Origin of the sequence: Pseudomonas fluorescens group sp. (assembly GCF_020093335.1) — a bacterium.
Taxonomy (GTDB): Bacteria; Pseudomonadota; Gammaproteobacteria; order Pseudomonadales; family Pseudomonadaceae; genus Aquipseudomonas; species Aquipseudomonas petroselini.
In genome coordinates this window covers 1-47,630 of sequence record NZ_JAIOKW010000044.1, presented here as the reverse complement: position 1 = coordinate 47,630, position 47,630 = coordinate 1, and the positions used below count along the sequence as shown (strand labels likewise).

The 47,630-nt window shown below is 59.6% G+C and carries 45 protein-coding genes and 4 pseudogenes; 24 read left to right on the top strand and 25 right to left on the bottom strand.

What is annotated here, in order from left to right; all coding sequences use genetic code 11:
• Positions 1 to 141: 141 nt before the first annotated feature.
• The 3 genes and pseudogenes from K7431_RS27355 to K7431_RS27345 form a co-directional block, all read left to right on the top strand.
• Positions 142 to 1,131 (top strand): zinc-dependent alcohol dehydrogenase family protein, encoded by a 990-nt coding sequence (locus tag K7431_RS27355; protein ID WP_015885009.1) that lies wholly within the window; start codon positions 142 to 144, stop codon positions 1,129 to 1,131.
• A 335-nt stretch (positions 1,132 to 1,466) separates the two neighbouring features.
• Positions 1,467 to 1,706: a DUF6124 family protein gene (locus K7431_RS27350; protein ID WP_043205675.1), complete on the top strand. Its 240-nt coding sequence runs from the start codon at positions 1,467 to 1,469 to the stop codon at positions 1,704 to 1,706.
• 867 nt (positions 1,707 to 2,573) lie between these two features.
• A pseudogene (locus K7431_RS27345) lies at positions 2,574 to 2,666 on the top strand (SDR family NAD(P)-dependent oxidoreductase); the annotation flags it as partial.
• 59 nt (positions 2,667 to 2,725) lie between these two features.
• Here the strand turns inward: K7431_RS27345 and K7431_RS27340 are convergent.
• Entirely contained in the window at positions 2,726 to 3,649 is a 924-nt protein-coding gene (locus K7431_RS27340; protein WP_015885010.1) for a LysR family transcriptional regulator, read from the bottom strand.
• Between the two features lie 111 nt (positions 3,650 to 3,760).
• On the opposite strand from K7431_RS27340, the gene K7431_RS27335 reads away from it, so the two are divergent.
• From K7431_RS27335 to K7431_RS27325, 3 genes are read left to right on the top strand one after another with little or no spacing between them, the layout of a single operon-like run.
• Entirely contained in the window at positions 3,761 to 4,249 is a 489-nt protein-coding gene (locus K7431_RS27335) for a GlcG/HbpS family heme-binding protein (protein ID WP_043205677.1), read from the top strand.
• Between the two features lie 57 nt (positions 4,250 to 4,306).
• Entirely contained in the window at positions 4,307 to 5,821 is a 1,515-nt protein-coding gene (locus K7431_RS27330) for an MFS transporter (protein WP_015885011.1), read from the top strand.
• Positions 5,822 to 5,852: 31 nt separating this feature from the next.
• Entirely contained in the window at positions 5,853 to 6,536 is a 684-nt protein-coding gene (locus K7431_RS27325; protein WP_015885012.1) for an HAD hydrolase-like protein, read from the top strand.
• Positions 6,537 to 6,771: 235 nt separating this feature from the next.
• On the opposite strand, the gene K7431_RS27320 is transcribed toward K7431_RS27325, so the two are convergent.
• Positions 6,772 to 7,668, bottom strand: coding sequence for an AraC family transcriptional regulator (locus K7431_RS27320; protein WP_043206307.1), 897 nt, complete (start codon positions 7,666 to 7,668; stop codon positions 6,772 to 6,774).
• Between the two features lie 138 nt (positions 7,669 to 7,806).
• Between K7431_RS27320 and K7431_RS27315 the strand changes: the two genes are divergently transcribed.
• The 3 genes from K7431_RS27315 to K7431_RS27305 are packed head-to-tail and all read left to right on the top strand — an operon-like array spanning position 7,807 to position 9,943.
• The gene (locus K7431_RS27315; RefSeq protein WP_043205680.1) at positions 7,807 to 8,550 is read left to right on the top strand and encodes an SDR family NAD(P)-dependent oxidoreductase; all 744 of its coding nucleotides are present in this window, start codon (positions 7,807 to 7,809) and stop codon (positions 8,548 to 8,550) included.
• 17 nt (positions 8,551 to 8,567) lie between these two features.
• A complete protein-coding gene (locus K7431_RS27310; RefSeq protein WP_015885015.1) occupies positions 8,568 to 8,969 on the top strand; it encodes a VOC family protein in 402 nt (133 codons plus the stop codon).
• The gene (locus tag K7431_RS27305) at positions 8,966 to 9,943 is read left to right on the top strand and encodes a saccharopine dehydrogenase family protein (protein WP_015885016.1); all 978 of its coding nucleotides are present in this window, start codon (positions 8,966 to 8,968) and stop codon (positions 9,941 to 9,943) included. The genes K7431_RS27310 and K7431_RS27305 overlap by 4 nt, the downstream gene beginning before the upstream one ends.
• Positions 9,944 to 10,174: 231 nt before the next feature.
• Here K7431_RS27305 and K7431_RS27300 read toward each other — a convergent pair whose 3' ends face one another.
• The 3 genes and pseudogenes from K7431_RS27300 to K7431_RS27290 form a co-directional block, all read right to left on the bottom strand.
• On the bottom strand, positions 10,175 to 10,606 hold the full coding sequence (locus K7431_RS27300) for a bleomycin resistance protein (RefSeq protein ID WP_015885017.1): 432 nt from the start codon (positions 10,604 to 10,606) through the stop codon (positions 10,175 to 10,177).
• A gap of 190 nt (positions 10,607 to 10,796) precedes the next feature.
• Positions 10,797 to 10,889, bottom strand: a pseudogene (locus K7431_RS27295) (hypothetical protein); the annotation flags it as partial.
• Between the two features lie 122 nt (positions 10,890 to 11,011).
• On the bottom strand, positions 11,012 to 11,425 hold the full coding sequence (locus tag K7431_RS27290; protein ID WP_015885018.1) for a hypothetical protein: 414 nt from the start codon (positions 11,423 to 11,425) through the stop codon (positions 11,012 to 11,014).
• A gap of 176 nt (positions 11,426 to 11,601) precedes the next feature.
• Between K7431_RS27290 and K7431_RS31345 the strand changes: the two are divergent.
• A pseudogene (locus tag K7431_RS31345) lies at positions 11,602 to 11,766 on the top strand (site-specific integrase); the annotation flags it as partial.
• A gap of 77 nt (positions 11,767 to 11,843) precedes the next feature.
• Here K7431_RS31345 and K7431_RS27285 read toward each other — a convergent pair.
• Complete coding sequence (locus K7431_RS27285; RefSeq protein ID WP_015885019.1) at positions 11,844 to 13,427, bottom strand: GmrSD restriction endonuclease domain-containing protein; 1,584 nt, start codon at positions 13,425 to 13,427, stop codon at positions 11,844 to 11,846.
• Between the two features lie 423 nt (positions 13,428 to 13,850).
• On the bottom strand, positions 13,851 to 14,534 hold the full coding sequence (locus K7431_RS27280; RefSeq protein ID WP_043206308.1) for a hypothetical protein: 684 nt from the start codon (positions 14,532 to 14,534) through the stop codon (positions 13,851 to 13,853).
• A 148-nt stretch (positions 14,535 to 14,682) separates the two neighbouring features.
• Here K7431_RS27280 and K7431_RS27275 point away from each other — a divergent pair, with 148 nt between their 5' ends.
• Together K7431_RS27275 and K7431_RS27270 are read left to right on the top strand one after the other, a co-directional pair.
• Positions 14,683 to 14,925, top strand: coding sequence for a hypothetical protein (locus tag K7431_RS27275; RefSeq protein ID WP_015885021.1), 243 nt, complete (start codon positions 14,683 to 14,685; stop codon positions 14,923 to 14,925).
• Positions 14,926 to 14,963: 38 nt separating this feature from the next.
• The gene (locus tag K7431_RS27270) at positions 14,964 to 15,500 is read left to right on the top strand and encodes a hypothetical protein (protein WP_046036602.1); all 537 of its coding nucleotides are present in this window, start codon (positions 14,964 to 14,966) and stop codon (positions 15,498 to 15,500) included.
• A 14-nt stretch (positions 15,501 to 15,514) separates the two neighbouring features.
• Here the strand turns inward: K7431_RS27270 and K7431_RS27265 are convergent, their stop codons facing one another.
• Positions 15,515 to 16,123: a LysE family translocator gene (locus K7431_RS27265; RefSeq protein WP_015885023.1), complete on the bottom strand. Its 609-nt coding sequence runs from the start codon at positions 16,121 to 16,123 to the stop codon at positions 15,515 to 15,517.
• 112 nt (positions 16,124 to 16,235) lie between these two features.
• Between K7431_RS27265 and K7431_RS27260 the strand changes: the two genes are divergently transcribed.
• From K7431_RS27260 to K7431_RS27250, 3 genes are all read left to right on the top strand, one after another.
• Positions 16,236 to 17,099: a LysR family transcriptional regulator gene (locus K7431_RS27260; RefSeq protein ID WP_015885024.1), complete on the top strand. Its 864-nt coding sequence runs from the start codon at positions 16,236 to 16,238 to the stop codon at positions 17,097 to 17,099.
• A gap of 41 nt (positions 17,100 to 17,140) precedes the next feature.
• The gene (locus K7431_RS27255) at positions 17,141 to 17,836 is read left to right on the top strand and encodes a DUF1963 domain-containing protein (RefSeq protein WP_015885025.1); all 696 of its coding nucleotides are present in this window, start codon (positions 17,141 to 17,143) and stop codon (positions 17,834 to 17,836) included.
• Between the two features lie 94 nt (positions 17,837 to 17,930).
• Entirely contained in the window at positions 17,931 to 18,311 is a 381-nt protein-coding gene (locus K7431_RS27250; RefSeq protein WP_015885026.1) for a hypothetical protein, read from the top strand.
• Here K7431_RS27250 and K7431_RS27245 read toward each other — a convergent pair.
• Positions 18,295 to 19,014, bottom strand: a complete 720-nt coding sequence (locus K7431_RS27245; RefSeq protein ID WP_015885027.1) for a hypothetical protein — start codon at positions 19,012 to 19,014, stop codon at positions 18,295 to 18,297. The genes K7431_RS27250 and K7431_RS27245 overlap by 17 nt on opposite strands.
• A gap of 148 nt (positions 19,015 to 19,162) precedes the next feature.
• Between K7431_RS27245 and K7431_RS27240 the strand changes: the two genes are divergently transcribed.
• Complete coding sequence (locus K7431_RS27240; protein WP_015885028.1) at positions 19,163 to 20,410, top strand: hypothetical protein; 1,248 nt, start codon at positions 19,163 to 19,165, stop codon at positions 20,408 to 20,410.
• A 261-nt stretch (positions 20,411 to 20,671) separates the two neighbouring features.
• Here the strand turns inward: K7431_RS27240 and K7431_RS27235 are convergent, their stop codons facing one another.
• The 4 genes from K7431_RS27235 to K7431_RS27220 form a co-directional block, all read right to left on the bottom strand.
• Positions 20,672 to 21,397, bottom strand: a complete 726-nt coding sequence (locus K7431_RS27235; protein WP_015885029.1) for a BPL-N domain-containing protein — start codon at positions 21,395 to 21,397, stop codon at positions 20,672 to 20,674.
• A 127-nt stretch (positions 21,398 to 21,524) separates the two neighbouring features.
• Positions 21,525 to 22,151: a glutathione S-transferase family protein gene (locus K7431_RS27230; RefSeq protein ID WP_015885030.1), complete on the bottom strand. Its 627-nt coding sequence runs from the start codon at positions 22,149 to 22,151 to the stop codon at positions 21,525 to 21,527.
• 135 nt (positions 22,152 to 22,286) lie between these two features.
• Complete coding sequence (locus K7431_RS27225; protein WP_015885031.1) at positions 22,287 to 24,029, bottom strand: OPT family oligopeptide transporter; 1,743 nt, start codon at positions 24,027 to 24,029, stop codon at positions 22,287 to 22,289.
• An 863-nt stretch (positions 24,030 to 24,892) separates the two neighbouring features.
• A complete protein-coding gene (locus K7431_RS27220; RefSeq protein WP_015885032.1) occupies positions 24,893 to 25,351 on the bottom strand; it encodes an REP-associated tyrosine transposase in 459 nt (152 codons plus the stop codon).
• 462 nt (positions 25,352 to 25,813) lie between these two features.
• Here K7431_RS27220 and K7431_RS27215 point away from each other — a divergent pair, with 462 nt between their 5' ends.
• Complete coding sequence (locus K7431_RS27215; RefSeq protein WP_043205682.1) at positions 25,814 to 26,935, top strand: lactonase family protein; 1,122 nt, start codon at positions 25,814 to 25,816, stop codon at positions 26,933 to 26,935.
• Between the two features lie 3 nt (positions 26,936 to 26,938).
• Here K7431_RS27215 and K7431_RS31460 read toward each other — a convergent pair whose 3' ends face one another.
• The 3 genes from K7431_RS31460 to K7431_RS27200 form a co-directional block, all read right to left on the bottom strand.
• Complete coding sequence (locus K7431_RS31460; RefSeq protein WP_015885034.1) at positions 26,939 to 28,996, bottom strand: methyl-accepting chemotaxis protein; 2,058 nt, start codon at positions 28,994 to 28,996, stop codon at positions 26,939 to 26,941.
• Between the two features lie 402 nt (positions 28,997 to 29,398).
• Positions 29,399 to 30,094: a tRNA (adenine(22)-N(1))-methyltransferase gene (locus tag K7431_RS27205; RefSeq protein WP_015885035.1), complete on the bottom strand. Its 696-nt coding sequence runs from the start codon at positions 30,092 to 30,094 to the stop codon at positions 29,399 to 29,401.
• A complete protein-coding gene (locus K7431_RS27200) occupies positions 30,091 to 30,810 on the bottom strand; it encodes a FadR/GntR family transcriptional regulator (protein ID WP_015885036.1) in 720 nt (239 codons plus the stop codon). Before K7431_RS27200 ends, K7431_RS27205 begins: the two co-directional genes overlap by 4 nt.
• Positions 30,811 to 31,135: 325 nt before the next feature.
• Here K7431_RS27200 and K7431_RS27195 point away from each other — a divergent pair, with 325 nt between their 5' ends.
• Complete coding sequence (locus K7431_RS27195; RefSeq protein WP_015885037.1) at positions 31,136 to 32,494, top strand: MFS transporter; 1,359 nt, start codon at positions 31,136 to 31,138, stop codon at positions 32,492 to 32,494.
• A 19-nt stretch (positions 32,495 to 32,513) separates the two neighbouring features.
• Complete coding sequence (gene gudD / locus K7431_RS27190) at positions 32,514 to 33,839, top strand: glucarate dehydratase (RefSeq protein WP_015885038.1); 1,326 nt, start codon at positions 32,514 to 32,516, stop codon at positions 33,837 to 33,839.
• 110 nt (positions 33,840 to 33,949) lie between these two features.
• Here the strand turns inward: gudD and K7431_RS27185 are convergent.
• Together K7431_RS27185 and K7431_RS27180 are read right to left on the bottom strand one after the other, a co-directional pair.
• Positions 33,950 to 34,171: pseudogene (locus K7431_RS27185) on the bottom strand (helix-turn-helix domain-containing transcriptional regulator); the annotation flags it as partial.
• A gap of 209 nt (positions 34,172 to 34,380) precedes the next feature.
• Positions 34,381 to 35,307 carry an ABC transporter substrate-binding protein gene (locus K7431_RS27180; RefSeq protein WP_043205684.1) on the bottom strand — a complete coding sequence of 309 codons (927 nt, stop codon included), beginning with the start codon at positions 35,305 to 35,307 and terminating at the stop codon, positions 34,381 to 34,383.
• A gap of 241 nt (positions 35,308 to 35,548) precedes the next feature.
• On the opposite strand from K7431_RS27180, the gene K7431_RS27175 reads away from it, so the two are divergent.
• On the top strand, positions 35,549 to 36,790 hold the full coding sequence (locus K7431_RS27175) for an acyl-CoA dehydrogenase family protein (RefSeq protein ID WP_015885041.1): 1,242 nt from the start codon (positions 35,549 to 35,551) through the stop codon (positions 36,788 to 36,790).
• A 39-nt stretch (positions 36,791 to 36,829) separates the two neighbouring features.
• Here K7431_RS27175 and argE read toward each other — a convergent pair whose 3' ends face one another.
• The 7 genes from argE to K7431_RS27140 all read right to left on the bottom strand — a co-directional run bounded on the left by argE (position 36,830) and on the right by K7431_RS27140 (position 43,915).
• Entirely contained in the window at positions 36,830 to 37,981 is a 1,152-nt protein-coding gene (gene argE, locus K7431_RS27170; protein WP_015885042.1) for an acetylornithine deacetylase, read from the bottom strand.
• Complete coding sequence (locus tag K7431_RS27165; RefSeq protein WP_015885043.1) at positions 37,978 to 38,652, bottom strand: DUF1028 domain-containing protein; 675 nt, start codon at positions 38,650 to 38,652, stop codon at positions 37,978 to 37,980. The genes argE and K7431_RS27165 overlap by 4 nt, the downstream gene beginning before the upstream one ends.
• Before the next feature lie 9 nt (positions 38,653 to 38,661).
• Positions 38,662 to 39,393 carry a class II aldolase and adducin N-terminal domain-containing protein gene (locus K7431_RS27160; RefSeq protein ID WP_015885044.1) on the bottom strand — a complete coding sequence of 244 codons (732 nt, stop codon included), beginning with the start codon at positions 39,391 to 39,393 and terminating at the stop codon, positions 38,662 to 38,664.
• A 54-nt stretch (positions 39,394 to 39,447) separates the two neighbouring features.
• A complete protein-coding gene (locus K7431_RS27155) occupies positions 39,448 to 40,278 on the bottom strand; it encodes an ABC transporter substrate-binding protein (RefSeq protein ID WP_015885045.1) in 831 nt (276 codons plus the stop codon).
• Positions 40,279 to 40,318: 40 nt separating this feature from the next.
• Positions 40,319 to 41,191 (bottom strand): phytanoyl-CoA dioxygenase family protein, encoded by an 873-nt coding sequence (locus tag K7431_RS27150; RefSeq protein WP_015885046.1) that lies wholly within the window; start codon positions 41,189 to 41,191, stop codon positions 40,319 to 40,321.
• Between the two features lie 27 nt (positions 41,192 to 41,218).
• Positions 41,219 to 42,736, bottom strand: a complete 1,518-nt coding sequence (locus K7431_RS27145) for an amino acid ABC transporter permease/ATP-binding protein (RefSeq protein WP_015885047.1) — start codon at positions 42,734 to 42,736, stop codon at positions 41,219 to 41,221.
• A 189-nt stretch (positions 42,737 to 42,925) separates the two neighbouring features.
• Complete coding sequence (locus K7431_RS27140; protein ID WP_015885048.1) at positions 42,926 to 43,915, bottom strand: LysR family transcriptional regulator; 990 nt, start codon at positions 43,913 to 43,915, stop codon at positions 42,926 to 42,928.
• 182 nt (positions 43,916 to 44,097) lie between these two features.
• On the opposite strand from K7431_RS27140, the gene K7431_RS27135 reads away from it, so the two are divergent.
• The 4 genes from K7431_RS27135 to K7431_RS27120 all read left to right on the top strand — a co-directional run bounded on the left by K7431_RS27135 (position 44,098) and on the right by K7431_RS27120 (position 47,298).
• The gene (locus tag K7431_RS27135; protein ID WP_015885049.1) at positions 44,098 to 44,520 is read left to right on the top strand and encodes a RidA family protein; all 423 of its coding nucleotides are present in this window, start codon (positions 44,098 to 44,100) and stop codon (positions 44,518 to 44,520) included.
• Positions 44,517 to 45,497, top strand: coding sequence for an NAD(P)H-quinone oxidoreductase (locus K7431_RS27130; RefSeq protein WP_015885050.1), 981 nt, complete (start codon positions 44,517 to 44,519; stop codon positions 45,495 to 45,497). Before K7431_RS27135 ends, K7431_RS27130 begins: the two co-directional genes overlap by 4 nt.
• Before the next feature lie 13 nt (positions 45,498 to 45,510).
• Complete coding sequence (locus K7431_RS27125; RefSeq protein ID WP_015885051.1) at positions 45,511 to 45,951, top strand: type II 3-dehydroquinate dehydratase; 441 nt, start codon at positions 45,511 to 45,513, stop codon at positions 45,949 to 45,951.
• 93 nt (positions 45,952 to 46,044) lie between these two features.
• Complete coding sequence (locus K7431_RS27120) at positions 46,045 to 47,298, top strand: flavin-containing monooxygenase (protein ID WP_015885052.1); 1,254 nt, start codon at positions 46,045 to 46,047, stop codon at positions 47,296 to 47,298.
• The last annotated feature ends 332 nt before the right edge of the window (positions 47,299 to 47,630 follow it).

Sequence of the window (47,630 nt, the reverse complement as noted above, 5' to 3'; positions counted from 1 at the left end):
GGGTGGGAATGTGGGTATTTGAAGGAATGGAGTCGCGCAGGTCGGCCAAGGCTTGATACGCGGACAAGACGTTCTGCTTTATCTCACACCGTCCCCGGCCTACATTGAACGCCTCATGGATCAATACGGAGGTCAACATTCATGGCACGCATAGTCAGGATTCACGCCTACGGCGACGCCAGCGTCTTGAAACTGGAAGACGTGGACGTCCCCGCCCCCGCCGCCGATGAAGTGCAAATCGACGTCAAAGCCTTCGGCCTCAACCGCGCCGAAGTGATGTTCCGCAACCACGCCTACCTGCAGGAAGCCGAATTCCCCAGCCGCCTGGGCTACGAAGCCGCCGGCGTGGTGGTCGCGGTCGGCGCCGATGTCACCGAAATTCAAGTGGGCGACGCCGTCAGCGTCATCCCACCGCTGGACATCGCCCGCTGGGGCACCTACGGCGAAGTGGCCAACGTGCCCGCCCACCTCACCGTCAAACACCCGCAAACCCTCAGCTTCGTGCAAGCCGCCGCGTCCTGGATGCAATACGTCACCGCCTGGGGCGCGCTGGTGGAACAAGCCAAACTGACCCAGGGCGACGTGGTGTTGGTGACCGCCGCCTCCAGCAGCGTCGGCCTGGCCGCCTTCCAGATCGCCCGCAGCGTCGGCGCCACCGCCATCGCCGTGACCCGCACCCGTGCGAAAAAAAAGGCGCTGCTGGATGCCGGCGCGGCCCATGTCATCGTCAGCGATGAAGAGGACCTGGTCGAACGCGTGATGCAATTGACTGACGGCCAAGGCGCCCGCGTGGTGTTCGACCCCATCGGCGGGCCGGGCTTTGAAGCGCTCACCCAGAGCATGGCCAGGGGCGGGATATTGCTGGAGTACGGCGCGCTGAGCTCGGAGCCGACACCGTTTCCGTTGTTTACCGTGCTGGGGAAATGTTTGACGCTCAAGGGGTATCTCTACGCCGAGATCGTGGCTGACCCGGTGGTGTTGGCACGGGCCAAGGCGTTTATTTTGGAAGGGCTGGCGTCGGGGGCGTTGTCTCCGGTGATTGCGAAGACGTTTGGGTTGGATGACGTGCAGGAAGCGCATCGGTTTTTGGAGGCGAACCAGCAAGTGGGCAAGGTGGTGGTGACGGTGTGAGGGCGGCGTCCTAGGACAATTCCCAAAGCTGGGGAGTGGGTTGCCCGATTGCCTACGCGTGCGTCAGAATCCGCCGGCTTGTGCGCTGGGGGGGTCGAATCTAAGGTGGCGCGGTCGCTGAACTTCTCGGTGATCGGGTTTAGTAGCCCGGATCGGTTATCTAAATGTGCATGAGCTTCATCAGTCAGACATCGCGTCTGTGCTTGATGGCGGCTGTGCGCAGGGCGTCCTCGGACGCGCCGGCTTTAGATATCCACCGGTCTACTAACCTGCGTACAGCTGCCACCCACTCGTTTAGTAGCGGGGAGGTGGCGGCATAAGCCAGGATATCTTTTATGTCTAAGGTCATACCGGATTCAACCGCGCTTTTCTGCGTTGCTCCAGACGCCAGCAATGAAGCCCTCGTTACCAATAGCTACGAGACCTTCGCCTCGGTCAGCACCCTTCTGCTCGACCTCTCCGAAAGCCTGAGTGGCAAACAGCGTGACATCGCGCTGGCAATTCACCAACTGAGTGAATTGGGCGTGTTACTCACAGCTAAGCTCCTTGATCGTGAGGCCCCCTCCGCTGGCTGATCATAGCTATCCAGAAGGCGAGGCGGATCAGTCGCTGAGTCGTAGTACGAAAAAAGGAGGACGGATTGATCCATGAAGAATCGTTTCGTCCCCTTTTCAATGGTCTCAAAACGGCCTTTCATGAATGGCTACTCTCGGCCAAAAGCCGTCATTGCGTGGACGCTGAGTGGCATACGGTAGATTCTTGACTTGTTGAGGGTTCGAATTGCTTCTTCATTGCCACATTCTTAAAACGCAATCCCATGATTTTTATATAGAAGATAGATGGTTTGTGGTTTTTTTGCGTCCAAAAAATAGCCCCATGGGACCACCATGGAACTGGCGCGTATTTTGGGTGCGTTTTTTACTCGCAAGACGGGTGCACTTCGTTCCTTTATGAACTTAGTGTTAGGCCCACTACTCCCTAGAGAGGAGCGCAGATTCGTAAGCGTGTCTTCAACGTTTTGAGACCGAGGGTAAGAATTGATGTCTGTTGCCAGGGGCGATGTTCATCACGTGAATAGCGTGTCGACTCATTTACTCGCCGGGATTGCGTGCGCGCCCACCACACTTGAAGCACGGAGGCGTGAGATTCGCACGCATGACCTGATTTTTAAGCTTCAACTTGAAGAGACTATTTCCAATCTTGATGCAGACAATCTACGAATCTTGTTCAGAGGGGCGCTTGAGAAGCGCCTCCGTGAAATTTTGAGCGAGTAAAAAATTTTGGTATTGCCTAGGTCGACATAACGCCGCTTATGTTCAAAAGGCTCGTACACGTTAGCCCGGTGTGGGGGCCTTTTTAATGGCTGCGGTAACCAATGCCCCCTACACTGGCCTACCAGTGCCCCTTGTACTGGTAAGCGCATAACCCGCGCTTAAACGCTCTTGGCCGGCGCAAGCAGAGGTTTGGGCAAAGCATTGGTTGAGGGGCTGGGTGAGAATGAGGACACGCTGATTGGTATCTCCTGTACTGATCCAGTGGAGGAGCCCCTGGAGGAGTAACCATCTCGCCATATGGCCCACGGGAAGTTTAACCTTCAGAGCATTTCTTTCTGTGCCCACCGCAGAGGATCGCCGTTCCACACGCGTTCATCGGTCTCAAGGATCTGGCTAATCAGGTTGCACACAATCGGTAGCCTCTCATGGCGGCGAAACAAAGCTCCAACCTCTGAAAAAATGGGAGGCCCAGCTATCTCCCTAAAGACCACATTTGGCAGTTGAACAGTTTGAATCAGAACGCTGGGAATGACTGCTATACCAACACCCAGTGCCACCTGTGTCAGCACTGCGACCAGACTTCCGGGAGCCGAACCAATGTGTGGATCGAATCTCCCGCGCTTGGCCACTTCACGCAACCCTAACCCCTGTTCAGGTAGCACAAACAACTCGTCAGCAAGCGCACTCGGGCGAATGTCATCAACTGTCTTTGCCAGGATATGGTCCGCAGGCAAAGCAACGCAGAATCGGTCTCGGGCCAAAATACGGCTGGAGATTGCGTCGGGCAAATGCACCGGCATCCGTACAAAGGCCACGTCAATCCGACCGTCCTCGAGAAGTGCCGTGAGCTGCTCGGTAGGGAGTTCCTTGGTGTTCACCATGACGTCTGGCCACTGATTGCGAAAGCGCTTGATCTGGTCCTGGAGTACCCCGAAAAAGGCGGCTGAACCCACGTATCCGATTTCCACTCGGCCAACCTGGCCTCGGCCTGCACGTTGGCCCACGTTAACAGCTCTCTCGAATTGTTCGAGAGTAGCGCGGGCTTCTGTCAGAAACGCTTCCCCAGCTGGCGTCAAAGCGACAGATCGCTTTGTTCTATTAAAAAGCCGAGCTTCTAACAAGCTCTCCACTTCCTGAATCTGCGCAGTGAGTGTTGGGGCAGAAACGCCCAGCTGCTCGGCCGAGCGTGAAAAATGTAGATTTTCCGCCACTGTTACGAAAGAGCGGAGATGGCGAATGTCCATGGCAGCGGAACCTAGTATTCAGTTTTTCTGAATTATAAAGCCATCAAGCTTTGTTGTACTGAATTATTCCCCCTGTTCCAATCATTGGACTCACTACATTAGGAGTTCACCATGTTCCGCCTTCCTCACATCGCGACTGCCTTGGCTCTTTCTGGAACGCTTGCTCTGCTCTCTCTGCCAGCAGCAGCATCGGATTTGCCTAGCCAGCCAATTCTGACGCTTGCCGCCGCTCAACAGATCCTCACAGCAGCGCAAACACAAGCGCAAAAGGCTGGTTGGCCGTGCGTGATCGCAGTTGTCGATAGTGCTGGTTTGCCTATTCTCCTCGCTCGAATGGACAACGCCGCTGTCCCAGCGGGTGTAGAACTGGCTCCCGGAAAAGCTCGTACAGCCGCTCTGTTCCGACGTCCTAGCGGCTCGCTAGAAGATGCCGTCAACGGCACCCGACCTGCCGTCATCACGGCCCAAGGCTTTGTGCTGATGCGTGGTGGTTTTCCGATCATCATCAACGGACACACCGTTGGGGCTGTAGGGGTATCTGCGGACACACCACAGCACGATGAAGAGATCGCTCAAGCCGGGCTAGCTGCATTCAAATAAACGCCCGTTTCAAAAAGTGCAGTTACCGTTCCCGCTATCAGAAGAGACTGTCATTCCATGAGAAAAGAAGCGGCCATACTGGTTGTCGCGTCGGCGGGCTGTGCCATGACAGTTCTAGATACGAACGTTGTAGGCATTGTTTTGCCAACCATTGCCAGGGATCTTCAGGCATCGTTTGCAGAGGTCGAGTGGGTCATAAGCACCTACGTGCTCTGCTTCGCTGCCCTCCTGCTTCCGGCTGGCTCCATCGCTGACCGGTATGGCCGACGACGCGTCTTTCTGTTCGGAATAGCGCTCTTTGCAGTCTCTTCTCTGGCCTGTGGTTTGGCGCCTTCAGCGTCAGGCCTTTATCTGGCGCGAGCGGTACAGGGAGTCGGAGCCGCTTTCCTGCTTGCTCCTGCCCTAGCCATCATCGGACACACCTTTCACGATGAAAAAGCGCGTAGCCACGCATGGGCGATCTGGGGCGGCATCATGGGACTCACAATGGTTGTGTCGCCGCTCATTGGTGGAGTGATCAGTAGTTCACTTGGGTGGCGCTGGGCTTTCTATATCAACATCCCAGTCTGCTTATTGCTGGCGGCAGCGGTCGTGACGCTGGTGGATGAATCTCGTGACCCCATTCCGAGAACATTGGACATCCCGGGAATTGCGCTGTTCGCGCTAGGGATGTTCAGTGCCACATGGGCACTCATAGCCGGTCCCAGTCATGGATGGTCCAGTATCCCTGTCCTCGTGAGCATGATCGGAGGCCTGCTGTTTTTCGCAGTCTTTGTCTGGGTCGAAAAACGCCGCACCCACCCAATGCTTGATCTCGAATTGTTCACAGCCAGGCCCTTCGTTGGCGCAGTACTCGCGATGCTAGCCTACGCCTCATCTGCTCAAGTCATGGCATCGCTGTTACCGCTCTTTCTACAAAATGGCCGTGGCAACGGAGTACTCCAAGCGGGTATCGCCATGCTTCCATTTGCCATTGCGATGCTGATTTTCCCCCAAGTAGGTAGGCGACTTTCGCCTTACCTTGACAGCGCGGGCATCCTGGCACTGGGCCTCTTAATCGTTGCACTGGGTAACCTTATTCTGATGTTCTCCGCCATTCAGCAGGGAGAACTATTGCTGATTTCCGGCATGGCTATTTTGGGAACTGGTGGAGGATTGCTGAATGGCGAAACCCAGAAGGCGATCATGGGCACAGTTCCTCGGAGTCGCGCCGGAATGGCATCCGGCATCAGCACCACATCCAGATTTACCGGCATATTGCTGGGTTTCGCCGGGCTGGGAGCGGTACTCGCCAGCGGAGTGAAATTGGCGATCGAAAGCAGGCTGATAGACGCGGGAGTGTCTGCTAAACCCGGATTTTCCGAATACGTGATGGCAGGCGACTTCGCACGTGCTATCGCAATGTATCCCCACGACTTAACCAAAACGCTGAATGGGCTCGCTCAGCAGAGTTACAGCCAGGGATTCGCGGGCGCATTTGTGATTGCCGCTGTGTTCTCGCTACTCGCATCCGGTGCGGTGTATGTGCTGATGCGTAGCAAAAAAAGCCATAGCCCGAGCCCTGCCATCTAGCCACAGCCCTGCAAAACGTGAGTAAAGATATATGTCGATAAATGAACTGAAAATTGCACACCCGATTCAGGCCGACGCAATTATTTTTGACCTTGACGGTACTCTCGTTGACTCTGCGGACGACATGACAGCGCAATTGAACGCAATTCTGATCGAGCGGAATCTTGAGCCAATTTTGGTCGCAACAACTTCATTATTCCTCGGTGACGGAATGCGGTCATTTGCCAGGCGAGCGTTCTACTTGCGTGGAATAAATAACATAGAAGAAGCGATTGATACCTTCATCTCGCGTTACGAACACACTGACCATCCGATGACAAAACCTTATGACGGGGTAATTGAAACCCTTAACGCGTTGCGAGAAGCGGGGTGGCAAATATCTGTCTGTACGAATAAGGACGAATCGATTGCCATCGATATTCTCAAGCAAACCAACCTGTTGAAATTCATGGATGTGGTCTGTGGCGGGGATACCGTGTCCTTTATGAAGCCTGACCCCAGACACCTGGGGGCATTGGTAGCGCGTGCCGATTACGGAAAGCTCCCCAAGATAATGATCGGGGACAATAGGAACGATTTTGAAGCCGCACGCGGATACGGAATACCGTTTGCTTTTGCCAGTTGGGGCTATGGATCTGTGCCTGACGATTGCAAAGCCCTTAATCTCAAAGAATTCAGAGATATTCTCGACATCGTTGGCTTGCCTGGCCACTGAGCGGCAGCTAAGGATCGACTCCCGTCCTCGTCGGTCTACTAAATTCCGGATTCTTAGCAGGTAGCAAGGTCAGAGGTTTCCAATGGTGTTCATGGTGGATTCCTCCTCCTCAGGAGAGGACTAGGGTGGATCAGGTACAGTACTCCGTCATCGATATTCGTCCCAGAATTGCCGCTCACTGATTTGGCTTCAATTGACTCCGTGCGGCACTGCGCGGAAGGTTTCAGTTGAGTGCTCACGTCACCCTGACGTCTCTCGTATCCCCGAGGATCCGCCCCGCATCTTTTGCAGGGGGTAGCCCGAACACGCGAGCATAATCGCGACTGAATTGCGTGGCACTTTCGTAGCCAACCTCGAAGGCCGCAGCCATGACGCTCTTGGCATTTGCCACCATCAGTGTTCGCGCCTGGAGCAAGCGCACGCGCTTCTGATACTGCAAAGGGCTCAAATTGGTAACAGCCTTGAAATGGCGATGAAATGCCGAGACGCTCATCGATGCTCGTTCTGCCAAGCGTTCTACGCCGATGGGCTTGGCAAAGTCGCGGCGAATCCATTGAATAGCCATGTTAACGCGGGCCATTGCGGTATCAGGCGCTGCGATCTCTCTGAGCATCCACCCATGCGGTCCCTGTAGGACGCGGAAGATGATCTCCCGCTCGTAAACCGGGGCCAAAGCTGCGATGGCATCTGGATCGCCCATCAGTCGGAGCATTCGTATCCAAGCGTCCATCAGCTCGGTCGTAACTGAGGCCACCGAAAAGCCGGGATTATTTTCCATGCGGACAGCAGGTTTGGGCAAGTCGCCGAATAATGTCGACAGGACTGCCGGATCAAGCGTCAGACTGACTGCCAGATACGGCTCGCCTGATGCGGCGGGATGTACTGAACCCACGGCTGGTAGGTCGATGGACATGACAAAGTAGGTCGCAGGATCATATTTAAGCGTGCGGTTACCCACCGTCATGCTTTTGCTGCCTTGCAGAATCAGATTGATCATGGGGTCATAGACCGCCGCCAGCAGGTGCTCTGGGATCTTGCCCTGAACCATGGCTACGCGCGGGATGCCTGTCTCGGTTCGGCGGTTTTCAGCGCCGGCCGCCAGTGATCTAAGTTCTTTGAGTTGGTTGTCCATGATTAGCATGCTGAAGGTATAACGACTCCTCGTGCAAGCAAAAAGCAGAAACAGGCATGTTTAGAGTAGGAACGGATATGACCCCCTAGGCGCTGATTATTACTCTGGATGCACATTCCAACCACAGAGGAAACAGATATGGGCGTCATCGTGATCACAGGCGGCAGCCGCGGAATCGGTGCCAGTGCCGCCGAGCATATTGCCAAAAAAGGTATGGGCGTCATCCTGACCTATAACGCCAATCCCCAGGCGGCGGCTTCGGTTGTGGAGCACATCAAAGACGCAGGTGGGAAAGCCATAGCGCTCAAGCTCGATGTCTCGGATGTTGGCAGTTTCGAGGCATTTCGCGAATCAGTAGTGGTAGCTCTGCGGGAGACGTGGAATGCCACAACGCTGAGTGGCCTGGTCAACAACGCCGGCTATGGCTTGTTCAACCCGTTGGCCTCCGTCAGCGAGGCGCAGTTCGACGACTTGTTCAAAGTGCATCTTAAAGGCCCGTTTTTTCTCACTCAGGTATTGCTGCCGCTGCTGGCGGAAGGCGCCAGTATCGTCAACCTGACCAGCGCCACTACTCGCGTAGCCACCGCCGGAGTTGCACCGTACGCCGCGTTCAAGGGCGGGCTCGAAGTGCTCACCCGCTATATGGCCAAAGAGTTTGGTGAGCGGTACATACGGGCCAATGCTGTATCACCGGGTGCTATCCGTACTGAGCTGGGCGGCGGGCTGAACGACGAGTTCGAAGCGATGCTGGCGGCGCAAACAGCGCTTGGAAGGGTGGGTGAGCCCGAAGATGTTGCGCGGGTTATTGCCATGCTGCTGTCCGAAGAGGGCACTTGGATCAATGCCCAGACTATTGAAGTCGCCGGCGGCTACAACATCTGAACATACGGGGGTACACCATGCTTGATCATATTTTTTTGTCGGTAAGCGACATCGCACGCTCTGTCAGTTTCTATGAGACTGTACTGAAGCCGCTGGGCATCACCGCGCGTTTGGACTACGACGGCAAGGACGGCCCACCGGGGCATCCAGACCTGAAAGGTTTTGGCAGCAATGGCCGAATGTTTTTCTGGTTGCGTGAAGGTGTATCTGGAGGGCGGGCTGTGCACGTTGGTTTCGTCGCGAACAACAAGGTAGAAGTTGATGCTGCCTACGCCGCGGCCATAGCGCAGGGCGCCATCGATAATGGCGCGCCGGGCGCCCGCTTACACTACGACCCCGATTACTACGCAGCCAATGTCCTGGACCCGGATGGGTACAGCCTGGAATTCGTCTATAAAAAATGGCAACACGTCCAATGAGCGCACTTCTGATCTACGGAGCCACGGGCTACACCGGTCGTATGGCGGTCAAGCGGGCAAAAGCGCTTGATCTGAATTTTGAAATCGCAGGGCGCAGCAAGCAGCAGCTTGCGATCCTTGCAGCGCAGTTGGACGTGCCATATCGAGTGTTCGATGCTGGCGCAGTTCTCGAAACTGATCTGTCTGGCATCTCGGTATTACTAAACTTCGCGGGGCCATTCGCGCAAACAGCAGAGTCATTGATGAACGCGTGCATCAAGTCTGGGGTCGACTATCTGGACATCACCGCCGAGATCAACGTTTACCGGCTAGCTGAGAGACTGGGCGTTCAAGCCGCTGCCAATAAGGTCATGCTTTTGCCAGGCGTTGGTTGGGACGTCGTCCCCACTGATTCGCTGGCGGTGCAGGTTGCTAGGCGCGTTGAAAATCCGCTTGCAATGAGCATCGCACTTCAGGTCCCAGGATCAATGTCCCGTGGGTCGGCCATGAGCGTTAGTGAGATCATCGGTGCAGGCCTACTCGCAAGGGTGGACGGCGAATTGGTTATGGCGCCCGATGCGACGCCACGGGACTTTGACTTTGGTCAGGGGCCGGTCCTTTGCGTGCCGCTTTCTTTCGGTGACCTGATCACAGGCTGGCATTCGACGGGCATTCCTAATATCGCGATGTATGTGCATATCGCGGGCGATGCGTTTCCAGAAGGTGATCTGTCGCAACTGCCTGACGGACCCACGGCAGAGCAACGGGATGCGCATCGCGCCCGCGCAGTGGTTGAGGTCATAGACGCTAATGGAGTAACCGCAACGTCTGTGATCGAAACCGTGAACGGCTATTCCTATACGCCATTGGCAGCGGTGGAAGCTGCGCGCCGGGTATTGAACGGTGAACGGCGCCCGGGATTTGCGACACCGGCCACGGTCTTCGGAGATGGATTTGCCGAGAGCATTGCCGGGACGGTAATTACCGACTTCTAACGTGGTGTTGGCGATTCAAATGGCCGCTGTACGCTCTGTAGCGGAGGCCGGGCGGACCAAATATCGCAGCATCGCACGCAGATGGCAGGCCAAAAAGCCGTGAGTACGCTCGGTTGAATTACGAGGCGCTTTTAAACCCCACCGTATTGGTGACCGGCCGCTTCTGGCCGATTGCTGCCCGTCGCGAGCGGCGGCAATCGCCCCATAGCTGACGGTCGGCTTGGCTCAGATTCACATTGAGCAAGCCGGTCGCTCACCCAACCGCTCTACCAGCCTTACGAGATAACCGTCGGGATCCTGAACGATGAATTCGCGTTGGCCTACTTCTATATCGTCAGCCCGATACCAGGTGTCTTTGCATTCTCGATAGAGTGGACATCCAGCCTGAACAAGTTTTTGGATGATGGGTGCGAAAGCCTCAACATCAATCTGTAGGTTGATGCCTCTTCCAAACGGTTTGGTCAACGGCGCAGTCAGCCATTGACCCGCGTCCGGATCAATCTGCTCCAGCATTACTTGAGCACCATTCAAATCAAGGTACGCAAATCCGTCATCCGAACGTTGATAAGCTACTTTGAACCCCAGACGAGAAACCCAAAAAGCCAGGCTGCTATCCAGGTTGGTGACCATTAACTCCGGAACCAGTTTGTTACGTTCGAACATGAGATGACTTCCATTTCAAAATGCTTTTTTTTTGGGCGGGCAGGTTCTGCACCTACGGCTTCGCTGCCAGGGCGGGATCGTGGTGAGCATGATGATGCACGGTTGAGGAGAATTGGGGTCAGACCACGTTTTCAATAATGGTGGTCTGACCCCTATTTCAACTTTCAATAATGGTGGTCTGCCCCCTATTTCGCACTGGATTTTCTTCGGCTACATAATCGTCCAAGCACTCCGGCAGCAGCGTCACCTGCGTCCGAGTCTCACCCTCAATGAATCGTTTCATGATCACCCCCGATACGATCTAGACGAACAAAAGCTTAGATCATCCTCGGCGTATTCCGATTTTTGGCCTTAAAGCAAAGCTCGCTTTTCATCTGGATTGAAGACATTACCGGAGGGGATTGGTCAGATATTGGCAAGCTGGGGAACAATGGATTTACCCATGCAATTGACTGCCGCAAAGTATTTACGGCCGCTTGAATGAGACAACCTTGCGTGGCATTCGCAACAATACTCGTCACGGTATTGGCCATCAGGTTTGAAAAATAGCTTGGCCTCGTTGAGGTCGGTTATTAAAAATCCTTCAGATTTCAAAATCTGTTCAAAACGATCACGTAGTGAAGAGAGGGCGGTGGGAAGGTGGGGATGACTGAGAAGCTCCTTCGGGTATGGGGTCGCACTCAGTAGATCCACCGTCACGATCGATTCCCCGGTCGCTTTGAGGGCTTGCAACAGATGTGGGTGTACGTACGACAGACTGCTCGCAGCGTGATGCGCAATACTTTGACAGACACTATTGAGGCGGCGACGGGAAGGCATTCATTCTTCCTGATTTGGTTTGCGAGCTGCGTCGAGCTGCTGGATTCTTAGAGACCATATGGTGCCTCAAAACCTGGTCGAATGCCCCCATGGCCGAATAGTTCTAAAAATGTGTTTTCACACAGCTTGGGCCAAAAGCGGACCTTCGCGAGGACTTCTCCAATGCTGGCACCTAAGCCTGTCAGTTGCTGACCACAGGCATTGCCTAGATCGATTGGAACGCAGAAAAAATGGGGCATGGGCGTACCAACGGCAATATGATCCGCCAGCACTACAGGACGTGGATCAATGAGGACGGGCCAGACGTGGTGGGAATGCTGCAACTGGCACTCAAGCTGTAATAAGTAAATAAATACAAAGGCCCCGCACCTGGTCAAGGTGCGGGGCCTTTTACATAACGGTATTAAAGCGAAATTATTTAAGCAGTTAACTCTTTTGCATACGCAACCAGCCGAGCGCATCTTTCATTTAAAAACACCTCATAATTATCATCAAATTCCTTCGCACAGCAAAAAGCCGATGCCAGGGTTGCTTCGCGCTCTTGCACGTCATGACTAACAAGGTCCTCGAGATAAACCGACGGACGTTTTCGACCAATATTCTTATTTTCTGCCGCGCTCAAAAAGCAGAAATTACCCAGAACATTAATTTGCTGCTCTGGCACGCCACAATCTCGCAAAAAAGCACGTGGATAGATATGATGGAACTCTGACCTGTTGTAACGTTGAAGAACCTTATCTAAATCAATATTCTTGCCTGACAGAAGGCTTCTAGGCGATCTATTAGCAAGTAATAGCACGAATGTTTTAGTTGCTGCTGCCCCCACCCTAAACGTATTATGAAAAAACTCCACCTTGACATTATCGTCAATACCATCAAAGGTATTTGGAAGCCCATTCTTTAGCTTCAGAATTTGCTCAATATCATGAATAGTCGTTTTTCTCGTTTGGCTTGTATATCTTCCAGAAAAGCACGTACGCCAGAACCAACGTTTCAATGCGTGATACGTTTGCCCCCCATATACAACCTCTTTCCCATCAGGTTCTGCAAAAAACACAGCTAGCGGTACGAGCATAGATGGATATGGCAGCAGCTTTAGGTGAGAAATCTTAAGCTGTGTTCTCATGAAATCAATTGCACCGCGAATTCCATTTTCGACCGTTGAGAACTGCGCTCTTACTTCACTCCCATTTAGTCCAAGCAATTTTTCCGGACCCGGCTCACCAGCCAAGATCCCAGCCACACAACTGAGAACTAGATCTGCATCATCTCCGACACCAGCAAAGCCGAAGTCCGACAATTCCTCTCTCAAGTCCTTAAACTTTTCCAACAAGTCAAAGTCATCGCTCCAGGTCCAAGCAGACAGCAACTGCAAAGTATCTAACGCAACACCAAGGTGATTTATACGTTCAAAAACAATAGCTACTATTGAACGATCTTCGCTCTTTAAAACTTGCACCGGTATGGAAATTTCTTTGAATTTTTCCTGCAGCTTATCAATTTGCGCAATTTGCCCTTCATTCAGGTGTGCAGTACTAGCGCGGTACTTCACCGAATCAAATAAGACGCTCATAGGAAAATAACGATTCCGATCCCAACCTTCTTCTTGAATAGCAATAAAAACACTATCCTGAGGATTACCGGTTGCTTGCAGGTCGAAGTAGATATCAGCCCAGTCTGGATTATCTTCCGGAACCAACTCTGTTTGAAATACTGTAAAAATTGAAGTTAGCCGTTGCTGGCCGTCAAGAACATAATCAATTGGATAGTCTGCATGAGGTTCAGGCAGCGTGAACGTGCCTAGGTTTCGCTCCGTCGTCAACTGTTGCTTAGTGCGCCAGAAAAGTAACGAGCCAAAGGGATAGCCCTTGTAAACGCTATCAAGCAAATATGCGACCCTGTCCATTTCCCAAACAAAGCCACGCTGAAATGCGGGGATACGAATCTCTCCAGACACAACTGCGTCAAGAATTTTACGAATTGAATAATGCTGATACTCCATACGACTCTTCCCTACTCGCATTTTAGATGGCGCCAATGTACTCGAGTTCTTTCTACGGAATCCAGCTTTCTCTTTCTGGCTGTTGGAGCTAAAAATTAGCTTCCCCAGATTTTTAGAGGAAAATTTTCTCGGCACGTTGCCCTGTCCCAATCTTTAAGCAGGGTGTCAATACTTGATCGTAGTAGAGACATCTGTCCCCTACATCAGATTCAGCCGCACGACACGTTCTGAGCGCTGACCCAACACATCCCTAAAGCCGCCTGAGGAAGGACGATCAAATAGACATCCGCTTGAGAGAGAATTGGGGTCAGACTACGTTTTCAATAATGGTGGTCTGACCCCTATTTCATTGTTCACCTTCAGACCCCTCGTCTTGCCAACTCAGTAACACATGGGCCCTGACCGGTTTTTTTCACGCACGGCTTACAACCCAAGTCCGTACTGAAACAACGCCATGTCCATCACCCGCGCCGTAGGATACGGCAGTTCCAGGCGTCCCGTTTTCAACGGCAGGGGTGAAAGATTCAGTTGCTCCACCACACCCACCAACGCCGTCAGCCCCTTCCCGCTGGCGGTGGTGATGAATGCGCGGCGGGGGAACAGATCGCGGCAGGCCGCAATGTAGAAACGGTCCAGCGCCGGGCACTCCCCCCACACCCCCATCAGGATTTTGGTCTTGAGCGTATCGGTCCAGGAGACGTTGGTGGCCAAGGTCTCCATGGAGGCCAATACCCTGTCCAACAGGGCTTGGTTATAGGCCAGGTCCGGTGCGCCGGGTGCGAAATTATCCAGGGAGAGTTCAAACAACTCCGGGCCCTGGCCGGTAAAAAGGCACTTGGCCAACGCTTTCATCAGGTCCAGGTTGCTGTTCTGCAGCAGGCCCGAGGAGCCACGGAACATCCCCCAGTTCGCCAGGTAGAACCCAATATGCAGGGCTGTCGTGTCTATGTGTTCTTCGCTGATGAGGTCAGCCCACAGAGGGCGGGATTCGTCCCAGATGTATTCATAGAGAAACTCCCACGCCTTGAGTCGCGGGTAGTCGTTACCCGGTGAGGGCTGGATATTCTGGTAGTAGATTTGGGCATAGCGATTGACATCAAAAATCATCATCTGGCTTCCTGCGCACGGCGTTCCTGTTGATCACCTCAGCAGAGGTTATCGACAGCGCGGTCGAGATATTGAATACGCAGCCCCCAAGGACCCGCCCCACGTTTACACTGGCACCTTTTGCGCCGCTCACTCAGGGAAGCACTCAATGTCCACCGATCCGCTATGCCTGGTTTTTGTCCCCGCCCTTGTGGCTGTGCTCACCGCCGCCGAGGCGAAAAAGGGCGTGCCGTTGACCGAAGCTGAAGCGTGTGAAATCCGCGATGCAGCCACCTGTATTGCGCTGCCGTTCAGCACCGCGCTGGCGATGGAAACCGAGCGGGGTTATCCGGATATCGTCGCCGAGGACTGCTGGAATGAGTGGCAACGGGTGCGTGTTTCGGTTGCCTAACCACGCTTATCGACCCCCTTACGAATGGAATCGACACCATGAACAACTCCCCGCGCCTGCTCAAACCCCTCATCTGCCTTACCCTCCTCGCCGCCCTCACCGGCTGCGGCGCATTGACGGATGTGCGCTCCTTCTCCACGCCCTACGCCACGCCCACCAGCGCTGAAACCGTGCGCCTGCGTGTGATGAGCGATGGCATGGTGCGCGCCGTGCCCAATTCCAACTGCATCAACTTCCGCCTGCCCGGCGCGGGGGTGATGGTGGTCAACCGAGATGGCTACGCAGACCGCAATGGCGAAAGCTTGGGCATGGCGCCCGTCGAGCGGGGTTCGGAGGCCACGGTGATGAGTGAGCTGCGGGTGCCGGCCGGGCAGCCCATTGCGTTTCACTACATCGGCAATCGTTGCTACAACATGTTCACTTTCGTGCCGGAGGCGGGGATGGATTACGAACTGGATGCAACGGGTCGCTATAAGTGCGGGGTGACGCTCAAGCGCATGTTGGTCGGCAAGACTGAGGGCACCCGGGTGCCATTGGGTGAGAGCAAGTTGTGCAACTGGGGCGATAACTTCTGAGCCACGTCTCGCCCTCAGCTATGCAACGGCAACGCCACCCCAAACAACACGAAGAACCCACCGCAGACTTTATTGAACCGCCGCCCCGTGCGAGCCAACCATGGCCGCACCCGGTGCGCGGCGCTGGCCACCAGGTATTCGACCACAAACTCCACCACGGCGTAGGTCAGCGCGATGATGGCGGTCTGCGTGATGATGTTTCTGTGGGGGTCCAGGAAGGGTGGGATAACCGCGGTGAACAGCAGCAGCGCCTTGGGATTTGAGAGGGCCGAGACCAACCCCTGGCGGAACAGCGACCAGCGTCGCAGGCTGGTGGTAGCCGCCGTTTCCAGGCTGACGGGGGCGGCGCGCCACAGTCCGTAGCCCAGCCAGATCAGGTAAAGCCCGCCGGCAATCTTCAAGGCCGTGAACGCGCTGGCCGAGGCCTGGATCAGTGCCCCCAGGCCCAGCGCGCACAGCGCAAGCACCAGGGCAAAGCCGAGCACGCCGCCGCTGATGGTGAACAGGGTTCTGCGACTGCCGTGCAGCGCGCCGTGGGTCAGCACCAGTAACGCATTCGGGCCTGGCACCACGGATATCCCGCAGCAGGTGAACAGGTAGAGCAACCAGGTCTCGAAGGGCATGATCAGGTCCTTAATGGGTAGGTTCTGGCCGCTATCTTGCGAATGAACAACTACCGTGAAAAGCGCATAATTCACGGCGTAGCCATTCGATTAACGAATAAAGGTAACCACCATGTCCTCCAGCGATTTGCAGATCGATTGGCTCAAGTGTTTTGTGGCCGTGGTGGATGCTGGCTCGCTTTCGGGTGCGGCCCATGAGGTCAATCGGTCGCAGTCCGCCGTCAGCATGCAGATGAAAAAACTTGAGGCTGCGCTGGGCCGGCCCTTACTGAACCGTGGCCCCCGGCACCTTCAACTGACCGACGACGGCCAGACGTTGCTGGGCTATGCCCGCCGCATGCTCGCCTTGCACGCCGAAACCCAGGCGGCGTTTCACGGTGAAGCGTTGACCGGGCGCATCCGCCTTGGCGTTGCCGAGGACTACGCGGCCAAGTACCTCACGCCAGTGCTGAAACGGTTTGCGCCACGGTATGCGGGGGTGGACATCGAGCTGACCTGTGAACAGTCGACCGCCCTGATCCCCCGTGTGCGCAGTGGCGACCTCGATCTTGCGTTGGTGTCCAGGGACTCGGCGCACACGGGGACTTTTCTGTTCAAGGAGCCGATGGTCTGGGTAGGTTCCCCGCAGTTCGAACTGTGGCGACGAGACCCGGTGCCTATCGCCGTCTACGAAAGCGAAAGCCTGGCGCGCCGGTACGCGGTGAATTCACTGGCGCAACAGGGCCGTCAATTCAAGGTGGTGTACAACAGCTCCAGCCTGGCCGGCCAGGTCGCCGCCGTGGAAGGTGGGCTGGCGATTGCTGCGATTACCCAATGCACCGTGCAGCCATCCTTGCAGGTCTTGAGCGGCGAACACAGCTTGGGCGCTATCGAACCCATGGAGGTGTCGATTCTACGTAGTAGGGCCTCGCGCGGGTCCAAGGCCGTCAACAGCCTGCATGGGTTTATCATCAGCGCACTTAGAGCTCAGGCATAGCCCTGTCGCATACCGCTATCAAAAGGAAGGTTCACACCCTTATGGATATCCAAGACCTCAAACAACGCCTGGCCCGCCCGGCGCTCAAACTCATCGCCGGCGGTTTTCGCCCTGCGGGCACTGATGAAGAAAGCTGGCTGGGTAACGTCTTTCTGTTCCGCGCCGATGAAGGCATCCCCACCAATAAGACCGGGGAACCGTTGCTGCCCTACGCGCAGTTCTACTTGCCCGCCCTGCCCTTCAACAGCCCGGCGCTGAAGGGCGTTCGGGTGTTGACGCTGTTTGTGTCGAACCCGTTCCCCGAGCATTTTGAACCCATGGGGGATAACTGGCTGATACGCGAATACGGACCGGACGATGTGCTGGTGCGTAAAACCCTGCCGGTGCCGGGCGCGTTTCTCAAGCCGTTCCCCTTGAAGGCGGAACCCGTGCCGGAGGATTACCCGTTGTGGGATGGCGGCGGTGTGCCTGCTGAGCTTGAGCAGGAAATACTCAAGCTGGAACGCGCCGGAGAGATACAGAGTTACTACGACCTGGTGACCCACACCTATGAACATAAGCTCGGCGGCTATCCGTCGTTCTGCCAATCGGGTGTCGATCCCGGTGAGGGGTTCGAGTTTGTGTTCCAGATTTCGTCGGACGCAAAAATCCAGCTGAATGTGGTGGATAGCGGGAGCTTGATGTTCTGGAAGCACCGCATCACGGGGGAGTGGGCGCTTTATTATGATTTTTATTGAGCGGGATGCGACACACAGGCTGCGGGAGATGACCCCATCGCGGCCTCGCGCAAGCTCGACAACGCCTACCATTGATCTGCATTCGGAGCATTACATGGCCCTGTCCAAACGTGAAATCGCTGGTATTGAACGCCAACTGGTCGCCGCGCTGACTGAGGCCTGCGAAACCGCCAAGGCTGAAATCCCGGGATTCGAATGGCTGACGCATACGGTCAACTACACCGCGTTCCCCCAGAGCCTGCGCATCACCTGGGTGTTCGACACGCGCGCCAGCAAGGACCACGCCCTGGCCAGCGGCGTCGACCAGCGCATGCGCGCGTTGACCGCCACTGCGTTGCAGGACGCTGACGTCCCCGCCGTGCCGTTGGACCGCTGCGTGCACTTCGACTCCGAAGAGGAATGCCACGTGCAGCACGGCGGCGATTGGGGTGTGCGGCTGGCTCGCGCGGCCAGTGTTGTCAGGCCTGTGCGGTAAACCGCTGCGCGCCGCGCCGCTCAAGTATCGCCGCTTCCGTCTCGCGTGTAGCGACTGTGCCTTTGTAGGCCAGTTGGTTTATAAACAGCCCGGCGGAATATTCCTTGGGCGGCAAAGAGCCGGGGCGATTGAACAGTGCGGCCAGGTCTAGCGTGGCGGCGAAGTTTTCCTGGGTCAGGCTGTAGTAGCCCATCAGGTTTCCCGACCAGGGCGAGTCGGCGTCCAGCATGTCGATCGTCGCCTCGCGGTATTGGATCGACGCAGGCTTCAGGTCGCGGGACTGATTAAGCAGGTCGCTGAGCCGTTGAGTGTCCGAAGGGCTGAGCTGGCCCGCCGTGTCGAGCACCTTCAGCGTGTCATTGGCCTCGACGGTGAAGCCGAACTTTTTGTTGGCCAGGTCTGCCGGCAGTGTGGCCCGAAAGGTCTCAACTGCGGCTTTCAGCGTGCTTGTTGCGCCCTGGTAACGTTGTACGAATCGAGGCAAGTCCGGCGATGCCGAGCGGCCGACCCACGTGTCGATGGCTTCCAGGGGTTGCGCGGTGATCGAGGTGTTTTCGCTGGGGTGGTAGACAGCCGCCGGGGCCGCGTTGGCCAAGGCTGCCTTGGCGGCGTCCGTCATCGGCTCGGGCGTGAGCTTTTGGCCGGAAGGCTTTAGGGCGGTATTGGCAGGTGGGATAGAGGCAGAGCTGAGGATAAGGGCCATTTAATCAGTCCATGATTGGCGGGGTCTTTCGGGTTATCGGCGGCGACGGGGCAAGTCTTAAGTCAGTCGTCACTGATAAGCGCTAGAGCCCACTCGACAATCTCTGGATAATGCCCCTCCTCCCGCCTCGATACGGAAATCCCACGCTATGAAGTTGCCCGCGTCCGCCGTCGCCCTCGCCGCAGCCTTGCTGTTGCCTTCCCTCGCCCACGCCGACGACGCCGCACTGGTCGACACCCTCAAGGCCTTCACCCGCTGCGACGCGAGTTTTTTCAGCAGCCTGAATACCCACCGCGACGCCTGGCGGGCCTACGCCCCGCTCAAGCAAGAGAAGGACTTCAGCTGGATCGCGGTGCGCGATCGCACCGACCCCAAGGCCACCGCAGTGCCGGTGAGCGCGCCGGCCATCGCTGGTTTGAAGTTGCTGTCCTACAACGATGAGGTCAGCGATCTTGGCCCGTTGGGCCTGTATTACTTCTGGGGTTTCACGGTGGACGGCAACATTGATGACGTCGCCCAGCGCTTCGCGGCACTGCTGGACCCACCCGGTGCGCTGCAAAAAGGCGAGGGGCAATACACGCGCAGCGAACTCAAGGTGGGCAACAGTTGGCAGGCGATCAAGCCGATGCCAGGCAAGGCACCGGGGCTGCGCCATGTGGAGCGGGTGCTGATCGTGGAGCCGGAGGGTAATCATTCCCGCGTGAGCTGTTCGGTACAGGGCGGTGTGACGCCCGGCTTGGTGGCGCTGCTGCGGCCGGACATTGCCCCGGTCGATTACCCGCGCACGGTGGCCGACACGAATCTCGCCGATGTGCCGGTGCCGCCCACTGTGCTCCAGGGCCTCGATGCACCGTTGTTGCAGCCCAAGTTCAAGTCGCTGAACTACACTTATCTGTCAAAAAATGATGCGGGCAAGGAGGCGCCGATCACCATCCGGTTCAAGGCCGAAGGCGGTTTGCTGGTCAAGAATGAGGCCTATGGCAACGCCTTCAATGTGGACCGGTTAATGGTGGCGGACCTGATCCAGCTGAAATCGAAAATGAACGGTGTCGGTGAAGGCCAGGTGCTGCAGACCCGCGAGGCCGAGGTCAAACTACCGACCCGTTGGGCGCCGGGCCAGACCTTGAGTGCCCACCTGAAGATGGCCAATGTGCCGGTCAAGCCCACTGACAAACCGACCGAGACCACCTTGACCTGTAAGGTCGGCGAGCGCTTCCCGGCGCGCGAGGTGTTCGCGTCGTTGACGGGTGATGCCATCCGGCTGGCCTGTGAGCAGGACGGCTACACGTCCTCACGGGCGTTTATCGAGGACCTGGGCGTCGCCCTGACGCTGGAGGCGACGTCGAGCCAGACCCACTATGTGAATGAAATCCAGGCGCTGGATGTGGTGCGCTGACTAAAGCTCCACGCCGCGCAAGAACACATCGACACGGCCGCTGATCGCCCATTGTGTTTTAGCCGCGGTCGCACTCGTGGTGAGCGGGCTTGTTGTAGTGAACGGGCTTACTGTGGTGAGCGGGCTTGCCCCGCGCTGGGTGGCGCAGCCGCCCCAATAAAAACACCGCATTCTTTCAGACAGAATGCGGTGCCTGGGTTTGGGTCGGCTGCGCCACCCAGCGCGGGGCAAGCCCGCTCACTACAGGAAATGGAGGGGCGGCTAGAAGTGGTGTATGAGCGCGCCAAACAGGTCGCCTTGCGGCATTTTGCTCAACGCAATGTCGGCGTTCTCGAACCACTGCGCGCTGGCTTCGGGATGCGGGCCGCTCAGTATCACCACGCCCTTCTCGAAGGTGTACCGCGCGGCCGCGACGTCGCCGTTGCGGTAGGTGGCGATGGCCGTGTAGGGCGCGACCTTGGGGAAGTAAGGGCCGTCCTGGAAGAACACCTGGTCAGGCTTGCCGTCCCACGTGACCTGCACGGCGGCGTCGGCGATGTCGGGCACTTCGAAGCCGGGGCGGCCGGCTTCGCCGTCGAGGTCCACCGGGATCAAGCCGAGGTTGCTGTCATCCGCCAGGTAGGCGCCCATGCACAAGCCCAGGTAGCGCCCGCCGTTGGCCACGTAATCGCGGATCGCCTCGCTGCGCGCATCCCCCAGGCTGCGCAGGGCACCGGGAATGTCCTGGCCGCCGCCGGGTTGCACGTAGAGGTCGTAGCGCGCCAGGGTTTTCGGCGTGATGTCGATGGCCTCATCCGCGCCCACGTAATCGATCTGGTAGCCGGGGTTGAGGCGATGCAGGGCCTTCGCCACGTTCTCGGAACAGTCATCGCAGCCCGCCGGGCCCCGGTAGATGGCGACGTGGGTGATGGGCGTCGCAGCCTCGGCAGGCGAAGGCAGCAACAGCACGGATGCAAACAACGTGGCGGCGACAGCGCGTAGGCTCATGACCGAAGACTCCTGTACGGACAGGGCAAAGCCTATAACGACTGCGCCAATCAATCCGTTAACAGTTGTAAACACCGGTCACAATGGGCGCGCTGTTTATGGGCCTGGCGTGGCGCTGCCAAACCCTTCATTTGGCAAACGCATACTCCCCACCCTGCTCAACCGCCTTGCGATAAGCAGGCCGCGCCTGAATTTTTTTCACCCACGCCGCCAGGTTCGGGTAGGCCTGCAGCTTGCCTTGGGCCTTGGCGATTTCGCCGATGAAGCTCATCTGGATATCCGCGCCGCTCAACTCATCCCCCAGCAGATAGGACTTACCCGCCAGCTCGTCATTCAGGTAACCCAGATGGTTAGCCACTTCCGACTCGATACGCGGGTGCAGCGGCGCACCGGCGTCGCCCAAACGGCCGACGTAGAGGTTGAGCATCAACGGCAGCATCGCCGAGCCTTCGGCAAAGTGCAGCCATTGCACGTAGGTGTCGTAGGCGGCGCTGGCAGGGTCCGGTTGCAGGCGGCCCTGGCCGTGGTGGCGGATCAGGTAGTCGATAATGGCGGCGGATTCGATCAGCACCCGGCCGCCGTCTTCGATCACTGGGGATTTGCCCAACGGGTGGATGGCCTTGAGTTCAGGCGGCGCGAGGTTGGTTTTCAGGTCGCGTTGGTAACGCTTGATCTCGTAAGGCAGGCCGAGTTCTTCAAGCAGCCACAGGATGCGTTGCGAGCGTGAGTTGTTGAGGTGATGGACGATGATCATGGAGGCTCCGCTGGGCAAGAGTGGGTTGTGGATAAACAGACTACGCCACCGTCGCGCAGTGCCATCAAATAATTTTCCAGGTGACGAGCGCCATCGTTACCAGGGGCGTCGGTTGGAAAGGAGGCATTCGGCTGATCAGCCGTTCCCCACCATCGCCCACAACGAAGCCCCCACGCCCGTAATGCTCTCTCCCGCAATCAACCCCGCCGCAGCGGTGATCGCAAAGCGTTCGGTGATGCTCGGCCAGCGGCAGCTCACCAGCCAGGTGAGCACGGCCCCCAGCGCCATCATCAGCGAGACCGAGGCCGGCAATACAAAGGCCAGGCCCAAGGCGGCGGCGCTGGGCAGGTAGCGGGCGCGATGAGCCGCCAAGGTGCTGTCCAGCACGCCCAGCAACACGCCGACTAAGCCGCCGATAACGATTGCCCAGCGGATGCTCGTCGACAACGAATCCAGCCCGAGGGTCAGGGTTTGCGCCACAGCTTTCCAGGTGGCGACCGCCGGTGCCGGCCACTCTTCGGTGAGCAGCATGGATTGGGGGTCGGGAATCAGCGCCAGGTAGGCGAACACGCCCACGATGCTGCCGACGAAAATCCCCAGGATCTGCGCGATCACTTGCTTGTGCGGCGTGGCGCCAATGGCCTTGCCCACTTTGAAGTCATTCATCAGGTCTGTGCACTGCCCGGCCGAACCACCGGCGGTGTTGGCGCTCATCAGGTTGATCGGCACCTGCCCCGGCGCGACGATGCCGAAGCTCAACTGCGACAGTTGCCCGATGGCGCCGATGGGCGGAATACCCGTAGCACCGACGACGCGCGCGGCCACGGCGGCCAGGCAGATGGCCAACGGGATGGTCAGCAAGGCCATCCACAGGTTGATCCCGAATAACAGCGCCTGCAGGCCCACCACCAGCACAATCGACAGGGCGAAACCGGCGGCAGGTCCGGGCTTGGGGATACGCCAAGGGGTACCGCCATCGGCTTGGGTCGACCGGTGCAGGGCGCATAAACGGATGGCCAGCGAGGCCAAGGTGGAACACACCATCAGGCTCACCCCCGGCCACAGCAACCACTCCACCAGGGCGGCGAACTGGGGGCCGCTGCTGTCGGCCGGTAATGTCACCAGGCCTTGCGCCAACAGCCACGGCGCCAGGCCACCCCAGGCGAGCAAAGCACCGAGCAGCAGGGTCAGGCCCACACGAATACCGATGATCCCGCCGAAGCCCACCAGCAACAGCGATGGGTCGGCGGTGAAGGTCAGGCGCTCCCACGAGGCGCTCGGTGACCAGCGCGGGAAGGCCCAGATAAAGGTATCCACCCACTTGACCGAGCCGGACAGTAACGCCGCACTGAGCAACACCTTCAATCGCGTCGCGGCTTCGCGGCCGTGGTTGTAGATGTGCAGCAGGGTTTCCAGGGTGGCCATGCCCTCGGGGAATTTCAGTGCGTTGTCATTGAGCAGTGATGGGCGCAGGTACCAGGCGATCCAGATCCCCAGGAAGCTCACCGAGAACACCCAGGCGATCATCGGGAGAGCGTCCAGCTGATTGCCCGTGAGCAAGGTGTAAGCCGGGATCGGCGCCACCAGCCCGCCGGAAATGATCGACGCCGCTGCCGAGGCGACGGTCTGGTTGATGTTGCTTTCATGCAGCGTCCACGGCAGTTGCCCGGAGGAGCGCTTGGACAGGCCTTGCCAGATCGCGTAGCCGACCAGCAACGCGATGATCGACATGTTGAACGACCAGCCGATCTTCAACCCGGCGTACACGTTGGAAGGCGTGAGCAGAATGCCAAGGACTGTGCCGGTGATCACGGCGCGCAGGCTGAGCTCACGTTCGACAGGGGCGTGCATGGGGAGCGTTGGCAAGGTCGAGGGCATGCGGATTCCTTTCGGCAGGGAACGGGGCGACCAGACAAGTGAGCCCTGCGGGGGGCTGAAGGTTCCTGAGTTAATGCGCCGGGTCGGCCTTTTGTAGTGAGCGGGCTTGTCGAATCGTCGCACCGCCCGCGCTGGGCTGCGAAGCGGCCCTAATGGGACCAGTGCGTTGAATCAGGCAGAACGCGTGGCCAGGTTTGGGGCTGCTGCGCAGCCCAGCGCGGGGCAAGCCCGCTCACCACAAGAGCTCGATCACTACAGAGGCTTCACCAGAGGATCCCAGCAAGTGCGCCCGAGGGGCTGAGGTTTTCTGATTGGGTGCTAAGGGGCGGGCCTTTTGTAGTGAGCGGGCTTGCCCCGCGCTGGGCTGCGAAGCGGCCCTAATGCGACCGGTGCGTTGAATCAGGCAGAACGCGTGGCCAGGTTTTGGGGCTGCTGCACAGCGCGGGCGGTGCGACGATTCGACAAGCCCGCTCACCACAAAAGCTCCACCATCACAAAAGCTCGATCACTACAGAGGCTCGATCACCAGAGGAGCCCAGCAAGTGCGCCCGGGTGGGCTGAGGGTTTCTGATTGGGTGCTGAGGGGCGAGCCTTTTGTAGTGAGCGGGCTTGCCCCGCGCTGGGCTGCGAAGCGGCCCTAATGCGACCAGTGCGTTGAATCAGGCAGAGCGCGTGGCCAGGTTGGGGGCTGCTGCGCAGCCCAGCGCGGGGCAAGCCCGCTCACCACAAAAGCCCGCTCACCACGAAAGCTCGACCATCACAAAAGCTTGCTCATCACAAAAGCTTGCTTGCCAGAGAAGTCCGCTCATCAAAAACAGGGTGAGCCGAACGAGCGGTCTTGCTGGAAAAAACTCCGTTTCAGCTTAAAGCCACGCGGCATCCCATAATGAATAATCCCCTACCCGCTCCACCAAGCCGGCTCGCAATGGGTTGGCAATGATGTAGCGGGCCATTTTGCGAATATCGTCCTCTTCCCGCACCGCCCTGTCGTGATAGCCCGGTTGCCAGACACGTTCTTTGCTTTGACGGTGTCGGTTGATGGTCAATGTGCTACGCGACTTCATGCGTCGCACCACGTCGGCCAAGGTCATCTGCTTCAACTCAAACAACCAGTGAATGTGGTCAGGCATGATGACCCAGGCCAGAGAGTCGACCAGTCCCCGCTCATGAGCCTGCCGGAATTCGGCAACCAGCAGACGCCCCAGGGAAAGGTCGGTGAATAGACGCTGACGGTGATGAACGACGACGGTAATCAGGTAGCTGCGTCCGTGTTCCGAATAGCGACCGTGACGCAGACGATGGGATTGGGGTGTGGGGCGCATTCCGTTCCTCTTGGTGAAAGTCCTGAAGAGCAGTAACGCTAGCGTGCGGTGTGCGGGGGGCCAGTATCACTTGATGACTGAATGTATCTGGGCCTATTGCGGCGCAAGCAGGGTGAGGCGGTTAGCAATTTTTTGTGGTGAGCGGGCTTGTCGAATCGTCGCACCGCCCGCGCTGGGCTGCGCAGCAGCCCCAATGCGACCAGTGCGTTGAATCAGGCAGAGCGCGTGGTCAGGTTTTGGGGCTGCTTCGCAGCCCGGCGCGGGGCAAGCCCGCTCACCACAAAAGCCAGCTCACCACAAAAGCTCGATCACCAGATGAGGCCGGCAAGGGAGCGAGGCGACCGCTTGGCAGCCCTTGTGCGCAGAGGTACATGACCCATCGCGTTAAAAAAACAACCATTGCCGAGATCCATTTACAGTCATACGATGACTGACCACAATCATAAAAATAAGGGTTCCGCAGTGAATAAACCTCTCCTCCTGGCCGCCGCCGTTGTCTGCGGCTTCAGTGCACACGGCAACGCCGCCACCTTTGCGTATATCTCCAGCCCCGGTGACGGGATGATTTCCCAGTACCGTCTCGACGAAAACAACGGTGCGCTGAAGCTGGTCAATCAAGTCAACGCCGGCGACCAGGTCAACCCCATGGCCCTCAGCCCTGACGGCAAAACGCTGTTCGCCGCCTTGCGGGTCAAGCCGTTTCAGGTCCAGGGTTTCAGCATTGACCCCACCAGCGGGCATTTGACGCCGCAGTCCAAGGCGCCGCTGGCCGAGAGCATGGCGTACCTGGCCACTGACCGCGCCGGGCGTTACTTGCTCGCCGCGTCTTACGGTGCAGACACCCTCAGCGTGCAGCCCGTCGATAAGGCCGACAAGATCCTCACCTACAAGACCGGCCCCCACGCGCATTCGCTGCGCACCGACCCGAGCAATCGCTTTGCCTACGCAGGCAATCTGGGCGCGGACCATGTGCTGCAATACCGCTTCGACGCCGACACCGGCGCACTCACGCCCATCGGTACAGGCTACGTGAGTGTCCCGGCCAACACCGGGCCTCGGCACCTGGCGTTTTCGGCCAACGGTAAATACCTGTACGTGGTCGGGGAAATGAGCGGCACCGTCACCGCATTTTCCATCGATGACCGCAGCGGCGCGTTGACCCCGATTGGCGTGGCCAACGGCATTCCCGATCGCTTGAAACTGGCCCACGGCGAAGTGCGGGATGCGCGCAACAACGACTTGAAAGACGACCCGACGCCGCGCATCTGGGCGGCCGACCTGCGCCTCTCGCCGGATGGCAAGCTGCTGCTGATGAGTGAGCGCACCAGCAGTTCGGTATCGGCCTTTGCGGTGGATGCTGCTACCGGCGGCCTGCGTTTTCTCGACAACTACCCGGTAGAAGAGAAACAGCCGCGCAATATCGCCTTCTCACCCAATGGGCAGTGGCTGCTGGTGACGGGTGAAAAAAGCGACACCGTTGGCACCTATGCCGTCAGCGACACAGGTGCCTTGAAGCGGGTGAGCGAAGCACCGTCGGGCAAAGGCGCGCTGTGGATTGAAGTGCTGCATACCGCAGCGAAATAACCCTCAGCTCAACCGGAACCGCGCGGTGTTGTCACTCAACGCCTGGCTGCCCTTGCTCAGGGTGTCCGCCGCGCGGTTGACCGCTCGCGCACCTTCCAGCAAGCGCCCCGCCGCCTGGTCCACTTGCTGGATGTTGCCGCTCACCTCGTCCGCCGTCGCGGCCTGCTCCTCGACCGCCGTGGCGATCTGCGCCAGCGTGTCGGTGACGTTCTGCACCGCGCCGGCGATTTCGCCTAAGCGCGCGCCCAGCCCGGTGACGGACTCGGCGTCGGTCAGCGCCTGATCGCACGCGGCGCCCATCAGGGTGACCGCCTGGCTGACGGTGGCGCGCAGGCTGTCCACGGTGCCGGCGATCTGCGCGGTGGAGGCCTGGGTGCGTTGCGACAGGCTGCGCACTTCATCGGCAACCACGGCAAACCCCCGGCCCTGCTCGCCGGCACGCGCCGCTTCAATGGCGGCGTTCAGTGCCAGCAGGTTGGTCTGCTCGGCAATGCCGCGAATGGTGTCGACCACCGACTGAATCTGCTGGCCCTGCTGGCTCACTTGTTCCAATGCATTGGCGGTGTCGGTCAGGCGTTGGTTGAGCTGCTGGATGCTGGCGGTGGTGCGCTGGCTGTCGCGACTGCTGTCTTCGGCGATGCGCCGGGTTTGCTGGGCACTGCCCGAGGCTTGTTCACAACTTTGGGCGACGCCCAGGGAGGTGGCGGCCAACTGCGTGGCGGCGGCGGCAATCTGGCTGATCTGGTGCTGCTGGTCTTCGACTTCGGTGAGGGTGCTGCCCGACTGCGAATTGAGGGTGAGCACCGCCGAGCCGAGCTGCTGGGTTTCGTGATTGACCCCGAGCAGGCTGGTGCGCAATTGCACCACCGCGACGTTCAGCGCGGTGCTGATGGCGGCGAGTTCGTCGCGCCCCTCCACCGCCACTTCCACACACAGGTTGCCATCGCGCAAAGACTCGGCGAGCGTGGTGATGCCGCTGGCGCTGCGGCGGATGGAAGTTTGCAGGCACATGAACAGGTACAGCGCCGCCAAGGCCAGCAGGCCGAACGTCAGCGCCAGCGGGATGAACTGCTGGCTCGCGCGGTCGTGGTAGTAGCTCAGGCGCGCATCCATGGACTTCAGCGACTGAATGCGCAGCGCGCCGAGCGAGTCGAGCATTGCGTCGATACTGCGTTCGAAACCGGCCGTATCGAGCTTGATGCTGCCGCCGAATACGCCGTCGTCGAGCACTTTGAGTTCGTTATCCAGCAACTGCAGGCTGGTGTCGTACTGCGCTGTCCACGGTTCCATCCCGGCGTATTGCTTGGCCTTGAGCGAGGCGGCGGCCTTGGCCAACTGGTCCCGCGCATCGCCGATGCGGCTGCGCAGGTCGCGCAGTTGCAACCGGCTTTGCAAAGTGAACTGTCCCGAAGAAATAGACGACTGCCCGACGCTGGCCATCCGGCCGACCCGCTCTATCAGGTCAGGGGTGTGCTGGGTGCCCATTTGCATGAGCATGTAGGTTTCCAGCCACGGATCGAGGATCAGCCCGGCGTCCAGGGTGATCTGCTCGCGCAGGGTTTGCATCGCCGTCAGGGCCGCGGTGAAACGATCATAACCGTCCGGCCACCAGCCTACGGTGCGCAGGGATTGGGAGTCCATGCCCTTGACCGTGGCCTGCAACGCCTCGAAGCGCGCCAGGATGTCAGCGCTGGCGTTCTGGGTTTTCAGCGAATCGCCCAAGGCTTGCAGGCTTTGCTGGATCACGGGGAAATTCGCATCAACCTTGTCCATCGCTGCCTTCGCCGCCGGCGTCGGGGCGTGCAGGATGTCTGCCGCTTTCCAGCGCGCGGCCAGGTTGCGCTGAGCCGTCAACTGGCCATCTAACGCGTCCAGGGCTAACAGCTGCCGAAGGCCAGACTGCTCGCTGGAAATCACGCTTAATTTGTCGCGATAGTCCGACCCCATCATCCACAGGCTACCCGCCAGGGGCAGCATGAACAGGAAAAACAGGACCTGGAACTTACGCGCAAAGCCGAAACGCCCGAGCAGGCGGATACCGGGTGACAAAAGGCTGTGCATGTACGACAACTCCCCAAAACAACCCACACGGTGCGACGGTGGGCGAATGCTTGAAATGACTAACGGCAAAATGCCATGTCATTGATTGAGAAGGCCCAAGCAAGATACGGGCCGCTGCTGCACAGCCCTGAAACAGGGCGGGCGGTGCACCAGCAGCCTCCTCTGCGTGCTCGAAAATGGGGCGAAAACACTCAGCATCGACACCGGCGCTGTCACCGTCGGAGACGACTGCCCGAGACGCGTTCCAAAACATCCTTAATCACAGGCATCCTATCGGCCGCTCCCCAACCGAACTTGAGGGCCCGCAAACTTACTGGTGGTGAGCGGGCTTGCCCCGCGCTGGGCTGCACAGCAGCCCCGAAAAGAACGTTGGCCACCTGACGCTTTTAACCCTTCACCCGCTCACGCCAGCAATTGAGCAATCCACCCCGCCTGCCGGGCAATCTCTTGCACCTTGTCCTCCGGCACCGCCTGCCGCGCGCGCTCCAGGCTCGCCAGGGTCTTCTGCTTCTGATGCAACATGCGCTGCCACTTGGCGATGAACGCTGGGCTACGCGCCTGCATCTGCAAGGGGCCGAAGTACAGCTGTTCAGCGCTATACACCACCGGCCCGGCGCGCTCGGCAACGATGATCTCGTAATAGAAACGGTTCTCCCGCAGCAGCTCTTCGCTGCTGATCGAATAACCGTTGTCCATCAGCCACTGACGCAACGGCTGCTCACCGCCGTTGGGTTGCAGGACCAGCCGCTCCTGGCCGCTCAGATGCGCCTTGCCGCTTTCCAAGATGTCCCGGATCGTCTCGCCGCCCATGCCGCAGACGCTGATCGCGGTGATCCCGTCCGCCGCCTCGATGGCCGCCAGACCATCGGCCAGGCGCACGGTGATGTGCTGCTCCAGGCCGTTGTCACGCACGGTGCGTTGCGCCGCATGAAAAGGCGTCGTTGCCACCTCCCCCGCCACAGCCGCAGCGATCACACCCCGGCGCATCAACGCGACCGGCAGGTAAGCGTGGTCGGAACCGATATCGGCCAGGCGCGCGCCATGGGGCACGTTCGCCGCCACGCGCTCCAGGCGCAGGGATAAAGTGTGTTCGTTCACCGGTCTTGCTCCCCCGAAAAACGATCCCGGCTGTTGGTCAGGTGCAGCACCATCGCGGCGCGGGCGGCGTCCGGGTCCTGGCGTTTGATCGCATTGAAGATCGCCTCGTGTTCCAGGTTCGCCAACTGACCCAGTTTGGCAAAGTCGGCACCGCCCCGTTCATCGCCCTTCACTTGGGTGCGGGGGATCATCGCATTGCCCAGGTGCAGCATGATTTCAGTGAAGAAGGTATTGCCGGTGGCCTCGGCAATCAGTTGGTGAAAGCGTTTGTCTTCCTCCACGCAGCTGTCGTTGTTGGCCAGGGAGGCTTGGTAGTCATCCAGCGCTTGGCGCATGTGCGCGAGTTGTTCCCCGGTTCGGCGCAAGGCCGCCAGCGCCACGGCTTGAACCTCCAGGCCCAGGCGCAGTTCGAGCATGTTGCGCACGCTGGCCACCGTGTCCACGTGCAGGCGCAGCCCTTGTTGAGCCTGTTGCACCAGCACAAAGGTGCCGATGCCATGACGCGTCTCGACCAACCCGGAGGCCTGCAACTTCGAAAGTGCCTCGCGGACCACGGTACGGCTCACCCCATGCTCAAGCACGATGGTGGATTCCGACGGCAGTTTTTCACCGGGCTTCAACTGGCCGAGCAGGATGCGCTGGGTCAGGGCATCGACCACGCCTTGGGCCAGGTTGGTGGAGCGTCTACGGGGAGGGGCTGCGCTATCAATCGGCATTACGGCGGGTCCACGGGGTTGGGCTGGGGGGAGCTTAACACCGCCTGGACGGGCAAGGTCCTGCAGATCAAAAATATGCCCAACTTGTATGACAACCAATCTGAACCGCCGATTTAGTAATAATTTCAGAAATGCGCCTCCCCTTTCGCCAAACGCGCAAAAAACCCGTAAACACTGGAAAATAACCAGAACACACAATCAGGCAGGCCCCTTATAAGAACAAAAATACCCCCCATGCATTGCGATAAAAAGAAAACCACTTGTATGATGTCTATCAACAAAACACGCAAACCCGCATAAAAATAATCAGGGGGAGTTTTGAATTGTGAACAATTCAAGCCATGCATCTGCCGCACCAGAAAGTGATTCGGTCCTCGCGCGCGCCGTGAGCAAAGTGAAGGGCCATGTGCTCCCACTGTTCGTGATCATGTTCATCCTCAACTACATCGACCGGGTCAATATCGGCTTTGTGCGCACGCACATGGAACATGACCTGGGCATCGGCGCCGCCGCCTATGGGTTCGGCGCCGGGTTGTTCTTCATCGGCTACGCCCTCTTCGAAGTGCCCTCCAACATGCTGCTGCAAAAGGTCGGGGCACGTATCTGGCTGACCCGCATCATGTTCACCTGGGGCATCGTCGCGACGATGATGGCGTTCATCCAGAACGAAACCCACTTCTACATCCTGCGTTTTCTGTTGGGCGTGGCCGAAGCCGGTTTCTTCCCTGGGGTGATCTACTATTTCACTCGCTGGCTGCCGGGCGTGGAGCGCGGTAAAGCCATCGCGATTTTCCTCAGTGGTTCTGCGGTGGCCTCGCTGATTTCCGGCCCGCTGTCGGGGGTGCTGTTGCAGATCGAAGGGTTCGGCTTTCACGGCTGGCAGTGGATGTTTGCCATTGAAGGCCTGGCCTCGGTGGTGATCGGTTTCTTTGTGTGGTTCTGGCTGGACTCCAAGCCCCACGACGCCAAATGGATGACCCGCGAAGAACAGGACGCACTGGTCAACGCTATCGACCAGGAACAGCGCGAACGTGAAGCCCTCACCACCGTCAAACCGACGATTGGCAAGCTGCTCAAGGACCGTCAGATCCTGCTGTTTTGCGCCTTGTACTTTTGCATCCAACTGACGATTTACGCGGCGACCTTCTGGCTGCCGAGCATCATCAAGAAAATGGGTGACTTGAGTGATGTGCAGGTCGGTTTTTTCAACTCGATTCCCTGGCTGATCTCGATCATCGCCATGTACGCCTTCGCTTCGCTGTCGGGCAAGTTCAAGTTCCAGCAGGCCTGGGTGGCGGCAGCGCTGTTGATTGCGGCGGCCGGCATGTTCATGTCCACCACCGGTGGGCCGGTGTTTGCCTTTGTGGCGATCTGTTTTGCGGCCATTGGCTTCAAGTCGGCATCGTCGCTGTTCTGGCCGATCCCCCAGGGCTACCTGGATGTGCGCATCGCCGCAGCGGTGATCGCGTTGATCAACTCCATCGGCAACCTGGGCGGCTTCGTCGCGCCGACCACCTTCGGCTTTCTCGAACAGACCACCGGTTCGATCCAGGGCGGCCTCTACGGCCTGGCCGGCACCTCGGTGCTCGCCGCGATCCTGGTGTTCTTCGCCAAGACGTCGCCGTCTGCCGTGTTGACGTCGCCCAGCGCGCCAACAGGCGCTGCCATCAGCAAACCTCTCTGAGCCCCTTTAGGAACCTGCCATGAATACTCCCGTCGTCACTCACTTCCAGGTCATCCCCGTCGCCGGCCACGACAGCATGCTGCTCAACCTCAGCGGCGCGCATGGTCCCTACTTCACGCGCAATATCGTCATCCTCAAGGACAGCAGCGGTAATACCGGCGTGGGTGAAGTCCCCGGCGGCGAGCGTATCCGCGAAACGCTCGAAGACGCCCGCAGCCTGGTGGTGGGCCAGCCGATCGGCCAGTACCAGCGTGTCCTCAACCAGATGCGCAGCACCTTTGCCTCACGGGATGCGGCCGGCCGCGGCCTGCAAACCTTCGACCTGCGCATCACCATCCACGCCGTCACCGCCGTGGAAGCCGCGCTGCTCGACCTGCTGGGTCAGTTCCTCGAAGTCCCCGTAGCCGCCTTGCTCGGTGAAGGGCAGCAGCGCGATGCGGTGAAAATGCTCGGCTACCTGTTCTATGTCGGCGACCGCAACGCGACCGACCTGGCCTACCGCAACGAAGCCGACAGCGACGATGAATGGTTCCGCCTGCGTCACGAAAAGGCCCTGACCAGCGACGCCGTGGTGCGCCTGGCCGAAGCCGCCCAAGCCAAGTACGGCTTCAATGACTTCAAGCTCAAGGGCGGCGTGCTCAGTGGCGATGCCGAAATCGAAGCCGTCACCGCCCTGGCCGAACGTTTCCCCGACGCACGCATCACCCTCGACCCGAATGGCGCCTGGTCATTGAAAGAAGCCATCCGCCTGTGCCGCGACCAGCACCACGTACTCGCCTACGCCGAAGACCCCTGCGGTGCAGAGAACGGCTACTCGGGCCGCGAGGTCATGGCCGAATTCCGCCGCGCCACCGGCCTCAAGACCGCCACCAATATGATTGCCACCGACTGGCGCGAAATGGGCCATGCGATCCAGTTGCAATCGGTGGACATCCCCCTCGCCGACCCACACTTCTGGACCCTGCAGGGCTCGGTACGCGTGGCGCAGATGTGCAACGACTGGGGCCTCACCTGGGGCTCGCACTCCAACAACCACTTTGATATTTCCCTGGCGATGTTCACCCAGGTCGCCGCCGCCGCCCCCGGCGACATCACCGCCATCGACACCCATTGGATCTGGCAGGACGGCCAACGCCTGACCAAGGCACCGCTGAAAATCGAAGGCGGCTACGTGAAAGTGCCGAGCAAGCCAGGCCTGGGTGTGGAGATCGACATGGACGCGGTGGCCAAGGCCCACGAGGTATACAAAGGCATGGGCCTCGGCGCGCGGGATGACAGCGTGGCGATGCAGTTCCTGATTCCGGGATGGCGCTTCAACAACAAGCAACCGTGCCTGGTGCGGTAATTCCCTAAGGGAACTTAGGTCAATGTGGGAGCTGTCGAGCGCCCACAGTTGACCTTGGTTATTTTGCCGATTGTGGTCGTTTGATGGGCTGTACGGTCAGCTCAACCCCTAACGCCTGCCGCCTCGGCAACGTTGTTCACGCCTTGCGCTTTGGCGACCTCGGCAAGCGCCTTCATGAGTACCTGCGGATCTTGGGCCATCATGCTTTGCGCAAGATACGCACTGATGGTTTCCGGGCTATCGAGGAAGCGCGACGCTTCATAAACGCTGGTACCGGACGTATCAAGATCGAGGATCGGCATGTCCTCGGGTTTGAATTTCGACTCGTTCATGTCATCTACCTATCAGGGCATCAAGAATCTCTTTTGCGCGCTTGATTCCTCGCTTTTGGTCGGTTTTATCCCCCCTCAAACCGTCGAGCCCTGTATCAAATTCAGGCGTCCTGCCAATCAAATCAGTCACAGAATCACTTGTAGCCTGATGGCTACGCCCTGTCGATGCCAGTGATTTTTTGTTTCCGATGAGCCCCGGAAGAAAAATCCTAGTTCAGCACCCGATCAAACAACGGCGCCACGTCATACCGCTGCTTCAGCATCTGGGCATCTACCAGGAAATCCGCCGTTGCCTGGGCCTCGCTGACAATCGTCGGCGAGATCGGGAGTACCTTGATCGCATCGCGCTTGAACCACACCTTGGCGATTTCCGGTGCCGACTGGTTGGCCTTGGACCAGGCTTCGGCGTACTCATCGATGTGCGTGTTGCTCCACTCCCGAGCGCGGGTAAGGCGGGCAATAAAGTCTTTGATGATCGCGCTTTTCTGCGCCAGGGCCGGCTCGTACGCCACGATGTAGGTGGGCGCGCTCATCAAGCCTTTGGCGTTGCGGATCAGGCTGCTGCCTTCTTTTTCCTGCAACGACACGTAGGGTTCCCAGGTGCCGAAGGCGTCGATGTCGCCTTGGGTCAACGCCAGGCTCGCCTCCGCCGGCAGCAGGTACTTGAAGTGGACGCTGCTGCGCGGCACACCGGCCTCATCCAACGCCTTGTACGCCAACTGTTGGCTCCACGAACCGTTCCAGATGGCGACGGTCTTGCCCTTGAGGTCGGCCACTGAATGAATGCCCTTGCGCGCCACAATGCCGACGCCGTCGAGGCTGGTCTGGGTACTGGCGACCACCTTCACCGGCGCGCCATTCGCGGCCAGGCTGATCACCGGGGTATCGCCGACGATGCCCACGTCCAGCGCACCGCTGGCCACTGCCGAGGCCACGGGGGAGCCGGTGTTGAAACGCTTGAAATCGATGGTGTACGGCAGGTCTTTCAGCTCCCCGGACAGCTCCAGCACGATGCGGTTGGAGAAGAACTGGTCGCCCACCGTCAGGGTCAGCGGCTCCGCTGCCCAGGCGGAAGGGCCCTGCAGGGTCAGGGAAGCAAGGCCCAGCAAAGAAAGCAGTGTTCGGCGGTTGATCATAAAAATTCCCACACGGTTAGATGGCTGTTTCAACCATCTGTGGGCATGCAGTCTGGTCGTTCAGCGTAGAAGCTATCGCAATAAGAGGGCGAGGTTTAATACTGTTGCGCACTATCGATAGAACCGTCGTACAGGTCGCTAGCTGCTTTTCGTATTAAAAACTTGGCCGCCCCTGAGTTAGGGTGACGTCACCAGACCACTGGACCCCAGCACCTGAACCACTTTCTGCAAGGTCCATTGCATGCCGACTCCCGCTTTGAATATCTGGGGCACGCCGCCCACTGCCCGCTACGAACACCTGGCCGCGCCGTTTCGGCCGCTGTTTGCGCACATCCTCGCTCAGGCCGCCGAGGCGGATCAGACGCGCGCCAGCCTCGCCACGGTGATCCAGCAACTGAACGCCCTGGGCTTACCGCGCTGGCGCCTGCCGGCCAGCTATGGCGGCCAGGACGCCACGCTGGTCGAGCTGCTCACGTTGCTCACCGAGTTATCCGCCGCTGATTCCAACATCACTCAGGCCCTGCGTGGCCACTTTGGTTTTTGCGAAGACGTGCTCAGCGCCAAGGACCGCGACTGGCGCGCCAAATGGCTGGACCGGCTCGGCCAGGGCGCCCTGCTGTCGCCGGGCAGCACCGAAGTCGGCAGCCAGGCCCGTGGCGATTTCGACACCCGCCTGCACCGTGACCACGCCGGTGCGCTGCGTATCAGCGGCAAAAAGTTCTACACCACCGGCGCGCTCTACAGCGACCTGATCAACACCATCGCCACTGGCGAAGACGGCACGGTCTACAGCGTGGTCGTCGACCTCAAGGCCCCCGGCGTGCAGATCATCGATGACTGGAACGGCTTCGGCCAACGCCTCACCGCCAGCGGCACCTGCGTGTTCGATAACGCACCGGTGGTGGACAACGATGTGCGCCTCACCCACCAGCGCTTTGGCCATGGGCAATCATTCTTCCAGCTCTACCACCTCAGCACCCTCGCCGGCATCGCTCGGCGTGCCGCGCTCAGTGGTGCCGAAGAACTCAGCAAACGCGCCCGCACCTTCACCACCGGCAACGCCGACACCGCAGGCCACGACGTGCAGCTGCTGCAAGTGATCGGCGAAGTCGCCAGCCAAGCCTATGCCGCGCAAGCCATCACCCAACAAGCGGCGCAACGCCTGGAACACACCGCGCAGTATGTGATTGCCCACGACCAACCGCTGCAGGATGACGACCCCCAGGTGGCCTTGGCGGAGCTGGAAGTGTGCCTGGCGGTCAACCCGGTGGTCGACGCAACGCTTGCGGCAACCACGGCGCTGTTCGATGCACTGGGTGCCAGTGCCACCGCCAGCGACAAAGCGCTGGACCGGCTGTGGCGCAATGCGCGCACCCTGGCGAACCACAACCCGCGCGTGTACAAGTCGCGGATTGTGGGGAATTACCTGGTGAACGGGATTTTGCCGCCGGCGCAGTGGCGGGTGGGTGTGGCAAAAACCTGACGGCTGAATGACACACCACAATGCTGATCGGCGCATGACTTACCGGCTCACAAACGCCACCACCCGCGCCAACATCCGGTCACACGCCTGCAGCTGTTCCATGCTGATGAACTCATCCGGTTTGTGCCCCTGCTCCATACTGCCGGGGCCGCACACCACCGTGGGAATGCCGGCCTCGTCGAACAGACCGCCTTCCGTACCAAAGGCCACCGTGCCAAATTCCCGCGAGCCGCAGAACTGCGCAACCCACTCGGCCGCCTGGCTTTCCAGCGACGTGGCCAGGCCCGGGTAACTCGACAGTTCGCTGATGCTGATCGCCGATTGCCCGCTCACCGCCCGCATCGCCGGCAACAACGTGTGTTCAGCGTAACCCTGTAACTGCTGCACCACCTGCCAGGGATCCTGGGCCGGCAGCGAGCGCACTTCAAAGTCGAACATGCATTCCTGCGGGACGATATTCAGCGCCTTGCCGCCGTTGATCAGGCCGGTCTGCACCGTGGAAAATGCCGGATCAAATCGCGCATCCAGATGCTCGGGTGCCTTGAGCGTTTCGCCCAGACGCACCAGTTCGCTGATCAAGCGCGCGGCGTATTCGATGGCATTTACGCCCGACGGCGCATACGCCGAGTGGCACGCCGCGCCATGCACATGACAACGCATCGCCAGCTTGCCTTTATGGCCCAGCACCGGCTTGAGTTCGGTGGGTTCGCCGATCACACACAACAGCGGCTTGACCGCTTGCCCATGAAACCGCTCGATCAGCGAACGTACGCCCAGGCAGCCGACTTCCTCATCGTAAGACAGCGCGATATGCACCGGCATGCGCAAAGGCGCCTTTACCAGGGCCGGCACGCACGCCAGCACACAGGCGATATAGCCCTTCATGTCCGCCGTGCCACGGCCATGCAGCTTGCCGTCCTTCTCCGTCAGTTCAAACGGCGCCACGCTCCAGCGTTGACCGTCCACCGGCACCACGTCGGTATGCCCGGACAACACAATGCCGGGCACATCCGCCGGGCCTAGGGTCGCCAACAGGTTGGCCTTGCTCTTGTGTTCGTTGTACACCAGCTCACAGGCCACGCCGTGGTCCTGCAGGTACGTGCGCACGAAGTCGATCAAGGCCAGGTTGGACTCGCGGCTGGTGGTGTCGAAGCGCACCAACTGCGCCAGCAGGTCGCGGCTCGTGTTCATCGGTCATCTCCCGGCACAGCGTAGCCCGGTGCGATCTGTGGGTTGATGGCGCGGTCGATGTAGTCCTGCAATTGCCCGCGATAGGCCTGCCAGAGCTGATCAAGCGCGCTGATGGGGTCGGCGTCGGCCCAGTCTACGCGCAGGTTGACGACCGGCCACAACAGGTCATCGACGATGACCAGCGCCGCCGAATGCACCGGCCCGGCTTCGCCACCGCCGGCCACGCCGGCATGCATCGCGGCCAGCAGGCGGTCAGCGAAGTGCCCCGAGGCCGTTTCAAACGCCGCCACCATGGCATTGATCACGCCGGGGTTGGCCAACATGTTCCCGGCCGCCACGCATTGCTCACCACTCACCGCGTTGTGAATACCCAGGGTCTGCGCACCACTGAAATGCGCGGTGCGGCCCTGGCTATCAATTACCGTCACCTGACGGTATTGGCTGTGATCCTGCTCGATCAGGGTGGCCAGCGCCTCACTCGGCGTCAGGCCCTGCTCCAGCACGTCCAGCACCTGCGGCCCCAGGCTCGGCAAGGTGATGTTCTGCGACGCCACCGCGCCCACGCCAGGCCGTAGCCATGGGCAACGCGCGCCCACCGCTATGCTCGATGAGCTGATGGCGATACCCAACTGGCCCGTCTCGGCGCAGCGGGCGACAACGGAAAATGTCATGGGGTTTCCTCAGTCGAGCACTGAAGGGTCAGCGTCGATCATCAACTGCTTCATTTCTTCAAAATGCTGGCGGGAAAAATCGGCAATGCCTTCCCAACCCCGCGCGGTTTTCTCCGCCACGTCATCGGACAACACCCGCAACGGCTGCCCGGTCGACCAGGCCGTCACAAGAATCTGGCAGGCGCGTTCGAGGGTCCAGATATCGTCAAATGCCTCGCCGATGGACCCCGCCGTCACCATCACGCCGTGGTTGCCCATCAGCAGGCGACTCTTGCCGTCGAGCAGCCCGGCCAGGCGCGCGCCTTCAGCCTCGGTGTCAGCCATGCCGCCGTACAACTCGTCCACCGCCACGCGGTTGAAATACCGCGCGGTGTTCTGGTCAATCGGCGGGATGTGCGGCGTCGCCAGGCACGCCACCGCCGTGGTGTAAACCGGGTGCAAGTGCAGGACCGCACGGGTGTGCGGCAGCAGCCGGTGAATCTGCCCGTGGATCGACCAGGCGGTGGCGTCCACGTTGGGGTGATCGGCACAGGACGTGTCGTCCGCGTTCAGCAGCAACAGGTCACTGGCGCGGATACGCGAGAAGTGCTTCCACTTCGGGTTGAGCAAAAACTGCTTACCGTCGGCCGACACAGCGGCGCTGAAGTGGTTGGCCACCGCTTCATGCATGCCCAGGTGCGCAATGATGCGAAAGGTCGCCGCCAGGTCGATGCGCGTCTGTTCTTCGTGGGATAACGCCATGAATCGATCTCCGCAGGGCGCGGCCGCACGCGAATGCGGCACGCGCTTGTAGGTTTACTTCGGCATCAGTGCTGCGATGTCCGCATCGGTAGGTGCTTCGAAGTTGTACTTCTTGAGCAAGGCGGCGTACTCCGGCGTGGCGCGGTATTTTTCCAGGCCATCGAGCAAGGCCTTCTTCACCGTGTCATTGCCCTTCTTCACGCCGAAGCCGTTGAGCACCGGGTAGATCAGCGTGTCGGACGAGATCACCACGCGGTTGCCGAGTTTGTCGATCACGCCCCGGGCCACGGCGGCGTCGGTGATCTGCGCTTCAACCGCGTGGGCCAACAGGGCCTGGGTGGTTTGCGGGTCGGTGCTGTATTCGCTGATCTGGATCGGCTTCAAGCCCTTGGCCACGCAGTACTCCGCCGACAGCTTGTTCATCTGCGCCAGCCACGAGGTGGCGCCCATGGAGCCGATCTTGTGGCCGCAGAACTCTTCCGGGGTCTTGGGCTGGAAGGTGCTGTCCTTGAGGGTCAGGATCGACTCGCCGCTTTTCAGATAAGGGATCATGTCGATGACCTTGACCCGCTCGGCGGTGATGTACATCGACGAGTTGGTCACATCGAAACGCCCGGCCTGCAGGCCGGTGATCAGGTTGGGGAAGCGTGTGTCGAGGGTCTCGACCTTGCGGCCCATGACCTTGCCCAGGCCGTCCATGAACTCGATATCAAAGCCTGCGGGCTTGTTGTTATCCATATACTCATAGGGGAAGAACGTCACATCGGACCCGGCGATGATCTTGCCATCCTGCTGGAACGCCGAAGCCGCCAACGAAGTCATTGCAACCGCTGCGCCCAGCAGGCACACGGCAAGGGGACGAACACTTTTACGAAACGCTGTCATGGTGATTACCTGCGAGGGGTTTGGGTAGCAAGGAATTGGGTTAGGCAGTGGCTGAATCTTGTCCTGCCTGTTGCACGAAGAACGAGGCGCCACGGGGCTTCTGCGGCAAGCGCATGTGGTTGTCGGTGGAGCGCACCAAGCCGCTTTCTTCACCGGCCACCAGCAGGCCGGCATGTGTGCTGGGCAACGGGTTTTCGCCGAATGGCAGCGCGTCTTCAGCGGCGTACACGCTGATGAAGAGGGTGCGCGGCAGTTCGGTCTCGTTGGGGCTGGAAGCATGCAGAAGACGGGTGTGCATGAAGCACACGGAGCCGGCCGGGCCATAGCAGGCCACCGGTTGCTGGCAGTGCTCCTCAACCACCGCATCGTCCACCGCACCGGTGAAGCGCTGGTGCTGCCAGTGCGACCACAGCGGGCCTTTGTGACTGCCGGGGATCACGTTCAAAGGGCCGTTTTCCGGTGTGACTTCGCTGACCATCAGCAAGGCGGTAACGATGTCATCGTTGCTGTGGGGCGTGAACAGGAAGTCCTGATGCCATTTCACCTGGGTCGCGGTATGGGGCAGTTTGGAGTTGATCTTGCTGTGGTGAAAACGCGTGCCCTGGGCGCCGATCAACTGCGCGGAAATCGCTGCCATCCGTGAGTGCAACGCCACGCGTTCATACGCCGGGGAAATCTCGGTGGGCGAACTGACCCGGCGCAGCGATGGGTGATCGGCGCGGTGATCACCCTCCAGGTCAAAGCGCTCGCGGCCATCCACGGTGGCGCCCCAACCCCGGTCATGGCTGCGGCTTTCTTCTACCCACTGGTCGAAGTCGTGCTGCAGCGCGGCCACTTCGTCCACCGACAGCACGCCTTCTACCACCAGGAATCCGTCACGCTGGAATTGTTCGATTTGCGATTGCTCAATCATTTTAGTGTGTCCTGAACGTTAAAGAGATCACGCCAGCGAGACGTCCTTGAGGAACGCCTCCACGCGTGGATTGTGGCCGCTGCGCAGGGCGCCCGGCGTGTCCTCGCAGACCACGCGGCCCTTCTCCATGAACACGATGCGGTCAGAAACCTTGAAGGCGAAGTTCATCTCGTGGGTGACGATCACCATGGTGATGCCCTCCTCGGCCAGGGCCTCGATCACCTGCAGCACTTCGTTGACTTTCTCCGGGTCCAGGGCCGAGGTGGGCTCGTCGAACAGCATGATCTGCGGGCGCATCATCAGGGCCCGGGCGATGGCCACACGTTGCTGTTGGCCGCCGGACAGCTGGTGCGGGTACTTCCATGCGTGGTCGAGCATGCCGACCTTGTGCAGCAGCGCGTAAGCCTGTTGCTTGAGGTCGGAGGTCGCTCCCAGGCGATGGTATTTCGGCGCCATCAGCAGGTTGTCGAGCACGCTCAAATGCGGGAACAGGTTGAAGCTCTGGAACACCATGCCGATGTTCAGGCGATGTTCGGCGTGCTCGATGTACTGGGGTTTCTGCGCGCCGACTTTATTCAAGTGAATGAACGGCTGGCCGTTGATCCGGATCTCGCCGTTGTCCAATTGCTCAAGGCCATTGAGCAGGCGGATCAGCGTGGTCTTGCCCGAGCCCGACGGGCCGATCACCGACACCACTTCACCGGGTTGGATCTGCAGGTTGACCGAGCCCAGCACCTCGATGTCGTTGTAGGCCTTGTGCAGCCGTGCGGCTTGCAGCGCGGGCTCGCCGTTGGTGGCCGGGCGCGCCAAGGCCGTGCGCCGTTGGGTCGCGAGGGCCAGTACCGCCGCGTCGGGAACGCGGGAAACGTTGCGCTGGTTGACGTCGAGAAAGCGCTCCAGGCGCTTGAGCAGGAAGTCGAACACCGTGACGATAAACACGTAGAAGAACGCCACCGCCGCCATGGTTTCGATCACCAGGAAGTTCTGCGAATACAGGCGCTGGCCGACCATCAGGATCTCGGTCAGGGAGATCACCGACACCAGCGAGGTGAGCTTGACGATGGAAATGTATTCGTTGGCCAGTGACGGCAACGCCACCCGCAGCGCCTGGGGAATCACCACGCGCCATTGAGTGCCGAAGAACTTCAGGCCCAGCGCACGCGCCGCCTCACCCTGCCCCTTGGGAATCGAGAGCAGCCCACCGCGATGGATCTCGGCCACGTAGGCAGTCTCGCAGATGACCAGGGCCAGCAGGCCGGACCAGAACGGGTCGGCCAGCACCGCCGACGTGCCGGGCAGCGCCTGGGGCAGGTTGTAGATAAAGATCAGCAGCACCAGCAGTGGCAGGCTGCGGAACAGCCAGATGTAGCCACGGGCCGGCACGCTGAGCAGGCCATGCTTGGATTGCTTGGCCAGCGCCAACAGAAAACCCAGGCCAATACTCAGGACCCAGGTCAGGGTACTGAGCTTGATCACCGTCCACGTCGCGCGCCAGAACTCGGCATCGGCCAGCAAACCAAACATGTAATTCCAGTCGAATGTCATCGTCGCCGTGCCCTGAGAAGTTGATCTACATCGATGGGTTCAGAGTCGTGGGGGGAGGCACTTGGGGTCAATTCGTAAAAGCCGGGGCACTGGGTAGGCAGAACCTATGCAGCTCAAAAGGGTGCACGCCGGAATTCACGGCGCGTCGGGCGCCGCATTTCGGTGCAAAACCGGGTTACCGCGTGATCGTTAACGACCTTCGCGAACAAGCTCGCTCCTGCAATCGCGCACCGCATGCGGGTCAAAAAAGCTCGGCGGTGCCATGCCGGGGATGTATTGGTCAGACACAAACATGCGGCACCGCTCGGCAAACGCCGACACCACGCGCGACAACTGGGTATTGCTGGCCGTGGCGTAGCCCAGGCGCATCGGCCGGTGCGCGCCCGCCAGGCGCAGGCGAATCACGCGTTTGCCGTCCTGGGACATGTTCGATTTGGGCCGCGCATTCGCGAAGGAATAGCCGATCCCATTACCCACCATGGCGCGCACCGTTTCGAGGTTGGTAGAGCGCATGATGATGTTCGGCGTAGTGCCCGACTGGATGAACAGACTGAGAAAATAGTCACGGCTCCACGGCGTGTCGAGCAGCACCACCGGGTAGGCCTCAAGGTCTTGCATGCTCACCGCCGGCAAGCTCGCCAATGGGTGGTATTCGCCGACCATGACATAGGGTGGCAACTGCGCCAGGGGTTGGAAGTCGATGTCCGGGCTGGTCACCAGGTCGTAGGTCAGGGCGATGTCCAGCTCACCGCTGCGCAATTTTTCCAGCAACTCCTCGTGGTTGCCTTCGGCTTGCGTCAGCCGCACGCCGGGAAACGCACGGCCGAAACCGAACACCAGCTCAGGCGTGATCATCGGCGCCAGCGACTCCAGGCACCCCACGCGCAACGGCCCGCGCACGGTGTTCAATGACTCCGACGCAATGGTGTAGAGGTTGGTCATCTGTTCCAGGATCAGCTTGGCCTCCTGCATCACCAGGCGCCCTACCGCCGTGAGGGAAATGCCTTGGGCGTGGTGGCGGATAAACAGCTGGATACCCAGCTCTGCCTCCATATGCGTGATCGCTGCCGAGATCGACGGCGACGACACGTGGATGCGCTCGGCGGCCGCACTGATGCTGCCCGCCTCTCCTGACGCAACGAAATACTCCAGTTGACGCTGAGTAATACGACTGAGCATTACGCCTGCCCCTCAACAATGACTGTGTGGGTCACGTTGCAGGGTTCGTGCCGGGTCAGGCGCCAACCGATGACCTGCACGGGCTTCGGTTTTTCCTAAGCACTACCCCGCGCAAATGCTGGTTTCGCCGGAACCGGGGCGGTGTGAAGCTGGACTCATCCCGCTTTCCACGAGTTACCGTCATGCCTACCCACACCCGTATCCGCATGTTCAACACCCAGCAGACCTACCCCAACCAGGCGCTGGACAACGACCTGTGCCAGGCCGTGCGCGCCGGCAACACCATTTACGTTCGCGGTCAGATCGGCACTGACTTCGACGGCAACCTGGTCGGCCTTGGCGACCCGCGTGCCCAGGCTGAGCAGGCGATGAAAAACGTCAAGCAACTGCTTGAAGAGGCGGGCTCGGACCTGTCGCATATCGTCAAGACCACCACCTACTTGATCGACCCCCGCTACCGCGAGCCGGTGTACCAGGAGGTGGGCAAATGGCTCAAGGGCGTGTTCCCCATCTCAACCGGGCTGGTGATCTCCGGCCTGGGGCAACCGGAATGGTTGATGGAGATCGATGTGATCGCCGTGGTACCGGACGACTGGACCGTATGAAAGCGGTGATCGCCTGCGAGCCTGGCGGCCCAGAAGTGCTGCAGGTGGTAGAGCGCCCCGTCCCGGAATTACACGCCGGTGAAGTGCTGATTCGTGTAACGGCGGCCGGGGTCAATCGCCCGGACCTGATGCAACGCAACGGCTCGCCCATCCCCTCAGGGGTCACCGATGTGCTGGGCCTGGAAGCAGCGGGCATTGTCGTCGTGGTAGGCACGGGTGTGGATGAGTTCGCCATCGGCGATCGCGTGATGGCCTTGCTCAGTGGCGGCGGCTACGCCGAGTACTGCGTGGCACAGGCGGCGCATTGCTTGCCGGTGCCTGCGGGCTTGTCACTGCACGATGCCGCGGGGGTGCCGGAAGCGGCGTTTGCCGTGTGGCATAACCTGTTTGAACTGGGCCGTTTGCGCAGTGGCGACACGGCGCTGATCCACGGCGCCGCGAGTGGTGTCGGCAGCTTTGCCGTGCAGTGTGCGCACGCCGCCGGTGCGCGGGTGATTGCCACCGCAGGCGGCCCGCAGAAAGTCGCGATGCTGCAAGCGCTCGGCGTGTGGCGTGCGGTCGATCGCCATGCTGAAGACTTCGTCGACGCAGTGAACGACTGCACCGAAGGCCGCGGCGTCGACGTGGTGTTGGATAACGTCGGCGGTCCTTACGTGGCGCGCAACCTCGCCGCCATGGCCATGGGCGGTCGGCACGTGAGCCTGTCGTTCCTGCAAGGCGCGCGCATCGAGTTGGACTTGCAAGTGCTGATGCGCAAAAACCTCAGCCTCACCTCCTCCACCCTGCGCCCCAAAAGCCATGCCGAAAAAGCCCGCCTGGCCGTGTGCATCCGTTCGCGTTTGCTGCCCTGGCTGGCCTCCGGTTTGGTACGCCCGCAGGTCCACGCCCAGTTGCCACTGGCTCAGGCCGCCGACGCGCACCGCCTGCTGGAAGCCAATGCCAATATCGGCAAAGTCGTGCTGACCGTCGCCGAATAACCTGGAGCCCTTCATGACCCACCGCGTGTTTTTCCTCAACGGGCCCAACGCCAACCTCTACGGGCTGGACAAAAACGGCACCTACGGCAGCGAAAGTTTCGCCAGCATCGAAGCCCGTTGCCAACGCCATGCCGCCACGCTGGGCCTGACCCTGGACTTTCGCCAGAGCAACCACGAAGGCGTGTTGGTGGACTGGATCCAGGAAGCACGCCTGAACGCCGACGCCATCGTGATCAATGCGGCCGGGCTGAGCTACAGCAGCGTGCCGATACTCGACGCGCTGCTGGCGTTCGACGGCCCGATCATCGAAGCGCACATGAGCAATATCTGGAAGCGCGAGAGCTTCCGGCATCACTCCTACGTGTCCAAAGCCGCCACCGGCGTGATCGCTGGGCTAGGCGCGCTGGGCTATGAACTGGCACTGACTGCCCTAGCTGCGTTGCTGACATCTTGAAACCACAACACTTCAAGTGTGGGAGCTGGCTTGCCGGCGCCTTCGGTTGAAATCGGTGTTGCAGACAAACCCCTTACTTTCCAGGAACCGCCCATGTCAGTAGAAACCATCAACACCTTGGTCGTCGGCGCAGGCCAGGCTGGCGTCGCCATGAGCGAACACCTGTCCCTGATGGGCGTGCCCCACATCGTGCTGGAGCGCCACCGCATCGCCGAACGCTGGCGCTCGGAACGCTGGGACTCCCTCGTCGCCAACGGCCCGGCCTGGCACGACCGCTTCCCCGGTCTCACATTCGAAGGTATTTCACCCGAGGCCTTCCCCCCCAAAGAGCGCATGGCGGATTACTTTGAAGCCTATGTGCACCAATTGCAGGCCCCGGTACGCACGGGTGTGGAAGTACAGTCGGTGGAGCGCCATGTTGGTCGACCCGGCTTCAAGGTCACCACCTCGGCCGGCGTGATCGAAGCCACCAACGTCGTTGCCGCCACCGGCCCGTTCCAGCGCCCGTCCATCCCGAATATCGTCCCCGCCAGCGCGCCAATTCATCAACTGCATTCCTCTGCCTACAAGAACCCCGGCCAACTGCCCGAAGGCGCCGTACTGGTGGTCGGCGCCGGCGCCTCCGGCTCGCAGATCGCCGAAGAACTGCAAAAGGCCGGCAAGACCGTGTACCTCTCGGTCGGCGAGCACTACCGTCCGCCCCGCGCCTACCGCAGCCGCGACTACTGCTGGTGGTTGGGTGCGCTGGGCCTGTGGGACGAAGTCAAAATCCAGCCGAAGAAAAAGCACGTGGCATTTGCGGTGAGTGGTTATGAAGGTGGCAAGACCGTAGACTTCCGCCGACTCGCGCACCAAGGGATTCAGTTGGTGGGCGTCACCCAGAATTGGCAGGACGGTGTCATGACCTTCCAACCGGGCTTGGCCGAGAACGTGGCCGAAGGCGACCGCGCTTACTTTGATGTACTGCGCGATGCGGATGCCTACATCGAGGCGAACGGATTGCCGTTTCCCCTGGAGCCGCAAGCCTGGGAATTATTGCCTGACCCGGAGTGCCTGGTGAATCCGATCCTCAGCCTGGATCTGGCTGAGGCCGGCGTGACCACCCTCCTGTGGGCCACCGGTTTCAGATTCGATTTCAGCTGGTTGAAAGTGGATGCGTTTGACGAGAAAGGCGAGCCGTTCCACAAGCGCGGAATTTCGGCGGAAAGCGGCATCTACTTTTTGGGGCTGCCGAACCTGGTCAACCGCGCGTCATCGTTTATCTACGGGGTGTGGCACGATGCAAAATACGTCGCGGACCATATCGTGCTGCAGAACGAGTACAAGGCCTATAAAAAGCCTGAGTAAGAAGGGACATTCTTTTCGCGACCACAACGCCCACAAACAACGCCGCTCCCCTGTGGGGGGGTGTCGAGCCTTGGCGAGGCATAAGCCTCATCGATCAGATGCTCTTGTCTGTGCTTGATGGTGGCTCTGCGCAGGGCGCCCTCGGGCGCGCCGGCTTTGTGTGTTTCCCCGGTCTACTCACCTGCGTACAGCCGCAACGCTCTCGTTTAGTAGCGAAAAGGTGTTGGCCCTAAAACAGGCACAACACACCTGTTCAACGTCACGCCTAATCCACCCTGTGGCTGGATAACTATTTCAAACCGCGGCCATCCGTCGCATCCCCCTTCCCCGCC

Bases quoted from the DNA above. Each gene is read 5' to 3' on its own strand.
- K7431_RS27355 (WP_015885009.1), top strand. From the start codon at position 142: ATGGCACGCATAGTCAGGATTCACGCCTACGGCGACGCCAGCGTCTTG.
- K7431_RS27350 (WP_043205675.1), top strand. From the start codon at position 1,467: ATGTCTAAGGTCATACCGGATTCAACCGCGCTTTTCTGCGTTGCTCCA.
- K7431_RS27340 (WP_015885010.1), bottom strand. From the start codon at position 3,649: ATGGACATTCGCCATCTCCGCTCTTTCGTAACAGTGGCGGAAAATCTA.
- K7431_RS27335 (WP_043205677.1), top strand. From the start codon at position 3,761: ATGTTCCGCCTTCCTCACATCGCGACTGCCTTGGCTCTTTCTGGAACG.
- K7431_RS27330 (WP_015885011.1), top strand. From the start codon at position 4,307: ATGAGAAAAGAAGCGGCCATACTGGTTGTCGCGTCGGCGGGCTGTGCC.
- K7431_RS27325 (WP_015885012.1), top strand. From the start codon at position 5,853: ATGTCGATAAATGAACTGAAAATTGCACACCCGATTCAGGCCGACGCA.
- K7431_RS27320 (WP_043206307.1), bottom strand. From the start codon at position 7,668: ATGGACAACCAACTCAAAGAACTTAGATCACTGGCGGCCGGCGCTGAA.
- K7431_RS27315 (WP_043205680.1), top strand. From the start codon at position 7,807: ATGGGCGTCATCGTGATCACAGGCGGCAGCCGCGGAATCGGTGCCAGT.
- K7431_RS27310 (WP_015885015.1), top strand. From the start codon at position 8,568: ATGCTTGATCATATTTTTTTGTCGGTAAGCGACATCGCACGCTCTGTC.
- K7431_RS27305 (WP_015885016.1), top strand. From the start codon at position 8,966: ATGAGCGCACTTCTGATCTACGGAGCCACGGGCTACACCGGTCGTATG.
- K7431_RS27300 (WP_015885017.1), bottom strand. From the start codon at position 10,606: ATGTTCGAACGTAACAAACTGGTTCCGGAGTTAATGGTCACCAACCTG.
- K7431_RS27290 (WP_015885018.1), bottom strand. From the start codon at position 11,425: ATGCCTTCCCGTCGCCGCCTCAATAGTGTCTGTCAAAGTATTGCGCAT.
- K7431_RS27285 (WP_015885019.1), bottom strand. From the start codon at position 13,427: ATGGAGTATCAGCATTATTCAATTCGTAAAATTCTTGACGCAGTTGTG.
- K7431_RS27280 (WP_043206308.1), bottom strand. From the start codon at position 14,534: ATGATTTTTGATGTCAATCGCTATGCCCAAATCTACTACCAGAATATC.
- K7431_RS27275 (WP_015885021.1), top strand. From the start codon at position 14,683: ATGTCCACCGATCCGCTATGCCTGGTTTTTGTCCCCGCCCTTGTGGCT.
- K7431_RS27270 (WP_046036602.1), top strand. From the start codon at position 14,964: ATGAACAACTCCCCGCGCCTGCTCAAACCCCTCATCTGCCTTACCCTC.
- K7431_RS27265 (WP_015885023.1), bottom strand. From the start codon at position 16,123: ATGCCCTTCGAGACCTGGTTGCTCTACCTGTTCACCTGCTGCGGGATA.
- K7431_RS27260 (WP_015885024.1), top strand. From the start codon at position 16,236: ATGTCCTCCAGCGATTTGCAGATCGATTGGCTCAAGTGTTTTGTGGCC.
- K7431_RS27255 (WP_015885025.1), top strand. From the start codon at position 17,141: ATGGATATCCAAGACCTCAAACAACGCCTGGCCCGCCCGGCGCTCAAA.
- K7431_RS27250 (WP_015885026.1), top strand. From the start codon at position 17,931: ATGGCCCTGTCCAAACGTGAAATCGCTGGTATTGAACGCCAACTGGTC.
- K7431_RS27245 (WP_015885027.1), bottom strand. From the start codon at position 19,014: ATGGCCCTTATCCTCAGCTCTGCCTCTATCCCACCTGCCAATACCGCC.
- K7431_RS27240 (WP_015885028.1), top strand. From the start codon at position 19,163: ATGAAGTTGCCCGCGTCCGCCGTCGCCCTCGCCGCAGCCTTGCTGTTG.
- K7431_RS27235 (WP_015885029.1), bottom strand. From the start codon at position 21,397: ATGAGCCTACGCGCTGTCGCCGCCACGTTGTTTGCATCCGTGCTGTTG.
- K7431_RS27230 (WP_015885030.1), bottom strand. From the start codon at position 22,151: ATGATCATCGTCCATCACCTCAACAACTCACGCTCGCAACGCATCCTG.
- K7431_RS27225 (WP_015885031.1), bottom strand. From the start codon at position 24,029: ATGCCCTCGACCTTGCCAACGCTCCCCATGCACGCCCCTGTCGAACGT.
- K7431_RS27220 (WP_015885032.1), bottom strand. From the start codon at position 25,351: ATGCGCCCCACACCCCAATCCCATCGTCTGCGTCACGGTCGCTATTCG.
- K7431_RS31460 (WP_015885034.1), bottom strand. From the start codon at position 28,996: ATGCACAGCCTTTTGTCACCCGGTATCCGCCTGCTCGGGCGTTTCGGC.
- K7431_RS27200 (WP_015885036.1), bottom strand. From the start codon at position 30,810: ATGCCGATTGATAGCGCAGCCCCTCCCCGTAGACGCTCCACCAACCTG.
- gudD (WP_015885038.1), top strand. From the start codon at position 32,514: ATGAATACTCCCGTCGTCACTCACTTCCAGGTCATCCCCGTCGCCGGC.
- K7431_RS27180 (WP_043205684.1), bottom strand. From the start codon at position 35,307: ATGATCAACCGCCGAACACTGCTTTCTTTGCTGGGCCTTGCTTCCCTG.
- K7431_RS27175 (WP_015885041.1), top strand. From the start codon at position 35,549: ATGCCGACTCCCGCTTTGAATATCTGGGGCACGCCGCCCACTGCCCGC.
- argE (WP_015885042.1), bottom strand. From the start codon at position 37,981: ATGAACACGAGCCGCGACCTGCTGGCGCAGTTGGTGCGCTTCGACACC.
- K7431_RS27165 (WP_015885043.1), bottom strand. From the start codon at position 38,652: ATGACATTTTCCGTTGTCGCCCGCTGCGCCGAGACGGGCCAGTTGGGT.
- K7431_RS27160 (WP_015885044.1), bottom strand. From the start codon at position 39,393: ATGGCGTTATCCCACGAAGAACAGACGCGCATCGACCTGGCGGCGACC.
- K7431_RS27155 (WP_015885045.1), bottom strand. From the start codon at position 40,278: ATGACAGCGTTTCGTAAAAGTGTTCGTCCCCTTGCCGTGTGCCTGCTG.
- K7431_RS27150 (WP_015885046.1), bottom strand. From the start codon at position 41,191: ATGATTGAGCAATCGCAAATCGAACAATTCCAGCGTGACGGATTCCTG.
- K7431_RS27145 (WP_015885047.1), bottom strand. From the start codon at position 42,736: ATGACATTCGACTGGAATTACATGTTTGGTTTGCTGGCCGATGCCGAG.
- K7431_RS27140 (WP_015885048.1), bottom strand. From the start codon at position 43,915: ATGCTCAGTCGTATTACTCAGCGTCAACTGGAGTATTTCGTTGCGTCA.
- K7431_RS27135 (WP_015885049.1), top strand. From the start codon at position 44,098: ATGCCTACCCACACCCGTATCCGCATGTTCAACACCCAGCAGACCTAC.
- K7431_RS27130 (WP_015885050.1), top strand. From the start codon at position 44,517: ATGAAAGCGGTGATCGCCTGCGAGCCTGGCGGCCCAGAAGTGCTGCAG.
- K7431_RS27125 (WP_015885051.1), top strand. From the start codon at position 45,511: ATGACCCACCGCGTGTTTTTCCTCAACGGGCCCAACGCCAACCTCTAC.
- K7431_RS27120 (WP_015885052.1), top strand. From the start codon at position 46,045: ATGTCAGTAGAAACCATCAACACCTTGGTCGTCGGCGCAGGCCAGGCT.